55 protein-coding genes (2 of these 55 cut by a window edge) are annotated in these 55,797 nt (G+C 67.9%); 26 read left to right on the forward strand and 29 right to left on the reverse strand.

Features of this window, described 5'->3' with window-relative positions:
- From ACO07Z_RS01250 to ACO07Z_RS01285, 8 genes are all read right to left on the reverse strand, one after another.
- A protein-coding gene (locus ACO07Z_RS01250; protein ID WP_421697039.1) for an NAD-dependent succinate-semialdehyde dehydrogenase crosses the window boundary here: on the reverse strand, positions 1–570 show its 5' portion. 891 nt of this gene lie to the left of the window's left edge; the window shows 570 of its 1,461 coding nt (coding positions 1–570); its start codon is at positions 568–570; the stop codon falls past the left edge of the window.
- 110 nt (positions 571–680) lie between these two features.
- Positions 681–1,856 carry a nucleotidyltransferase family protein gene (locus tag ACO07Z_RS01255; protein ID WP_421697040.1) on the reverse strand — a complete coding sequence of 392 codons (1,176 nt, stop codon included), beginning with the start codon at positions 1,854–1,856 and terminating at the stop codon, positions 681–683.
- A gap of 1 nt (position 1,857) precedes the next feature.
- The gene (locus ACO07Z_RS01260; RefSeq protein ID WP_421697041.1) at positions 1,858–2,616 is read right to left on the reverse strand and encodes a hypothetical protein; all 759 of its coding nucleotides are present in this window, start codon (positions 2,614–2,616) and stop codon (positions 1,858–1,860) included.
- A 9-nt stretch (positions 2,617–2,625) separates the two neighbouring features.
- Complete coding sequence (locus tag ACO07Z_RS01265) at positions 2,626–3,066, reverse strand: HPr-rel-A system PqqD family peptide chaperone (protein WP_421697042.1); 441 nt, start codon at positions 3,064–3,066, stop codon at positions 2,626–2,628.
- A gap of 528 nt (positions 3,067–3,594) precedes the next feature.
- Positions 3,595–3,924 carry an HPr-rel-A system PqqD family peptide chaperone gene (locus ACO07Z_RS01270; RefSeq protein WP_421697043.1) on the reverse strand — a complete coding sequence of 110 codons (330 nt, stop codon included), beginning with the start codon at positions 3,922–3,924 and terminating at the stop codon, positions 3,595–3,597.
- A gap of 46 nt (positions 3,925–3,970) precedes the next feature.
- The gene (locus ACO07Z_RS01275) at positions 3,971–4,777 is read right to left on the reverse strand and encodes an HPr kinase/phosphorylase (RefSeq protein ID WP_421697044.1); all 807 of its coding nucleotides are present in this window, start codon (positions 4,775–4,777) and stop codon (positions 3,971–3,973) included.
- Positions 4,778–4,829: 52 nt separating this feature from the next.
- On the reverse strand, positions 4,830–7,748 hold the full coding sequence (locus ACO07Z_RS01280; RefSeq protein ID WP_421697045.1) for a DNA translocase FtsK: 2,919 nt from the start codon (positions 7,746–7,748) through the stop codon (positions 4,830–4,832).
- A 179-nt stretch (positions 7,749–7,927) separates the two neighbouring features.
- Entirely contained in the window at positions 7,928–8,248 is a 321-nt protein-coding gene (locus tag ACO07Z_RS01285) for a GNAT family N-acetyltransferase (protein ID WP_421697046.1), read from the reverse strand.
- Positions 8,249–8,427: 179 nt separating this feature from the next.
- Here ACO07Z_RS01285 and ACO07Z_RS01290 point away from each other — a divergent pair, with 179 nt between their 5' ends.
- Both ACO07Z_RS01290 and ACO07Z_RS01295 read left to right on the forward strand, forming a co-directional pair.
- Positions 8,428–9,039, forward strand: a complete 612-nt coding sequence (locus tag ACO07Z_RS01290) for a nitroreductase family protein (protein WP_421697047.1) — start codon at positions 8,428–8,430, stop codon at positions 9,037–9,039.
- Between the two features lie 83 nt (positions 9,040–9,122).
- The gene (locus ACO07Z_RS01295) at positions 9,123–9,482 is read left to right on the forward strand and encodes a hypothetical protein (RefSeq protein ID WP_421697048.1); all 360 of its coding nucleotides are present in this window, start codon (positions 9,123–9,125) and stop codon (positions 9,480–9,482) included.
- Between the two features lie 74 nt (positions 9,483–9,556).
- Here ACO07Z_RS01295 and ACO07Z_RS01300 read toward each other — a convergent pair whose 3' ends face one another.
- The 3 genes from ACO07Z_RS01300 to ACO07Z_RS01310 form a co-directional block, all read right to left on the reverse strand.
- Positions 9,557–11,743 (reverse strand): malate synthase G, encoded by a 2,187-nt coding sequence (locus ACO07Z_RS01300; RefSeq protein WP_421697049.1) that lies wholly within the window; start codon positions 11,741–11,743, stop codon positions 9,557–9,559.
- Between the two features lie 394 nt (positions 11,744–12,137).
- Entirely contained in the window at positions 12,138–13,436 is a 1,299-nt protein-coding gene (gene aceA, locus ACO07Z_RS01305) for an isocitrate lyase (protein WP_421697050.1), read from the reverse strand.
- A 179-nt stretch (positions 13,437–13,615) separates the two neighbouring features.
- A complete protein-coding gene (locus ACO07Z_RS01310) occupies positions 13,616–13,867 on the reverse strand; it encodes a hypothetical protein (RefSeq protein WP_244377719.1) in 252 nt (83 codons plus the stop codon).
- 142 nt (positions 13,868–14,009) lie between these two features.
- Here ACO07Z_RS01310 and ACO07Z_RS01315 point away from each other — a divergent pair, with 142 nt between their 5' ends.
- Positions 14,010–15,431 carry a helix-turn-helix domain-containing protein gene (locus ACO07Z_RS01315; RefSeq protein WP_421697051.1) on the forward strand — a complete coding sequence of 474 codons (1,422 nt, stop codon included), beginning with the start codon at positions 14,010–14,012 and terminating at the stop codon, positions 15,429–15,431.
- 3 nt (positions 15,432–15,434) lie between these two features.
- On the opposite strand, the gene ACO07Z_RS01320 is transcribed toward ACO07Z_RS01315, so the two are convergent.
- The gene (locus ACO07Z_RS01320) at positions 15,435–17,198 is read right to left on the reverse strand and encodes a chloride channel protein (protein ID WP_421697052.1); all 1,764 of its coding nucleotides are present in this window, start codon (positions 17,196–17,198) and stop codon (positions 15,435–15,437) included.
- A 193-nt stretch (positions 17,199–17,391) separates the two neighbouring features.
- Between ACO07Z_RS01320 and yghU the strand changes: the two genes are divergently transcribed.
- Positions 17,392–18,264 carry a glutathione-dependent disulfide-bond oxidoreductase gene (gene yghU / locus ACO07Z_RS01325; RefSeq protein ID WP_421697053.1) on the forward strand — a complete coding sequence of 291 codons (873 nt, stop codon included), beginning with the start codon at positions 17,392–17,394 and terminating at the stop codon, positions 18,262–18,264.
- 61 nt (positions 18,265–18,325) lie between these two features.
- On the opposite strand, the gene ACO07Z_RS01330 is transcribed toward yghU, so the two are convergent.
- Positions 18,326–19,753 (reverse strand): MmgE/PrpD family protein, encoded by a 1,428-nt coding sequence (locus ACO07Z_RS01330; protein WP_421697054.1) that lies wholly within the window; start codon positions 19,751–19,753, stop codon positions 18,326–18,328.
- A 26-nt stretch (positions 19,754–19,779) separates the two neighbouring features.
- A complete protein-coding gene (locus ACO07Z_RS01335; protein WP_421697055.1) occupies positions 19,780–20,865 on the reverse strand; it encodes a tartrate dehydrogenase in 1,086 nt (361 codons plus the stop codon).
- A gap of 307 nt (positions 20,866–21,172) precedes the next feature.
- On the opposite strand from ACO07Z_RS01335, the gene ACO07Z_RS01340 reads away from it, so the two are divergent.
- A complete protein-coding gene (locus ACO07Z_RS01340) occupies positions 21,173–21,910 on the forward strand; it encodes an FCD domain-containing protein (RefSeq protein WP_421697056.1) in 738 nt (245 codons plus the stop codon).
- 4 nt (positions 21,911–21,914) lie between these two features.
- Positions 21,915–22,943, forward strand: a complete 1,029-nt coding sequence (locus ACO07Z_RS01345; RefSeq protein ID WP_421697057.1) for a PdxA family dehydrogenase — start codon at positions 21,915–21,917, stop codon at positions 22,941–22,943.
- Positions 22,944–23,099: 156 nt separating this feature from the next.
- Here ACO07Z_RS01345 and ACO07Z_RS01350 read toward each other — a convergent pair whose 3' ends face one another.
- From ACO07Z_RS01350 to ACO07Z_RS01375, 6 genes are read right to left on the reverse strand one after another with little or no spacing between them, the layout of a single operon-like run.
- On the reverse strand, positions 23,100–23,801 hold the full coding sequence (locus tag ACO07Z_RS01350; protein ID WP_244377703.1) for an FCD domain-containing protein: 702 nt from the start codon (positions 23,799–23,801) through the stop codon (positions 23,100–23,102).
- A 42-nt stretch (positions 23,802–23,843) separates the two neighbouring features.
- Positions 23,844–24,950, reverse strand: coding sequence for a tartrate dehydrogenase (locus ACO07Z_RS01355; RefSeq protein WP_421697058.1), 1,107 nt, complete (start codon positions 24,948–24,950; stop codon positions 23,844–23,846).
- A complete protein-coding gene (locus tag ACO07Z_RS01360; protein ID WP_421697059.1) occupies positions 24,937–26,034 on the reverse strand; it encodes an isocitrate/isopropylmalate dehydrogenase family protein in 1,098 nt (365 codons plus the stop codon). The genes ACO07Z_RS01355 and ACO07Z_RS01360 overlap by 14 nt, the downstream gene beginning before the upstream one ends.
- Positions 26,035–26,039: 5 nt before the next feature.
- Positions 26,040–27,407, reverse strand: a complete 1,368-nt coding sequence (locus ACO07Z_RS01365) for an MmgE/PrpD family protein (protein WP_421697060.1) — start codon at positions 27,405–27,407, stop codon at positions 26,040–26,042.
- 11 nt (positions 27,408–27,418) lie between these two features.
- Complete coding sequence (locus tag ACO07Z_RS01370) at positions 27,419–28,213, reverse strand: SDR family oxidoreductase (protein WP_421697061.1); 795 nt, start codon at positions 28,211–28,213, stop codon at positions 27,419–27,421.
- A complete protein-coding gene (locus ACO07Z_RS01375; RefSeq protein WP_421697062.1) occupies positions 28,197–29,381 on the reverse strand; it encodes an AbrB family transcriptional regulator in 1,185 nt (394 codons plus the stop codon). Before ACO07Z_RS01375 ends, ACO07Z_RS01370 begins: the two co-directional genes overlap by 17 nt.
- Positions 29,382–29,778: 397 nt before the next feature.
- Here ACO07Z_RS01375 and ACO07Z_RS01380 point away from each other — a divergent pair, with 397 nt between their 5' ends.
- The 3 genes from ACO07Z_RS01380 to ACO07Z_RS01390 all read left to right on the forward strand — a co-directional run bounded on the left by ACO07Z_RS01380 (position 29,779) and on the right by ACO07Z_RS01390 (position 32,930).
- The gene (locus ACO07Z_RS01380; RefSeq protein WP_421697063.1) at positions 29,779–30,771 is read left to right on the forward strand and encodes a tripartite tricarboxylate transporter substrate binding protein; all 993 of its coding nucleotides are present in this window, start codon (positions 29,779–29,781) and stop codon (positions 30,769–30,771) included.
- 74 nt (positions 30,772–30,845) lie between these two features.
- Complete coding sequence (locus tag ACO07Z_RS01385) at positions 30,846–31,346, forward strand: tripartite tricarboxylate transporter TctB family protein (RefSeq protein ID WP_421697064.1); 501 nt, start codon at positions 30,846–30,848, stop codon at positions 31,344–31,346.
- A gap of 9 nt (positions 31,347–31,355) precedes the next feature.
- Positions 31,356–32,930, forward strand: a complete 1,575-nt coding sequence (locus ACO07Z_RS01390) for a tripartite tricarboxylate transporter permease (protein WP_421697065.1) — start codon at positions 31,356–31,358, stop codon at positions 32,928–32,930.
- A gap of 184 nt (positions 32,931–33,114) precedes the next feature.
- Here the strand turns inward: ACO07Z_RS01390 and ACO07Z_RS01395 are convergent, their stop codons facing one another.
- Positions 33,115–34,704 carry a rhodanese-like domain-containing protein gene (locus ACO07Z_RS01395; protein ID WP_421697066.1) on the reverse strand — a complete coding sequence of 530 codons (1,590 nt, stop codon included), beginning with the start codon at positions 34,702–34,704 and terminating at the stop codon, positions 33,115–33,117.
- A complete protein-coding gene (locus ACO07Z_RS01400) occupies positions 34,701–35,630 on the reverse strand; it encodes an alpha/beta fold hydrolase (RefSeq protein WP_421697067.1) in 930 nt (309 codons plus the stop codon). The genes ACO07Z_RS01395 and ACO07Z_RS01400 overlap by 4 nt, the downstream gene beginning before the upstream one ends.
- 393 nt (positions 35,631–36,023) lie before the next feature.
- Between ACO07Z_RS01400 and ACO07Z_RS01405 the strand changes: the two genes are divergently transcribed.
- The 17 genes from ACO07Z_RS01405 (at position 36,024) to ACO07Z_RS01485 (ending at position 49,108) form a co-directional block, all read left to right on the forward strand.
- Complete coding sequence (locus ACO07Z_RS01405; RefSeq protein WP_421697068.1) at positions 36,024–36,227, forward strand: YgaP family membrane protein; 204 nt, start codon at positions 36,024–36,026, stop codon at positions 36,225–36,227.
- Between the two features lie 35 nt (positions 36,228–36,262).
- Positions 36,263–37,144 carry an MBL fold metallo-hydrolase gene (locus ACO07Z_RS01410; RefSeq protein WP_421697069.1) on the forward strand — a complete coding sequence of 294 codons (882 nt, stop codon included), beginning with the start codon at positions 36,263–36,265 and terminating at the stop codon, positions 37,142–37,144.
- Positions 37,145–37,164: 20 nt separating this feature from the next.
- Positions 37,165–37,515 (forward strand): ArsR/SmtB family transcription factor, encoded by a 351-nt coding sequence (locus ACO07Z_RS01415; RefSeq protein WP_421697070.1) that lies wholly within the window; start codon positions 37,165–37,167, stop codon positions 37,513–37,515.
- Complete coding sequence (locus tag ACO07Z_RS01420; protein ID WP_421697071.1) at positions 37,512–37,940, forward strand: YeeE/YedE family protein; 429 nt, start codon at positions 37,512–37,514, stop codon at positions 37,938–37,940. The genes ACO07Z_RS01415 and ACO07Z_RS01420 overlap by 4 nt, the downstream gene beginning before the upstream one ends.
- 4 nt (positions 37,941–37,944) lie before the next feature.
- Positions 37,945–38,361, forward strand: a complete 417-nt coding sequence (locus tag ACO07Z_RS01425; RefSeq protein WP_421697072.1) for a DUF6691 family protein — start codon at positions 37,945–37,947, stop codon at positions 38,359–38,361.
- A 77-nt stretch (positions 38,362–38,438) separates the two neighbouring features.
- A complete protein-coding gene (locus ACO07Z_RS01430) occupies positions 38,439–39,137 on the forward strand; it encodes an HAD-IA family hydrolase (RefSeq protein WP_421697073.1) in 699 nt (232 codons plus the stop codon).
- On the forward strand, positions 39,134–40,087 hold the full coding sequence (locus ACO07Z_RS01435; protein ID WP_421697074.1) for a sugar-binding transcriptional regulator: 954 nt from the start codon (positions 39,134–39,136) through the stop codon (positions 40,085–40,087). The genes ACO07Z_RS01430 and ACO07Z_RS01435 overlap by 4 nt, the downstream gene beginning before the upstream one ends.
- Before the next feature lie 259 nt (positions 40,088–40,346).
- The gene (locus ACO07Z_RS01440; protein ID WP_421697075.1) at positions 40,347–41,669 is read left to right on the forward strand and encodes an ABC transporter substrate-binding protein; all 1,323 of its coding nucleotides are present in this window, start codon (positions 40,347–40,349) and stop codon (positions 41,667–41,669) included.
- A 259-nt stretch (positions 41,670–41,928) separates the two neighbouring features.
- Entirely contained in the window at positions 41,929–42,801 is an 873-nt protein-coding gene (locus ACO07Z_RS01445; RefSeq protein WP_421697076.1) for a carbohydrate ABC transporter permease, read from the forward strand.
- Between the two features lies 1 nt (position 42,802).
- Positions 42,803–43,633 carry a carbohydrate ABC transporter permease gene (locus tag ACO07Z_RS01450; RefSeq protein ID WP_307020375.1) on the forward strand — a complete coding sequence of 277 codons (831 nt, stop codon included), beginning with the start codon at positions 42,803–42,805 and terminating at the stop codon, positions 43,631–43,633.
- A 10-nt stretch (positions 43,634–43,643) separates the two neighbouring features.
- Positions 43,644–44,651, forward strand: coding sequence for an ABC transporter ATP-binding protein (locus ACO07Z_RS01455; RefSeq protein ID WP_421697077.1), 1,008 nt, complete (start codon positions 43,644–43,646; stop codon positions 44,649–44,651).
- A 95-nt stretch (positions 44,652–44,746) separates the two neighbouring features.
- The gene (locus tag ACO07Z_RS01460; protein WP_421697078.1) at positions 44,747–46,195 is read left to right on the forward strand and encodes a mannitol dehydrogenase family protein; all 1,449 of its coding nucleotides are present in this window, start codon (positions 44,747–44,749) and stop codon (positions 46,193–46,195) included.
- Positions 46,196–46,220: 25 nt separating this feature from the next.
- The gene (locus tag ACO07Z_RS01465; RefSeq protein ID WP_421697079.1) at positions 46,221–47,189 is read left to right on the forward strand and encodes a carbohydrate kinase family protein; all 969 of its coding nucleotides are present in this window, start codon (positions 46,221–46,223) and stop codon (positions 47,187–47,189) included.
- A gap of 72 nt (positions 47,190–47,261) precedes the next feature.
- On the forward strand, positions 47,262–47,711 hold the full coding sequence (locus ACO07Z_RS01470; protein WP_421697080.1) for a hypothetical protein: 450 nt from the start codon (positions 47,262–47,264) through the stop codon (positions 47,709–47,711).
- A gap of 145 nt (positions 47,712–47,856) precedes the next feature.
- Positions 47,857–48,363, forward strand: coding sequence for a ferritin-like domain-containing protein (locus ACO07Z_RS01475; RefSeq protein ID WP_421697081.1), 507 nt, complete (start codon positions 47,857–47,859; stop codon positions 48,361–48,363).
- 47 nt (positions 48,364–48,410) lie between these two features.
- Positions 48,411–48,590 carry a DUF3008 family protein gene (locus tag ACO07Z_RS01480; protein ID WP_244377650.1) on the forward strand — a complete coding sequence of 60 codons (180 nt, stop codon included), beginning with the start codon at positions 48,411–48,413 and terminating at the stop codon, positions 48,588–48,590.
- An 86-nt stretch (positions 48,591–48,676) separates the two neighbouring features.
- Positions 48,677–49,108 (forward strand): low affinity iron permease family protein, encoded by a 432-nt coding sequence (locus ACO07Z_RS01485; protein WP_421697082.1) that lies wholly within the window; start codon positions 48,677–48,679, stop codon positions 49,106–49,108.
- A 12-nt stretch (positions 49,109–49,120) separates the two neighbouring features.
- Here ACO07Z_RS01485 and ACO07Z_RS01490 read toward each other — a convergent pair whose 3' ends face one another.
- From ACO07Z_RS01490 to ACO07Z_RS01520, 7 genes are all read right to left on the reverse strand, one after another.
- Entirely contained in the window at positions 49,121–50,230 is a 1,110-nt protein-coding gene (locus ACO07Z_RS01490; RefSeq protein ID WP_421697083.1) for an ROK family protein, read from the reverse strand.
- 91 nt (positions 50,231–50,321) lie between these two features.
- Positions 50,322–50,699: a DUF2934 domain-containing protein gene (locus ACO07Z_RS01495; RefSeq protein WP_421697084.1), complete on the reverse strand. Its 378-nt coding sequence runs from the start codon at positions 50,697–50,699 to the stop codon at positions 50,322–50,324.
- A gap of 148 nt (positions 50,700–50,847) precedes the next feature.
- The gene (locus tag ACO07Z_RS01500) at positions 50,848–52,452 is read right to left on the reverse strand and encodes an FGGY-family carbohydrate kinase (RefSeq protein WP_421697085.1); all 1,605 of its coding nucleotides are present in this window, start codon (positions 52,450–52,452) and stop codon (positions 50,848–50,850) included.
- 3 nt (positions 52,453–52,455) lie between these two features.
- A complete protein-coding gene (locus ACO07Z_RS01505) occupies positions 52,456–53,184 on the reverse strand; it encodes an SDR family oxidoreductase (RefSeq protein ID WP_421697086.1) in 729 nt (242 codons plus the stop codon).
- Between the two features lie 190 nt (positions 53,185–53,374).
- Positions 53,375–54,412 carry an NAD(P)-dependent alcohol dehydrogenase gene (locus tag ACO07Z_RS01510; protein WP_421697859.1) on the reverse strand — a complete coding sequence of 346 codons (1,038 nt, stop codon included), beginning with the start codon at positions 54,410–54,412 and terminating at the stop codon, positions 53,375–53,377.
- A 41-nt stretch (positions 54,413–54,453) separates the two neighbouring features.
- Positions 54,454–55,536, reverse strand: a complete 1,083-nt coding sequence (locus tag ACO07Z_RS01515) for an ABC transporter ATP-binding protein (protein ID WP_421697087.1) — start codon at positions 55,534–55,536, stop codon at positions 54,454–54,456.
- A 47-nt stretch (positions 55,537–55,583) separates the two neighbouring features.
- Positions 55,584–55,797, reverse strand: the 3' end of a protein-coding gene (locus tag ACO07Z_RS01520; protein ID WP_421697088.1) for a sugar-binding transcriptional regulator. The gene runs 761 nt beyond the window's last position; 214 of the gene's 975 nt are visible here — the last part of the coding sequence; the start codon falls outside the window, past its right edge; its stop codon occupies positions 55,584–55,586.

Consider the following 55,797-nt stretch of genomic DNA (forward strand, 5'->3'; position numbering starts at 1 on the left):
CGCCGGGGTTTCTTCCGGGCCCTTGAGGATGACCGCGCAGCCGGCGGCCAGCGCGGCCGAGACCTTGCGCACCGCCTGGTTGATCGGGAAGTTCCACGGGGTGAAGGCGGCGACCACGCCCACAGGCTCGCGGTGCACCACCTGCTGCACGCCGGCGGCGCGGGCGGGAATGAGCCGCCCATACTGGCGGCGCCCTTCCTCGGCGAACCAGTCGATGATGTCGGCGGCGGCCAGCGTTTCCACCCGTGCCTCAGGCAGGGGCTTGCCCTGCTCCAGCGTCATCAGGGTGGAGATCGCCTCATGGCGCTCGCGCAGGAGTTCCGCCGCCTTGCGCATGATCTTGTAGCGCTCATGCGCCGGCGTGTGGCGCCATACCGCGAAGCCCTTCTCGGCGGCGTCGAGCGCGGCGTCGAGATCGGCGCGGCTGGCATGGGCGAGCGTGCCGAGCACCTCTTCGGTCGCCGGGTTGATGATGTTCTCGCTGGCGGGCGCGCCGCCATGGTCGCTGCCCCCGCGCCACTGGCCGTCAATAAAGAGCTGAACCTCGGGGTAGGACACGGAATGGGGCATGGCCGAACCTTTCGCGACAGGATGCTGGCCGCATACCTAATGCTCGCGACGCCGGACGGGAAGGGGGCGCGAGGTCCTGCCGTGGGGGCATGCGGCCGGGCGAGGGAGGCTCAGCGTAGCCAGGCGCTGAGCCGTGCGGCGCGGCGGGGGCGGGCGAGCGAGGGTGGCGTCGTGAACCGCCGCATCACTCTCAGGCGCAGGAAGCGCCTCAGCACGTCGTGCCACAGCGCCGCATAGGCGATCGGCCCGGCGCGGTCGTCCGCCACCGCCAGGCGCGGGGGAAACAGCTGCCGGCGCAGCACCCGCCAGCGCACACGCCACGGCGTGGAGGCTGAGGTCAGCAGCACCAGATCAGGGCTCGGCTCGTCCGCCGGCGTGGACGGGTGCCGCCCGAGATTGGCGACCACGTCGGGAAGCAGCGCGCTCACTTCCGCCGGCAGCGGTGCCATGGGGGTGGGCAGGGCGAGGCAGGCGGTGGTCAGATGCAGCGCCGCCTGCGCGCCCTTGCGCAGGCCGAAGCGGTCGCACAGGCGTCCGAATTCTGGCGTGCCGATGTTGCCGCCGGCCTGTTCCAGCACCTCGGCGAGGTCCCAGACATGGGTCAGCGGCGTGTCGAAGAGATGCTGTTCGAGGTGGTGGCAGAGATAGAGCGGCAGAAGCCGCCGGCTCGGCACGAGGAAGGGGGCGCCGCCGATCTCGGCCGTCTCCGCCTCCGCCCACAGCGCGTGCAGAAGAGCAGTGCGGTCGGCCTGGCCGACCCTGTCGCCCAGCGCCCAGTGCAACTCCACCGGCAGGCCGGCCGGCAAGGGCGAATGGAAAACGCGATGATAGGTGGTCTGGCGCCGCGTGCTGTCGCTGCGGAAACCCTGCGCGCCCAGCGCCGCCGCCATCGCCGCCACATCCGTCGGACGCACCAGAATGTCCATGTCGCCCATCGGCCGGCTGCCGAAATCGCCATAGATCCGGCCGGCGAGGTCCAGCCCCTTCAGCGCCATGACCGGCACCCCCGCCGCCGCGACCGCCGGCGCGAGCAGCGACAGGCCGGCGAGGGCGCGGATGGCGACATCCAGCTTGAAGCGGTGCAGTTCCTGCGCCACCTCCTCCGGCACGGCGATGTCCGGCGCGCGGGACAGGCGACGGGCAAGCAGGGCCTGCCCGTCGCGGGCGCGTACAAACTTCATGATCTGCGCCCAGCCGGCTGCGTCGAGGCCGCGCAAGGCAAGGTCGCCGGCCGCGTCCCAGCGCAGGCCGGCGTGCAGGAGATCGAGGCCGGGGGCGGGCGTCATGTCAGGCTGCAACGGGCACGCAGCCTCGTGCGAGGGAAAGCAGCGTGGCCCGGTCCATGCCGGTGGCGCGCAGCGAGAGCCAGCGTTCCGCCGGCAGTGGCACGATCAAGGTGAGCGCCGTCGCGCCGTCAGCGGCATTTGCCACGTGCAGAAGGGCGGTGCGCCCCTCGGCGAGCACCACCGCCTCGCCCACTCTCCCCTCGACGGCAGGGGGCGGCGAGGAGCGGTGCACCTGTTCCAGGACCAGCGTTCCCGTGGTGCCGTGGATCCAGTAGCTCGCGGTCTGGAAGGCGCCGTGCAGATTGTACCATTGCAGGATGCGCTCGAAGCCGAGGCCGGGCTGCGCGGCGGGCAGCAGCAGCGGCTCGCCGGCAAAGGCGGCCGCCTCGGCCGGGCTTGCGGGGATATAGGCGCGCATCTGCGCCGTCGGGTTGGCCGCCCAGCCGCCGCGCGCCTTCTCCCGGCGCGCCCGGCGCAGCAGCGCCTGCGCGGCTTTCACCATGCCGGCCGGGCCGAGCAGGCGCGCGACCCGGAACAGCAGGGCGGTGCCGCTGAGCACGCGCTCATTCTCGCCCTCGCCGAGGATCAGATAGGGACGGATCGCCCAGCCCTGCGGAAAATGCCGGCGCAGCAGGATCTGCGCCCTGGGCGAATAGACGCTCACCCGCGCCATATCCGGCGCGCGGGCGCCGATGAACTGCGCCAGGGCCGAGCAGGCGACACACTCATCGTCGAAGATCAGCGTCGTCCGCATGACCATGGGAGCGGGTCAACCCTCGGGTGTTGTGCAATAGCTGACCCAAACGCATTGCGGGAGTGCCATGCACACTGGCTCCGAGAGGCCACTGCACGAATCCCCCGACGCCGCGGCCTGTCGGGTCGGCATCATCACGCTGAGCACGAGGCCGGCGGCGAGGCTCTTGGCGGCGGTGGCGCCCAGGGCACGGCGGTCGAGCGAGGCGGCCGCCTGCAGCAGTTCCAGCTCGGTGAAGCGGTCGAGCGCGGCATCGACGAGATCTCCGGCCTCGCCTGCCGTCAGCCCGCCTTCCGCCGCCAGCGCCCGCACCATGGTGTCGCGGTCGTGGCGGCCGTCGCACAGGTTCCACACCTTCAGCGCCTGCGGGTTGAGGCAATGGGTCTGGCGGCTGGCGGAATCATAAATCACTGCCTGCCCGTCCACGAGGGTCGAGAACAGGCCGGTCTTACGCATCGCTGGGGGCACGACGGTCACTCACACGTCTGACAATGAACGAGAATTTTCCGGGCCGCTGCGTCAGCCTCGCCCCGCTCTCCGTGCACGCACCATGCCGGGAGAACGGCGGCGGCGCAAGACGGGAGTACCGTTCCCGGCTGATGTCTCCGATTCATCGCACCCGCGCTGAGGGACCTCAGGTCGAGCGGCGGAGCCCCGTCGCGATAGGCGGGCGATCGCACCGCGCCGACCAGGGCCGTGACCGCGTGCAGAACAGCGCTTTCGCTGGCACCGGGCCGAGCGCCCTTTTCCAGCATGCCGGCGCAGCAGGATCTACGCCTTGGGCGAATAGACGCTCACCCGCGCCATGTCAGGCGCGCGGGCGCCGATGAGCTGCGCCAGCGCCGATCAGGAGACGCCTTCATCGTCCAAGATCAGCGACGCCCGCATAACCATAGGCGAGAGTTAGATAGGGGTTGCAACGCATAGGCCGATCCACGTGCAGCCCGAGGTTGCACGGCAGTTATCTTCATCGAGGGCTTCGCACTAATCCCCCGAGGCAGCCGCCTGCCGGGTCGGCATCATCACGCTGAGCACGAGGCCGGCGGCGAGGCTCTTGGCGGCGGTGGCGCCCAGGGCACGGCGGTCGAGCGAGGCGGCCGCCTGCAGCAGCTCCAGCTCGGCGAAACGGTCGAGCGCGGCATCGACGAGCTCGCCGGCTTCGCCTGTCGGCAGCCCGCCCTCCGCTGCCAGCGCCCGCACCATGGCGTCGCGGTCGTGGCGGCCGTCGCACAGGTTCCACACTTTCAGCGCCTGCGGGTTGAGGCAATGGGTCTGCCGGCTGGTGGAATCATAAATCACCGCCTGGCCGTCCACGAGGGTCGGAACAGGCCGGTCTTACGCATCGCTGGCGGCACGACGGTCACTCACACTTCTGACAATGAACGAGAATCTGCCGCGCCGCTGCGTCGGCCTCGCCCCGCTCTCCTTGCGCGCACCATGCCGGGAGAACGGCGGCGCCGCAAGATGCGAGTACCACCTCGGGCTGATGTCTTCCGTTCATCGCATGGGCGACGAGCCGCAGCACCGCCTCGCCGGCGCTGAGCGGCCTCAGGTCGACCGGCGTTGCGCCGTCGCGATAGGCGAGTGCCAGCACCGCGCCGAGCGGGACGGTGCCCGCGCGAAGAAGGGCGGCGTCGGTAGTGCCCGGCAGGGCATCCGCTCCCGCCATGTCGGCGCGCAGAGTGAGGGGGCGCGTGAGCAGGCGCGCCCGCCCCTCCCGATCCAGCACCGCCACATCGTCCGAGACATAGGTGGCGCCGGCGCGCACCAGCGCTGCGGTGAGCGTGCTCTTGCCGGCCCGGCTGGGGCCAGGCAGCAGGATCGCGTGGCCTTGATAGAGCACGACACCGGCGTGGATGAAGGCGCAGTCGCGGGCGAAGGCACCGAGCTGGTAGTCCATCCGCTGGGCGAGCAGCGCGGCGAGCTGTGCCGTCGTGACGCCGTCGCCAAGCCGCGTGCCGTCCTCGACGAGGAGGAAACGGGGCGCGCTGTCCTGTGTGGGGTCCGATACGGTGAGGGTGAAACGCACATCCGGAGCGACGCCGTCAGCGGGTTGCCAATAGGCCGGCAGCGCGTTCAGGCAGGCGAGGCGCGCGGTGGGGTCGGCGCAGTCGATTTCCATGACGGCGCCGAAGGCCGACAGGCGCAGGACAGGGGAAGCCGGCATGCGCCTGTTCCGTCGGTGGGCGCCCGGCCAATGCGCGGCCGGGCGAGGGAACTCAGCGGGCGTCGCGCAGGATGTCGCGCTTGCCGGCGTGGTTGGCCGGGCCGACGATGCCTTCGTTCTCCATACGCTCCATTAGCGAGGCGGCGCGGTTATAGCCGATCTGCAGCCGGCGCTGGATGTAGGAGGTTGACGCCTTCTTGTCGCGCAGCACGGTGGCGACCGCCTGGTCGTAGAGATCGCCGGTGTCCTCAGCGCCCATGGCCGACTTGTCGAACACGGCGGTGTCCTCGACCACCGGCTCCTCGTCCTCGTCGGCAGTGACCTCTTCCAGATATTCCGGCCGCGCCTGGCTCTTGAGGTGCTCGACGACGCGCTCCACCTCCTGGTCGGAGACGAAGGGGCCGTGGACGCGGGAAATGCGCCCGCCGCCGGCCATGTAGAGCATGTCGCCCTGGCCGAGCAGCTGTTCGGCGCCCATTTCGCCGAGAATGGTGCGTGAGTCGATTTTGCTGGTCACCTGGAAGGAAATACGGGTCGGGAAATTGGCCTTGATGGTGCCGGTGATCACGTCGACGCTCGGGCGCTGCGTCGCCATGATGAGGTGGATGCCGGCGGCGCGGGCCATCTGGGCGAGGCGCTGGATGGCGCCTTCGATCTCCTTGCCCGCCACCATCATCAGGTCGGCCATTTCGTCGACCACGATAACGATGAAGGGCAGGGGAGCGAGATCCATGATCTCCTCTTCCTCGATCAGCTCGCCGGTTTCCTTGTCGAACCCCTTCTGCACCGTGCGGGTGATGATCTCACCCTTGGCGTTCGCCTCCGCAACGCGGGCGTTGAAGCCGTCAATGTTGCGCACGCCGAGGCGGCTCATCTTCTTGTAGCGGTCTTCCATCTCCCGCACCGCCCATTTCAGGGCGACGATGGCCTTCTTCGGGTCGGTCACGACCGGGGTCAGCAGATGCGGGATGCCCTCATAGACCGAGAGTTCCAGCATCTTCGGGTCGATCATGATCAGCCGGCACTGGTCCGGGCGGTGCCGGTAGAGCAGCGAGAGGATCATGGTGTTGATGGCGACCGACTTGCCGGAGCCGGTGGTGCCGGCAACCAGCAGATGCGGCATGCGGGCGAGATCGACGATGACCGGCTCGCCGCCAATGGTCTTGCCGAGGCCAATGCCGAGCTTGGCGCGGGCGGCCTCGAATTCATGGCTGGCCAGCATCTCGCGCAGCCACACGGTCTCGCGGCGCTGGTTGGGCAGCTCGATGCCGATGACGTTGCGCCCTTCCACCACGGCGACGCGGGCGGAAATCGCGCTCATCGAACGGGCGATGTCGGCGGACAGGCCGATGACGCGGCTGGACTTGATGCCGGGCGCGGGCTCCAGCTCATAGAGTGTGACCACCGGGCCGGGATTGGCGTCGATGATCTCGCCGCGCACGCCGAAATCATGCAGCACCTGCTGCAGCTTCACCGAATTGCGGTCGAGGAATTCTTCCGACAGCTCATAGTCCGGCTCGCTGTGCGGCGGCTCGGTGAGCAGTTCCAGCGGCGGCAGTTCGTAGCCGTCGCTTGCCTCGGTCTCCGGGCGGGGGGCGGGACGGGCCGCGCGCGGCGCCGGCGCCACGGGGGCGGCCACCGGAGCGGCAGCGGGAGGCGTCGCGACGGGTGCGGGCGGGGTGACAGGCGCGGGCGCTGCGGAGGCTTGCGCCTGCGGGGCGGTGGAGACCGCCACCATGCCGAACATCGGCCAGGAGAAGGAGAGATCGGCCGGCGTGGCGCTGTAGCCGGAGAAACCGCCGAGGATAGCGGCCGGCGCGGCGGGCTCCTCGCTCACGGCCTCGTCCGCGTGGCTGGCGTCGGCGAGCAGGTCTTCGGCAGCTGCGGAGGCCGCGACGTGCGCGTCGTCCTCAGCCGCTTCGTCCTCGAACACGTCTTCGTGGGCGGTATCGTCCTCGGCATCGTCGGAGAGGTCCTCGTCCGTCTCCTCGGCGAAGTCCTCGTCCTCGAAGCCGTCATCCTCGGACGCAAACTCGTCCGCCTCGTCCTCCGCGACGAAAGCCGGTGCGGCGAAGACGGGGGCGTCTTCCGCGAGGGTGTCCTCAACCGCCGGGGCTTCAGACGGGAGCGGCGTATTCTCGGCCGTGGGCGCGGCGGGAGCCCGCACGGCGCCATAGCGCGCGGCGAGCAGGCGCTCCTCCTCGGGGAATTCGTCCTCATAGGCGCCGTCTTCCAGCGGGACGAGGTCGTAGACATCCGCGACATCATTGGCGGCGGTGAACGGCGCTTCCGGCACCCAGGCGGCGGCGGGCGTGACCGCGGCCGGGATCACCGGCGGGGTGTCGTAGCCGAACTGGATCATGGAGGCGACCGGCGTCGCCACAGGCTTCGCCGCCGGCGCGACAGGCGGCGGGGCCACGCTCTTGGTCCCGGTCTGCGCGCCGATCTTCGCGGCCGGCCCTGCCGACGGCGCGGCGGGCATCGGCTTCGTGACAGGCGCGGCCGGCACCACCTCGGGCTGGGCCGAGAGTGCGCGGCGGGCATGGGCGACGATGAGCGGCTTCGGCGCGGCGCCAAGCGGCGGCTTGCGCGGCGGCACGCGCAGCACCGGCGTCTGCGAGGGGCGCGGCGGGGCGACGATGGCGGTCGCGGTCGCCGGCGCTTCCGGCTGCGGCGCCGCCACCGGCTGGCGCATCAGATAATCCGGCGTGCGGGTGAAGCGCGTATTGGGCGGCATGGTGAAGGGCTGCAGCCAGCTCGGCACCATTTCGTGTTGCGGCGCGACGATGGGCGCCTTGGCCACGGGGGGCGCCTTCGCCACGGGGGAGGCCGACGGCTTCGGCGCCTTGGGCGGCGGCGGGGCGTAGGTCACCTGCGGATTGGCGCGGGAGAACACATGAGTCTGGGCGCTCGCCTTCGACTCGGAAGCCTTGTCCGCATTCGGATCGGAGGGACGCGCCGGATTACGCATGGGACGCTGAAACCTTTGCCACTACTGCCGTTGAGCCTGCCCCGCCCGGCGCGCGAGGCGCCGTCGAGGCCGTGCCATATGGTTAGGCGAACAGCGTTAACGAACGGTATGAGGCGGCAGATTTCCCGGCGGTAAAGTGGCGGCTCCCCCGGCGCTGTGGCTACCGGGGGAGCGGGGCGTCAGGCCGGCAGGCCGAGCGTGGCGCGGATTTCCGCCGGCATCAGGTCATGCGTCTCGGGGTGCTTCATCATGTAGCGTCCGAACACCGAGCAGCGCGGCACCACGGCGAGGCCACGCTGGCGGGCGCTGGCAAGCCCGGCTTCGACCAGCTTGGTGGCGAGCCCGCGCCCGCCGAGTTCCGGCGGCACTTCGGTGTGGGTGAAGATGATGTGGTCATGCGCGAGAATATACTGCGCAATGGCGAGCTGGCCGTCCTGCTCGATTTCGAACCGGTCGGCGGCGCGGTTGTCCCGCACCGGGATTTCGCCGTTGATGCTCATGCTGGTCTCCTTGGGGGCGCCCGGTTCGGGTTCGTGAGCGTATGCCGTGATTGGGTGGGCGCCGGTGGGATATTGTCGACCAAAACGGACGCAGCGTCGCCCCCCGTTTCGGCCTGCGGGGTGAAATTATCGGCTGGCTCCGATATAGCGCAGGCTCCTTCGCAGGGAAGAGAGTGCCCATGATCGCGCCAAGCCGCCGCCCGCCGTCACCGGAAACGCTCGCGCTGCTGGAGACCCGCCGCTCGGTTGCCGCCGCCGCGCTGCAGGCGCCGGGGCCGAATGCGGACCAGACGCAGCTTCTGCTGACCATCGCCGCCCGTGTGCCCGATCACGCCATGCTGGTACCGTGGCGCTTCATCCTCATCGAAGGCGCGGCGCGCGCCGAGATCGGTTCGCGACTGGCGCAGGCCTATCGCGACAACAACCCGCATATGCCGGAGGAGAAGCGGGAAAAGTTCGCCGCCATCATGGGCCGGCTGTTCCCCGCCCCGCTGGCGGTGGTGGTGGTGAGCCGCCCGGTGGCGGGCAGCGCCATTCCCGCCTTCGAGCAGGAGCTTTCCGCGGGCGCCGTGTGCATGAACCTGCTCACCGGCGCGGCGGCGATGGGGTTCGACGGCATCTGGGTCACGGGCTGGGCGGCGACGCATCAGGCGGCGCTCACGATCCTCGGCGTGGGCGATGGCGAGCGGGTGGCCGGCATCCTTCACATCGGCACCGCTGCGGAACCCCCTGCCGAGCGGCCGCGCCCGGATGCGGCGGCGCTCACCACGCGCTGGTCGCCGCCGGGGTAAGCGCGCATAGTCCGCCTACATGAGCAGCCTCACTTGGCCACCTTATTGGCCGGACTGATCGCGCGAATAGAGGTGGGGAGCCGATGGCGGAGTGGACCTGTGTGCCATGGGACGATGTTATCTCTCGCCTTGATTGGATCGTCGCGCAGGCACCAGAGCCGTTTGACCAGGACACCATCGATAACGGCCGCGAGCTGATCCACTATCTCCGCGAGCACTTCGCCCCGCCGGATGCATTTGACAAAGGCTGCTGGAGTACCTTCAGCCTGGTCTGGGACAATTTCGAGATCGAAGTGTTCGGCGAGAGGTTTGAAATCTATCGATTTTTCGAGGGTGCGACGGACATTCTGCATTTCTCACATCGGCCGGGCGAGACCTTCACTCCTGAATTCCTCGCCCAGCTTCGAATGCCGCCCCTTCGGGATTCGCCGCCCGCGCCATGAAAAAGGCCGCCCCGGCGCACCGGGACGGCCTCTTCTTCGGCGCTTGGCGTTTTGGCGCTTCCTCGAACGGTGGATCAGGCGGCGGCCTGGGCCTGGGCCTGCGCGCGCTTGGCCTCGCGGCGGCGGCGGGTGAGCACGAATTCGGTGTAGCCGTTGGGCTGGGCGCGGCCTTCGAAGACGAGATCGCGGGCGGCGCGGAAGGCGAAGCCGTCATAAGACGGGGCCATCGGCACATAGGCGGGGTCGCCCGCGTTCTGGCCGTCGACCACCTTGGCCATGCGGCGCAGCGTCTCCTCGACCTGCTCGGCGGTCACCACGCCATGCATCAGCCAGTTGGCGACGTGCTGGGAGGAGATGCGCAACGTGGCGCGGTCTTCCATCAGCCCGACATCGTGAATGTCCGGCACCTTGGAACAGCCGACGCCCTGGTCGACCCAGCGCACGACATAGCCGAGAATGCCCTGGATGTTGTTGTCCAGTTCCTCCTGCACCGCCGCCGGCTCCCAATTGCCGCGGTCGACCACGGGGATGGTGAGCAGGTCGCGACGCGAGGCGCGCTTGCGGTGGCGCAGTTCCGCCTGCCGCTGGAACACGTCCACCTTGTGGTAGTGCAGCGCATGCAGCGTGGCGGCGGTGGGCGAGGGCACCCAGGCGGTGTTGGCGCCGGCGAGCGGATGGGCGACCTTCTGCGCGATCATGTCGGCCATGCGGTCGGGCATCGCCCACATGCCCTTGCCGATCTGGCCGTGGCCGTCGAGATGAGCCTCCAGGCCGGCATCGACATTGTTGTCCTCATAGGCCTTGATCCAGGCCTGCGCCTTCATCTCGTTCTTGCGCACCATCGGGCCCGCTTCCATCGAGGTGTGGATCTCGTCGCCGGTGCGGTCGAGGAAGCCGGTGTTGATGAACACCACGCGCTCGCGGGCGGCGCGGATGGAGGCGGAGAGGTTGGCGCTGGTGCGGCGCTCCTCATCCATGATGCCGATCTTCAGCGTGTTGAGGTCGAGCCCCAGCGCCTGCTCGACACGGGCGAACAGATCCACCGCGAAGGCGACCTCCTCCGGGCCGTGCATCTTCGGCTTGACGATGTAGACCGAGCCGGCGCGGCTGTTGCGCAGCTCGCCTTCGCCCTTGAGGTCATGCAGCGCGATCAGCGAGGTAACGGCGGCATCGAGAATGGCCTCGGGAATCTCCCGGCCCTGCGCGTCCAGCACCGCGTCCGTCATCATGTGCTGGCCGACATTGCGCACCAGCATCAGGCTGCGCCCGTGCAGGGTGAGTTCCTCGCCGGTGGGCGCGGTGTAGCGGCGATCGGCGGCGAGGCTGCGCTCCACCGTCTCGCGGCCCTTGGCGAAGCTGGCGCTGAGCGTGCCCTTCATCAGGCCGAGCCAGTTGCGATAAACCAGCACCTTGTCCTGCGCATCGACCGCCGCGACGCTGTCCTCACAATCGACGATGGTAGTCACCGCCGCCTCGATGACGATGTCGGCGATGCCGGCGGCGTCGGTGGCGCCGATGGGGTGGGTGCGGTCGATGACGATGTCGATGTGCAGGCCGTGATTGACCAGCAGCACGGAAGACGGCGCCTCGGCCGCGCCATCGAAGCCGGCGAATTGCGCGGGGTCCTTCAGTGCGGTGCGGGTGCCGGAGGCGAGTTCGACCTCCAGCGCGCCCTCGGTGACGCGGTAAGCCACGACATCGGCATGGCTGCCGGCGACCAGCGGCACGCTCTCGTCGAGGAAGGCGCGGGCGCTCTCGATCACCCGCCGGGCGCGGACCGCGTTGAAGCCGTTGGAGCGGGTGGCGCCGCCGTCCTCGGGGAGCGCGTCAGTGCCGTAGAGCGCGTCATAGAGGCTACCCCAGCGGGCATTCGCGGCATTCAGCGCGTAGCGGGCATTGGTGACGGGGACCACCAGCTGCGGCCCGGGAATGCGCGCGAGTTCCTCATCCACCTTGTCGGTGACGACCTCGAAGGCGTCCGGCTCCGGCAGCAGATAGCCGATCTCCGCCAGGAACACCTCATAGGCGACGGGGTCGATCGGCTTGTTGCGGTGGGCGCGATGCCAGGCGTCGATCTGCGCCTGCAATTCGTCGCGGCGGGCGAGCAGTTCGGCGTTGCGCGGGGCGAAGTCGCGCACAATGCCGGCGAAGCTTTCCCAGAAGGCGGCCTTGTCCACCCCGGTGCCGGGAATGGCTTCATTATTGATGAAATCGACAAGGGAGGAATCGACCTTCAGGCCGGCGACGTCGGTATGAGTCATAACGGGTCCCTTCACGCGAGCGGATGGCCGGTTGCCGCGAGCCGCCGGCACAGCTGTCCATTCACATAAACAAAAGTGCGGGTGCGGCGCAACATCGCAGATAGTCGGATGCGGCCGCGATTCACGGGGCAATCCTTGCCGGATAACGCCTCTCGCTGCGTTTGCGTTGCAGCGAAGGGTGAAACTCACCCTGGGTTGACCAAACGTCATTTGGCGCGAGGAGGCCCGGAACAACGAAAACGTCACCCCGGGGAATGACGAAAGCGTCACCCTAGGGGATGACAAAGATGTCACCCCGAGGATGTCCGGCTCGCGCCGGACCCGGTGGCGGTTTTCCCCGAACCGCCACCGGGCGCGCGGCATGCGCCGCCCCGGGGTGACAAGGTGGTGCGCCTCAGAACTGGGCGGTCTCGGTCGAGTCCTGCATCGCCGTGGTGGCGCTCAGGCCTTCGCTCAGCACGGTGGCGATGGCGTCGAAATAGCTGGTGCCCACTTCGCGCTGGTGGCGCGTGGCGGTGAAGCCCTGCGCCTCGGCAGCGAACTCGCGCTGCTGCAGCTCGGAATAGGCGGCCATGCCGTCTTCCCGGTAGCGCCGCGCCAGCTCGAAGGTGGTGAAGCACTGGTTGTGGAAGCCGGCCAGCGTGATGAACTGGTACTTGTAGCCCATGGCCCCCAGTTCGGCCTGGAAGGTCTTCATCTGCGCCTTGTCCATGTGCTTGGCCCAGTTGAAGGACGGCGAGCAGTTATAGGCGAGCATCTTGCCCGGATGCACACGGTGCACGCCTTCGGCGAAGCGGCGGGCGTCGTCGAGGCTCGGGGTCGAGGTTTCGCACCACAGAAGATCAGCATAGGGCGCATAGGCGATGGCGCGGGCGATGCCGGCCTCGAAGCCGCCATTGTAGCGGTAGAAGCCCTCCTGGGTGCGCTCGCCGGTGATGAAGGGCCGGTCCAGCTCATCCACGTCCGAGGTGATGAGCCGGGCCGATTCCGCATCGGTGCGCGCCATGATGACGGTCGGCACGCCGAGCACATCGGCCGCGAGGCGGGCGGCGTTCAGCGTGCGGACGAATTGGCGGGTGGGCACCAGCACCTTGCCGCCGAGATGGCCGCACTTCTTCTCCGAGGCCAGCTGGTCCTCGAAATGCACCGCCGCTGCGCCGGCCTCGATCAGAGCCTTGGTCAGTTCATAGGCGTTGAGCTGGCCCCCGAAGCCGGCTTCGGCATCGGCGATGATCGGCACGAAGAAGTCGTGCTGCGGGCCCTTGGTGCCGTCCGCGCGCTCCATGGTCTGGATCTGGTCGGCGCGCATCAGCGCCTTGTTGATGCGCCGGACCACCGCGGGAACGCTGTCGACGGGATAGAGGCTCTGGTCGGGGTACATGTCGCCGGCGGAATTGCCGTCCGCCGCCACCTGCCAGCCGGAGAGATAGATCGCCTCCAGCCCGGCCTTCACCTGCTGCATCGCCTGGATGCCGGTATAGGTGCCCATGGTCGGCACGAAGGCCTGGGTCTGCAGCAGGTCCCAGAGACGGCGGGCGCCATTGGCGGCGAGCGTGTGCTCGATGCGCAGCGAGCCGGCGAGACGGGCGACGTCAGCGGGAGTGTAGCTGCGATGAATGCCGCGCCAGCGGTCGGGCGCCCAGCTCGGGGCGGGGAAGCTGTCGGGCGAGTGGGGGCGAGTCTGGTCCAGCATGGTCGTTTCCTGAAGCAAGATCGGAAGAAGAGAGAGACGCGGGGGCCGAGGAGGGGGCGGCTCCCGCGCCGGCCACGCCGCGTCGCGCGTCCTCGACGCGGGCGGGCCTGAAGTCGCGCGGCGCGAGGTCGAGCGGGGCGAAGCGGGGCGGGCGAAAGCGGGGGCGGGCGGCCATTCGCCTAGCGCGCGCGGCGGGTGTAGGTCGCCGCCACCAGACGGCCGCCGAGCAGGGCGCCGACAAGGGCGTTCATGTCGTCCTGGCCGGGGGCCATGGCGATGCGGTGCCGGCCGATGCGGTGGACGATGGTGAAGTCCTTCGCCGCCAGCCCCTGGTCGCGGAAGACCTGGCCGATCTCCTCGGCGTCGCCGCCGATGATGGTGATGAATTCCTCTTCACCCATATTGGTGCGGGTGTCGGTGCTCGCGCTCATGTCAATTCCTCCCTGCGGGTGTGATGTAAAGATTTAACACTCGACTTCGAAAGGCAAGAAAGATAATGATTTGAGCGTGTTAAGCTGATAAGACTTGTAAAGTTTACAGGTCGATTTTGTAAAGCCAGCAAAGGGCCGGGCCATGCTCGCCACCACTGAACCGCGTATCGGCAGCCGGGTGCAGAGGCTGCGCCGCGCCAAGCGCATCTCGCAGGCGGACCTTGCCGGCGCGCTCGGCATTTCCGCGAGCTATCTCAACCTCATCGAGCATAATCGCCGCCGCATCACCGTGCCCCTCTTGATGAAGCTGGCGGGCTATTTCGGCATCGAGCCGGGCGAGCTGGTGGAGAATGACGAGACCCGCCTCGTCGGCGATCTGATGGAGCTGTTCAGCGACGAATTGTTCGCCGAGAACGCGCTGACCAATCAGGACATACGCGACCTCGCTTCCTCAAATCCCGCCATCGGTCGGGCCGTGGTGCGGCTCTATGACCAGTTCAAAACGCTGCGCGAGGCACACCGCACCGGCGCCACAGGGGCGATCGAGGGGGAGGGCGGCTATCACTCCTCCACCGATGCCGTCTCCGATTTCATCCAGGAGAACGCCAACTACTTCCCGACGCTGGAAGCGGAGGCGGAGCGTATCCGCCACGATATCGACTTCGCCTCGGATTCCTTCGAGCACGGGCTGAAGACCTACCTCGCCAATGTCTTCGGCCTCAACTGGCGCTCCGCCTCGCTGCCGGCCGGCATTGCCCGGCGCTATGACGCCGGGGCGCATGAACTCATCACCGCCGAGGTTCTGCCGCCGGAGTCGGCGCTGTTTGTCGTCGCCCACCAACTCGGCCTGCTCGCGGCGTCGCGGCAGATCGACGAGCTGATCGCCGCCGCCAACCTGCCGGACGACGCGCCCATCGTCACCCGCAACGCGCTGGCGAGCTATTTCGCCTCGGCGCTGGTCATGCCTTATGAGCCATTCCTCGCCGCCTGCCAGGAGACACGCTACGACATTGAGCGCATCCAGCGCCGTTTCCGCACCAGTTTCGAGCAGGTGTGCCACCGCATGACCACGCTGCAGCGGCCGGGGCGCAGCGGCATCCCGCTGCATCTCGTGCGCACCGACATTGCCGGCAACATCTCCAAGCGCTTCTCGCTGTCGGGCATCCATATTTCCCGCCATTCCGGCGCCTGCCCCCGCTGGAATGTCTATGCCGCCTTCTTCCACCCGGAGCGGATCAATGTTCAGCTGAGCCAGATGCCGGAGGGCCAGCGCTATTTCTGCATCGCCAAGTCGATCACGAAGGGCGGCCACCGGCACAACGCGCCGCGCCGGCACCTCTCCATCGGGCTGGGCTGCCATATCAGCCATGCGCACCAGATGGTCTATTCCGACGGCATGAACCTTTCCGACCCCTCGCAGACCGTGCCGATTGGGGTCGGTTGCCGGATCTGCCCGCGGCTCGACTGCGAGCAGCGCGCCCAGCCGCCGACCGACCACCGCTTCACGCTGAACGAGATCGACATGTCCGAGAGCTTCTATGCTCCGGCGCGGCGGGGACTGTGACGCTCACCCGATCTTCTCGCCCGTGACCTCGCTGAGCCGCCGGCGCATCTCGTCGCTATAGCGCTTCACCGCCTGTGCCTCGCTGAGCACGCCGGCCACCGTGCCGTCGGGCAGGGTGACGGCGAGCGCGTCGGCCTCGCTGCGCTCGAACAGGTCCAGCGCCTCGCGCAAAGTGGCGGTCGGGCGCAGCGCGGTGTCGGTATGGCGCAGCAGCGGGCGCAGGCCGGCGGGCGCGTCGCCCTCCACCGGCTCGAACAGCGCGGCGGGCGCGATCATGCCGGCATAGCGGCCGTTCTCGGTGGCGACGAGAGCGGCGGTGGCGCCGGGCGGGTAGCGCCGACGGGCCTCCATCAGCGGGGTGTCGACCTCGATGAGCGGCACCTCCCGGCGCATCAGCGTGGCGACAGTGAGTTCGCGCAGCCAGCCGACATCATGCGCGCCGCGAATATTCTCGCCGCGCAGATGGAAGCGCCAGGTAGCGAAGGAGAAGCCGAACAATAGCCGCGTCGCCAGCGAGGCGGTGCCGGCCGCCGCCAGCACCGACAGGGTCAATTGCAGATTGTCGGTCATTTCCAGCGCCAGCAGCGTCATGGTCATCGGCCCGCCGACCACGGCGACGGCGAGCGCGCTCATGCCGATCAGCGCGTAGAAGGCGTGGGCGGTGACAAGATCGGGCAGGATCAGGCTCATGCCCCCGGCGAAGACACGTCCCGCCATCACCCCCATCAGCAGCGAGGCGAAGAACAGGCCGCCGCGAAAGCCGGCACCGATGGAGACGGACGAGGCTGTGACCTTCGCCACCAGCAAAAGGGCGGCGAGCATGAGACCGGTATCGGCGGCGAGGAAATGATAGACCGCGCCATGCCCGGCCGAGAGCACCGCCGGGTTCCATAAAGCAAGTGCGCCGACGAGGAGACCGCCCGCAGCCGGGCGCAGCCAGGCGGGCAGGGAGGAGCGGCGAAAGCCCGCTTCCACGAGCGTCGCCCCGCGCATCACCGCGATGCCGACCAGCGCGCAGAACAAGCCGAGCAGCAGCACCGAGGGCAGATCGGACAATTGCGGGGCATGCAGCGCCGGCAGCGGCGTGTGGTGCGGCGGCGCCAGCAGCTGCTGGGTAAGGGAGGCGGCGAAGGTCGCGGTCATCATCGGCACGAAGGCGGGGATGGCATAGGTGCCGAGCACCAGCTCGAAGCCATAGAACGCGCCCATCAGCGGCGCGTCGAACGCCGCGCCGATGGCCGCGCCGGCGCCGCAGCCGACCAGCAGGCGCAAATCCCCGCGCCGGACATGAAACACCCGGCCGAACCAGGAGGCGAGGCCGGCCGCCGCCTGCGTATAGCCGGCCTCCAGCCCCACGGAAGCGCCGACCCCGCTGGAGAACAGCGTCTGCAGCGCGACAATGAGGCTGTCGCCCGGCGACATGCGCCCGCCATGCAGCGCATTGGCTTCGATGGGGTCGACCGGCGGGCTGGCCCGCGTGCGCAGAAAGGCCCGCACGCTCAGGCCGAAGGCGAGGCCGCCAAGCGTGGGAACCAGCAGAAGCATCACCGGCGCTATCCCGGCCGTGGTCGACAGATGCGCGGCGGTGGGAATGCGGAACAGCAGTTCGTGCAGGCCCTGCAGCGCCATGTTCATGGCGATGACGACCAGCCCGGCGGCCACGCCGACCAGCGCGGCGAGGGCGACGACGCCGAGTTCGCTCGCCCGCACCAGCCGGCGCAGGCCCCGGGGCATTCCGTCCTCGCCGCTGGTGCTATCGGAGGTCACGTCCCGCTCGCCCAAATCCCTTATGCCTGACTAGGCAAGGACGCGGCCGGGCGCAACGCCTGACCTTGGGTCGCGTCGCCGCGATGTGATGGGCGTGGGGATGACCGCGCCGCCGGGCCGGCTAAAGTCACGCCCGACGTCCCACGGATTCGGCGCCGCCTGCGGGCCGGCCGCCGCGCATGGAGAACCCCTTATGTCCGATACCTACACCCCGCCCAAGGTCTGGGTCTGGAACCAGGCCAATGGCGGCGCCTTCGCCAATATCAACCGCCCGACCGCCGGGGCGACGCATGAAAAGGCGCTGCCGGTCGGCAAGCACCCGTTCCAGCTCTATTCGCTCGCGACGCCGAACGGGCAGAAGGTGACCATCCTGTTCGAGGAGTTGCTCGCCGCCGGCCACACCGGGGCGGAATACGACGCCTGGCTGATCAAGATCGGCGAGGGCGAGCAGTTCGGCTCCGGCTTTGTCGAGGTCAACCCGAACTCGAAAATCCCGGCGCTGATGGACCGCTCCGGCGACACGCCGATCCGGGTGTTCGAATCCGGCGCCATCCTGCTGCATCTCGCCGAGAAGTTCGGTGCCTTCCTGCCGACCGAGCCGGCCAAGCGCGCCGAGTGCCTGTCCTGGCTGTTCTGGCAGATGGGCAGCGCGCCCTTCCTGGGCGGCGGCTTCGGCCATTTCTACGCTTATGCGCCTGTTAAGATCGAATACGCCATCGACCGCTACGCCATGGAGGCCAAGCGCCAGCTCGACGTGCTGGACCGGCGGCTTGCCGAGACCCGCTATCTCGCCGGCGAGGACTACACCATCGCCGATATGGCGGTGCTGCCCTGGTATGGCGCGCTGGTGAAGGGCTGGGCTTATGGCGATGCCGGCACCTTCCTCTCCGGGCACGAATACACCAATGTCGTGCGCTGGGCGGATGAGCTGTTCGCCCGGCCGGCGGTGAAGCGCGGGCGCATGGTCAACCGCATGACCGGCGAACCGCACGAACAGCTGCGCGAGCGCCACGACGCCGGCGATTTCGATACGCGGACGCAGGACAAGCTGGAAGCCGCAGGCTAACGCCACGCATGAAAAAGGGCGCCCCGGGGCAGGGGGCGCCCTTCCTCGCGACGGGGCGGCGTCAGGCGCAGAGGCGCGTGAGCTCGCGGATATCGCGCAGCTGTTCCAGCCGGCGCACCGTCTCGACGATGGATTCGGTCTTGGCCTTGTCCCATTTGGCGAATTCGGCGCAGCCACGGAACTTGTCGGCGGCCTCGTCATACGTCATCGGGTTGGCCGGGCTGCCCTTGCCGAAGTCGGAGCGGCCGGAAATAGTGCGGCCGTCCTTCATGTGGATGTCGATGATGGTGGTCATCTTGTCGTAGCCGGCGGCTTCCGCCTCCGGGTGGACATGGAAATTCACCCGCTCGATCATCGCCTTCACATCGTCCCGCTCCACCGTCTCGTCGGTGAATTCCGGCAGGCTGCCGCGCCCGTCGAGCAGCAGGATGGCCATGCAGAATTCCATCGAGAACTTGGCCTGAAGCTCGTTCTTCGGGCGGTGATGGATCAGCGCGTTCGGCATGTTCTGGTTGGTGCCGACATCGACCCGCTCGACATCCTCGGCCTTGATGGAATGGGTGCGGATCAGTTCCAGCATCTTGGTCATGCCGGGATGGGTGAGCGAGCCCGACGGATGCGGCTTGATGGAGACGCCCGGCGAGGCGAAGGTCCAGGGCTGGCCTAGCTTGCCGACGATGGCGGTCGGATCGAAGCCGCCGCCCGCCGCCTGGAAGAAGCCGCGCGGCGCTTCCAGAATCTTGTCGGTGGTGGTCCAGCCCAGCGCGGCGAAATCGGCCGCCACCACGCCGCTCTCCGAGGAGCGGCCGGCGTGGAACGGCTTCATCATGGTGCCGAAATTCTCGCGCAGTCCGGCCGACTGGCTGCCGGCGCAGCCGAAGGCACGCACCATCTGCTCGACATTCAGCCCCTTGAGCTTGCCGGCGGCGGCGGCGGCGGCATAGGTGCCGCAGGTCGCGGTGGCATGGAAGCCGTGCTGATAGTGGCGCGGGTTGATGGCCTCGGCGATCTTGCACTCCACCTCGACGCCGAGATGATAGGCCAGCATCATCTCCGTGCCGGAGGTGCCGGCGGCTTCCGCCACGGCGAGCGCGGCCGGCAGGGCCGGCGCAGTCGGGTGGGTCAGCAGGCCATAGACGCGGTCCTTGGCGACCGCGAGCTGGGTGTCGTCATAATCATCGGCATGGATGCCGACGCCATTGGCGAAGGCGGCGAAGCGCGGCGGCACCTTCAGCGACGTGCCGATGACGGTGGCCGGCCCTTCCTGGATGCCGAGGCTCCTGAGATAGGCCTGAATGTGCTCGCCGCTTTTCGCCACCGAGCCGGAGAGCGCGAGGCCGATGCCATCAAGGATCGACTTCTTGCCGAGTTCGACCACGTCGGCCGGCAGGTCGGCATAGGAGGTGCCGACGACGAATTCGGCCACGTCCTGGGTCAGTCCCTCGACGATGGGCTGGGCCTGGGCGGGATTGGTCTGGTGCAGCGTCATGGGGCGTTTCCTTTTTATGTCGGGCGTCAGGCGGCTGGGGCGCGGGCGGCGACGGAAGGCAGGGCGCCGATGATGGCGTCGGTGAGTTCGCGCGTGCCGGCGGTGCCGCCGAGATCGCGGGTGAGGCTGTCGCGGCGGGCGAGCACGTCCTCGATCGCCTTTTCGATGGCGCTGGCGGTCGCTTCCTCGCCGAGATGGCGCAGCATCATTGCCCCGGACCAGATCTGACCGATGGGATTGGCGATGCCCTTGCCGGCGATATCCGGCGCCGAACCGTGCACCGGCTCGAACATGGAGGGGTAGTCCTTCTCCGGATTGATGTTGCCGCCGGGCGCGATGCCGATGGAACCGACCACCGCCGGGCCGAGATCGGACAGGATGTCGCCGAACAGGTTGGAGGCGACCACCACGTCGAACCAGTCCGGGTTGCGGACGAAATGCGCGGTGAGAATGTCGATGTGGAACTGGTCGGTGGTGAAGCCGGGATATTCCTTCGAGATCGCGGCGAAGCGCTCGTCCCAATACGGCATGGTGTGGCTGATGCCGTTCGACTTGGTGGCCGAGGTGACGTGCTGCTTGCGGCCCTTGGCCAGCTCGAAGGCGTAGCGCATCACCCGGTCGCAGCCGCGGCGGGTGAAGATGGACTGCTGCATCACCAGCTCGTCCTCCAACCCCTCATAGAGCCGGCCGCCAATGGAGGAATACTCGCCCTCATTGTTCTCGCGCACGACATAGAAGTCGATCGAGCCGGCCTCGCGGCCCTTCAGCGGGCTTTCGACGCCGGCGAGCAGCTTCACCGGGCGCAGATTCACATATTGGTGGAAGCTGCGGCGGATCGGGATCAGCAGGCCCCAGAGCGAGACATGGTCCGGCACGCCGGGAAAGCCGACGGCGCCGAGGAAGATCGCGTCCTTGCGGCGGATCTGCTGCAAGCCATCGGCGGGCATCATCGCCCCGGTCTTGGCAAAGCGCTCGCAGCTCCAATCGTAATGGGTCCAGTCGAAGGAGAAGCCGCCAATGCGGCTCGCCGCCTCTAGAACGCGCTGCGCCTCCGGCACCACCTCATTGCCGATCCCGTCGCCGGGAATGACCGCTATGGAATAGGTCGTCATGGGAACTCCTTGGAGATCAGGCGGGATTTCGGCGGCGGCACCGCGACATGTGCGGCAGGACAGTGTTCAAGGTCTCGCCAACTGTCAACAATTTTTCAATGAGTGGTGGCAGGTCCCGGGCGGGAGGCCGCTGCGGAGACAGCGGCTGTTTGTGTAGAAAAGCGCGATTTTTCAACGCTTCACCTGCGGTGCCGCAAGAGGGTGCGGGCTTTCCTAGCGGCAGCGCGGCACTCCCGCCTGCGCCGTCATTCAGCGTATTTTGGCTATCATTGTTGACAATTGGCGATTCTGGCGGCGAAATGGCGCCATGCTACGCCCCGTCGCTCCTCCCCCGCGCACGCCCCGCACCGCCTCCTTCGTGCCGCTGATCCAGCGCGAGATCGAGCGGATGATCGGCACCGGCGAGCTCACCGGCGGCACGCGCATCAATGAAAGCACGCTGGCGCTGCGGCTCGGCATCAGCCGGGGCCCGGTGCGCGAGGCGTGCCGGGCGCTGGAGCAGATTGGCCTGCTGCGCAGCGAGCTCAATCGCGGCTTCTTCGTGCGCGAGGTCTCCACCAAGGAAGCGCTCGACCTCTACGACATCCGTGCCGGCCTGTTCGGCACCGCCGGGCGATTGGCGGCCGCCATCATCACCACGGTGCAACTGCGTGAGATGGCGGAACTGATCGCGCAGATGGACGCGGCGATCGACGCGCCCGACATCGCCACCTTCTACACGCTGAACAACGAGTTCCACCGCCAGGTCGTGCTCGCCTCCGACAATGACAAGCTGATCGAGCTCTACCCGTTGCTGGAAGCGGAGCTGCATTTGTTCCGCCGGCGCGGGCTGGTGCTGCCCGGCTCGATGCGCACCTCCAATGACGAGCACAAGGCCATTTTCGAGGCCCTGCGCCAGAGCGACGGCACCGGCGCCGCCCGGCTGCTGGAGCGGCACATCCTCGCCGGCAAGGCCCGCTTCCTGCGCACGTTGGAAGACGACAGCGCCACCGAGGCGCGGCCCGGCCCGCTCGACCCCCGACAGTCACGCCCCAAGGACAGGTAGTTTCATGACCGCGCACCCGCTCCCCATTCTCGCCCTCACCCCCGGCGATTGCACAGGCATCGGCCCGGAACAGACCGCGCGCCTGCTGAGCGAGGGCGGCTTCGACGGTGAGGCGCGGATCGTCGTGGTGGGCGACGCGCGGGTGATGGAGATGGGCGCGCGCCATGCCGGGGTGAGCCTGAACCTTGTGCGCTACGCCTCGCCCGGCGCGGTGGACTGGAACGCGCCCGGCATTCCCCTGGTCGATCTGGGCAATACCGACCCCGACCTGTTCCCGCTCGGCGTCGCCAATCCCGAGTCCGGCCGGCTGACCGGCGACACGCTGGCCCGCGCCATCGACTTCGCCAAGGCCGGCGAGGTGGACGGCGTGTGCTTCGCCCCGCTTAACAAGCAGGCCATGTTCAAAGGCGGCTGGCGCTTCCCGGACGAGCACAAGATGTTCGCGCATCTGCTCGACCATAAGGGCCCGTTCAGCGAGATGAACGTGCTGGAAGGCCAGTGGATGACGCGCGTCACCTCGCATGTTTCGCTGCGCACGGCGCTGGACCAGGTGACCTATGACAGCATCTGCGGCGCGCTGCGGCTGGCGGATGAGACGATGCGCAAGGCCGGCATCGCCCGCCCGCGCATCGCGGTGGCCGCGCTCAACCCGCATGGCGGCGAGGGTGGTTTGTTCGGCACCGAGGAGATCGACTTCATCCGGCCAGCGGTGGAGGCGATGGCAAAGGAGGGCATCGCCTGCGAGGGGCCGTTCCCGTCCGACACCGTGTATCTCAAGGCCTTTGCTGGCGCCTATGACAGCGTGCTGGCGATGTATCACGACCAGGGCCAGATCGCGACCAAGCTCAAGGGCTTCAACAAGGGCGTGACCATCACCGCTGGGTTGGAGGTGGTGTTCACTACCCCGGCGCATGGCACGGCGTTCGACATTGTCGGCAAGGGCGTCGCGGATATCGGCGCGTTCCAGTCCGCCGTCCGCCTCGCCGCCCGCGTCGCCGCGCGCAAGATCGAGGCCCGCGCCGCCGCGGCGTGAAGTGCCTTTTACCACTTCCCTCTCCCCATTGGGGAGAGGTGGCCCGCGTAGCGGGTCGGTGAGGGGACGTAACGCGGGAAGGTCGGCGAGACCCCTCACCCCACCCTCTCCCCGACGGGGAGAGGGTGCGCGTCTGTCGGGGGGAGGTCAGCGTCGTCAGTCGTGCCGCGCCGGGCCGTCGACGGCAGCGATGAGCCGGCGCTTGGCCAGCGCCACATGTCGCCAATGCGTCATCTGCGCCCGGTCGCCATCGCCGGAGGCGAGCGCTTCCAGCATCGCCCGGTGCTCGCGATTGGAAACGGCGAGGCCGCCGCCCTGCACCAGCGCGCGGGCGCGGAACAGGTGCAGCTTGTTGACGAAGCGGTGATACTCCGCCTGCAGCGTGCGGTTGCCGCAGGAGCCGACGATGAGATTGTGGAAGCCGAGATTGAGCGGGTAATAGTCGTCAAAGCTGCCGCGCTCGGCGACCGCGTCCATCTCGTCCACCATGCGGGTCAGCTCGGCGAGCAGGCCGTCGGTCATCCGCTCGGCCAAAAGCCGCCCGGCCTGGCCGAACAGCGCAGCCCGCACATCGTAGATTTCCACCGCGTCCTCGACGGAGAGGCGCCGGACGAAGACGCCGCGATTGCGGACGACTTCGACCAGCCCCTTGGCCTCCAGGCTGCGGGTGGCCTCGCGGATCGGGCCGCGGCTGGTGCCGAAACGGTTCGAGAGGTGGATCTCGTTGATCCGCACCCCCGGCTCCAGCTCGCCCGTCAGAATGAGGCGCTCGAGTTCCTTCTCGAGCGCGCTCGTGAGCGAGACGCTCTTCACAACTGACAGATCGCTGAGGGGCGCGGAATCGCTGATAATGCTCATCGGTCAATTGTAAACAATTCGGCGGTGGAACGCTTCCAGATTTTACGCCACGCTCCGGGTTGTATCGGCTTCTGCGACACTTTGACGTTGAAGGGTCGCGATCACCGCCGCCGTCACCTCGGCCGTGCCCGCCGTTCCGCCGAGATCGGGCGTGAGCGTGGTGCCTTCCGCCGTGACCTGTTCGATGGCCGCCATCAGCCGCGCGGCAGCGGCAGTCTCGCCGAGATGTTCCAGCATCATCACCGCGCTCCAGAAGGAGCCGATCGGGTTGGCGATGCCCTTGCCGATCAGGTCGAAGCCGGAGCCGTGGATCGGCTCGAACATGGAGGGGGTGGAACGGTCCGGCGCCAGATTGGCGGTGGCGCCGATGCCGAGGCTGCCGCTCAGCGCCGAGGCGAGGTCGGAGAGCACATCGGCATGCAGATTGGTGGCGAGCACCGTGTCCACCGTGCCCGGCCGCAGCACGAGGCGCATGGTCATGGCGTCGACCAGCATCCAGTCGACATCGAGTTCGGGAAAGTCCTTGATGACGCCTTTGCACACCTCGTCCCACAGCACCATGCCGTGGCGCTGGGCATTGGACTTGGTGACGATGGTGAGCTTCTTGCGCGGGCGCGACATGGCGAGTTCGCAGGCGAAGCGGCAGACGCGCTCGATGCCGGTGCGGGTGAACACGGACACATCGATCCCGACCTCGATCGGCAGGCCGCGATGCGCCCGCCCGCCGGCGCCGGCATATTCGCCCTCGCTGTTCTCGCGCACGATGACCCAGTCGATATCCTTGCCGAGTTCCGGCCGCAGCGGGCCGGTGATGTTCGGCAGAAGGCGCGAGGGGCGGACATTGGCGTACTGGTCGAGCCCCTGGCAGATGGCGAGGCGTAGTTCCCACAAGGTGATGTGGTCCGGAATCTTCGGGTCGCCGACGGCGCCGAAATAGATGGCGTCGAAGCCGCGCAGCGTGTCGACGCCATCGTCCGGCATCATCTTGCCGGTGCGGCGGTAGCGGTCCGAGCCCCAGTCGAAGCTTTCGAAATCGAGGCCGAAGCCGCCATCGCTGGCGGCGAGGGCGTCCAGCACCTCGCGACCGGCATTGATGACGTCGGAGCCGATGCCGTCTCCGGGAATGAGCGCGATTTTATGCCGGCGCATGGGTGTGGGTCTCCAGATGGGAAAGAATGGCGCGGGTCATGTCGGCCTGGGTGCCGGTGCCGCGAATGTCGGGGGTGCGGGTGGCGGGATCGGCGAGCGCGGCCTCAATGCCGGCCTTCATCAGTTCCGATGCGCGCGCGGCGGCGGGGATGCCCCGGCGGCGGCCGAGCCATTCGATGAGCATCCGGGTGGATTCGATCATCGCATAGGGGTTGGCGAGCCCCTTGCCGGCGATATCGGGCGCCGAGCCGTGGGTGGCCTGCGCCATGGCGATCTCGCCGCGCCCGATGCACAGGCCTGGCGCCATGCCGAGCCCGCCGACGAGGCCGGCCGCTTCGTCGGTGAGGATGTCGCCGAACATGTTGGTGGTGACGACGACATCGAAGCGCTGCGGCTCGCGCACCAGCTTCATGGCGAAGGTGTCGACGATGACTTCCTCGATGGCGACATCGGGGAATTCCTTGCCGGCCTCGTAGCACTCTTCCACGAACATGCCGCAGCCGAGTTTGAACACCGTGTTCTTGTGCACGACGGTGAGCCGCTTCTTGCGGGCGCGGGCGATCTCGAAGGCGGCGCGGGCGACCTTGCGGCTGCCCTCGCGGGTGATGACGCGCACCGAGATGGTGGTGTCGTGCGTCGGGCGGAACTCGCCGGAGCCGGCGACCACGTTGCGGTCCGGCTGGAAGCCCTCATTGTTCTCGCGCACGATGACGAGGTCGATGTCGTCATAGAGGCAGCCGAGCCCGGGGTAGGAGCGGGTGGGCCGCACATTGGCGAACAGGTCGAAGCTCTTGCGCAGGATCGGGTGCGGGTTGATCGCCTCTGGAACCTTCGGATAGGCCTGATGGCCGATGGGCCCGAGGATGAACCCGTCGAGCGTGCCGAGGGTCTCCAGCGTGCCCGGCGGCATGGTGTGGCCCAGCTCGTCCAGCGCCTTGCGGCCGAGCGGCATGGGGCGCCAGTCGATGGCGAGGCCGCTCGCCCGCGCCGCCGCATCGGCGATGGCATGGGCGGCGGGGACGATCTCATGGCCGATATCGTCGCCATTGAGAACGCCGATGCGCAGAGGTGCGTGCGTGGTCACGGCGCTCACTCCGCCGCGTCGCGCAGGCTGGCCGGCACCGAGGCGCGGGCGATCTCGCCGGCGTCGGTCAGTTCCGGCAGGCGCCAGCACAGCGCCATCAGCCGCTCGGTCACCTCGTCGCCGACCACAAGGGCCGACTGGTGGGCGAATTTGCGCGCGAGATGCTCGTTGCTCAGCGGCTTGTCATGGCTGCCAATGGCGCGGTCGATGGTCTTCTCGATCGTGCGGCCGTCATTGAACTCCACCTCGATCACCACCGAGGCTTCGTGGATGGAGGTGTCGGACGTGGCGTCGACCTTGTCGCGCAGGGCGATGATCTCGGGCGCGTTGGCGGCCTCGTCGGTGAAGGCGGTGGGCGAACCGTCGCCGCGCAGCAGGGCGCAGGCGGCGGCGTGGAAGACGCTGAACTTGGTCTCCAGCCCGGTCTTCGGCGTGCGCTTGCCGGTGAGTTCCAGCACCAGCGGATGGGTGCGCAGGCGCACGGCGGCGATGTTGTTCACCGCATCGCCCAGCTCCTCGCGCAGCTGCTGGCAGCCGTCGATGGTGGGGTGGATGACGATGCCGCAGGCGAACGGCTTGTAGGAGTTGAGCCCGGCTTCCCAAGTCTCGCCCAGCCCGCCGAGGATCTCATTATAATCCTGCTTGGTGGAGAGCACATTGGCGAAGCCGCGCGGCGCCTCGATCGCCTGCAGCGAGCTGTCGAAGCCGGCCTTGGCGAGGAAGGCGGCGAGCGCGCCGTTGCGGGCGGCCGCGCCGGGATGAAGGCTCTTGCACATGGTGCCGAACATTTCGCGCAGGCCCGAGGCCTGCGTTGCGGCGATGCCGAGCGCCCAGGTCATCTGGGTGGCGTCGAGCTTCAGCATGTGGCCGACGGCGGCGGCAGCGCCGAACACGCCTGTGGTGCCGGTGATGTGCCAGCCGCGATCATAATGGGCGGGATAGACGCTGTTGCCGATGCGGCATTCCACTTCCACGCCGACAATCAGCGCATTGAGGAAGTCGGCGCCGCTCATCGGATGATATTCCGCCGCCGCCAGCAGGGCGGAGGCGACCGGGCCGGCGGGGTGGATGATGGTCTTCAGATGGGTGTCGTCATAGTCCAGCACGTGCGAGGAAATGCCGTTGATCAGCGCCGCGTTCGGCACATCCAGCCGCTCGCCGCGCCCGATGACGGTCGCCTGCGGCTTGCCGGCGAAGGGCGAGATACCGGCGAGAGCGCGGTCCACCGTCTCGTGGCGGGCGCCGCCGACGGCGCAGCCCATCCAGTTGAAGAAGGTGCGCACGCCCTCGGACTGAACCGAGGCGGGAATGTCAGCAAGTTTGCAGCCGACGATCCAGGCGGCGAGCTGGCGGGTGACGTCTTTGTGGGACATTCTGTTCTCCTTTAAACGAGGCCGCGCGCGATGCCGCCGTCGACATTGATGGATTGGCCGGTGATGTAGCTGGCGAGCGGGCTGGCGAGCCACGCGACCATGACCGCGATCTCTTCCGGCTCAGCGAAGCGTTTCAGCGGGATTTCGTGCGAGAATTCCGCGTAGATCTCGTCCACCGGCACGCCGCGCTCGGCGGCCATTTTGGTGGCGCGGTTGATCCACAATGCGGTCTTGGTGCGGCCGGGGCCGACCGCGTTGATGCGGATGCCCTTCTCGCCGAGTTCGAGCGCCAGCGTCTTGACGAGGCCGAGCAGCCCGGCCTTGTGGACATTGGTCATGATCTGGTGGGCATAGGGCATCTTCGCCGCCGCCGCGCCGAGCGTGACCACGGCCGGGGCGTCGCCCGCCGCCAGCAGGGGCAATGCGGCGCGCACGGAGCGCACGGTAGAAAGCACGTTGAATTCGTAGCTCGCCAGCCAGTCTTCATCGCTCAGCGTGTCGAAATCCGCCCGCACGCTGCCACCCACCGCGCCGATGAGGATGTCGAGCGCCCCCCAGCGGCGGCGGGCCTCGCCCATCAACGTCTCGGCGGCGGCACCGTCCTTCACAACGTCGGCGACGCACACGTCCGGCGCGCGGCCGGTGGCGGTCTCCAACCGGGCGCGGGCGGCGTCGAGATTTTCGCGGCTGCGCGAGGCGATCAGCACCTGCGCGCCCTCGCGCAGCAGGATGGCGGCGGTGGCCTCGCCAATGCCGTAGCTGCCGCCGACGATGACGGCGCGGCGGCCGTCAAACCCCAGATTCATAATGGCTCCTCAGCACGAAGCGGTAGACGCGGAACACGATCAGGATGGTCGACGAGATCACCGCGATGCGGACGATGTGGAAGGCCGTCACCAGTTCGGCATCGGCGTGCATGGCCTTGGCGGTGAGGACCATTTCGGTGATCGCCGCCGGGGCGAGGGCGAGGAAGCTGGTGGTGAGCGGCAGGCCGGTTGCGAGCGAGAGCGCCTCCGCCCCGACGGCAGCGGCGAGGATGAGCAGCACGCCGATCAGCAGGCCGGAAGCGGCGACGCGCGGCAGGCGCACGAACAGGTCGCGCCGGAACCGCATGCTCAGCCACACCCCGATCATGATCTGCGCGGCGATGATGAGGATGCCGGGTACCGCGACATTCATGAGCCCCGACGCGCCCAGCGCCGCGCTCGGCAGCAGCGACCCGAGCAGCCAGGGATTGGGGATCACTGTCGGGCGCAGCGCCTGCGCGCCGAGATAGGCGATGATGAGGCCGAGCCCGAGCAGCAGCAGGTCCTGCGAGGCGGTGGGATCGACGGTAGTGACGTTGCCGGCCTCGCCGAAGGCGAACACCATGAACGGCACGATGCTGACCACCGTCGTCACCCGCAGCGCGTGGACGATGGAGACGGCATTGGTGTCGCCCCCCCGCGCCGCCGCCACTACCGCCATGTCGGCCATGCCCCCGGCAGCGGTGGCGAAGAAGGCGGTGGTGGCGTCAATGCGCGCCAGTGGGCGCATGATGAGCGCGCCGATGAAGGTGGCGAGGATGATGTAGAGCGTCGCCACCAGCATCGCCGGCAGCAGCTCCAGCGACACCAGCAGCAAATGCGGGGTGAAGCGCATGCCGATGGCGAGGCCGACAATGACCTGCCCGATCTCGCGCAGATGCCAGCCGGCCTGCAAAGGCACGCCGGAGACGTTCAGCAGGCCGCAGACGAAGAGCGGGCCGAGCATCCAGGGCAGGGGGATGTGGATGAGCGAGGCGGCATAGCCCGCCGCGGCGGCGACGGCATAGGTGCCGATCAGCCGCAGCCAGGCGACGTGCCACGGGGTGCGCGGGCTCGGCGCAGGTGCTTTGCAATCGGCCGCCATCAGCTGCGCCCGGCGGGCCGCGCGCAGCTGGTCGGCATGATTCGGGCAAGGTGGGAGACCGGATTCCGGCTCGGGCGCGGGCATTCGGACATGGCGGCCTCCCAGTTTGGCGCGGCGGTTATTGACGCCTGTCTCGCAGCGGCGGGTGCCGTCGGCAGGGCATGGGGCGATAGAGACACCGAGAATGAAAACTGTCAACAGATGCCGGCCGTGCTCTCCCGTCGCGTGCGGGCGCCGATTGCAGCGCTTGCGCTGCGTTCCCTAGGGTTTTCAACGGTGCAGGGGCGTCATGCTACCGGGCGACACTGGGGCGTGCCGCCATGCCTCGTCCCTTGCGTCCCGACGGGGGAGGGAAAGTTCGCCGCAAATCTGTTGACAGTTGACGGGAGGCGGGACAGTCTTTCCCCGCCTAATCCACACGGGTCGGCCCGCTCATGGCTCGCCGGCCGAACGCATCCAGATGGAACGGCGGGAGGAAAACATGACCCATTTCACACGCAGAGACCTGTTTAAGATTTCGGCCGGCGGCGTCGCCGTCGCCTCCGGCATGGTCGCCATGCCGTCCATCCTGCGCGCCGCGGCCTATCCCAGCCGTCCGATCAACGTGATCGTGCCCTTCGCCACCGGCGGCTATAATGACCGCCTGTCCCGTGCCTTCATGCCCTATCTGGAGCAGGAGCTCGGCCAGCCGCTCGTCATCGTCAACAAGCCCGGCGCCGGCACCCAGCTTGGCAATTCCTATGCGCTGAACCAGCCCGCCGACGGCTATTCGATCCTGTGCACCTCGGCCGCGCCCTATATTCCGCTGACCGTGCTGCTGCAGAACGCGCCGTACAAGGTGGAAGACTTCACCATGATCAACCTGCCGTCGCGTGACTACACGCTGGCGGCGACCTCTTCCGGCGGGCCGGTGAAGACTTTCGCCGAGGTGATCGAGAAGCTGAAGAAGGACCCGTCCAGCCTCAGCATCGGCGTTCAGCCGGCCTCGGCGGACTATGCCAACATGGTGCTGGCCTTCCAGGCGGCGGGTATCGACCCCTCCAAGCTGCGCATCGTCACCTATGATGGCGGCGGCCCCGCCCGCAACGCCACCGCCGGCGCGCAGGTCGATGTCGGCTTCGTCGGCGGCGAGGGCTTCCTGCCGCTGAAGTCGAAGATCCGTCCGCTCGCCATCTTCGCCGCCGAGAAGGTGGAGTGGTTCCCCGACGCGCCGCTGATCGGTGCGACGCTCAAGACCGACTTTGTCGAAGGCTCGCAGCGCGGCTGGGCGGTCTCGACCAAGCTGACGAAGGAGCAGCCGGAGATCTTCAAGATCCTCGTCGCGGCAACGGAGAAGGCGAGCAAGAACCCGAAGGCGATCGAGACGCTGAAGCTGCAGGAGCTGGCCACCACGTGGTACGGGCCGGAAGCCTCCAACAAGGCCTATCTCGACAACGCCGCCAAGATGGCGAAATACGTCGACCTGCTGAAGTAGGCCGCCGCACCGCATGGGGCGGGCCGCTCCGGCGCCCGCCTCTTCTCTCCTTCCTCTGACGTCTGGAGATGAAGATGCGCATCGGTCGGCACAGCTATGCCATCGACTATGGCCATCTCGCGCTCATCACGTTCATCGCGGCCGTGGTCTTCTGGTATCTTCTGGATGCCCGCAGCGTTTCGCTGAGCATTAACAACCTTCTGCTGGTGCAGCCTGTCGCGCTCTTCGCCCTGGCAATGTACCTGTTCATCCTGCCGCAGTGCTTCCGCAAGCTCGATGCGTCCGAGGCTGCCACCCCCGATTCCGACAAGGATTTCCTCGACGAGAGCCTTCCCATGGAGCGCTCGGATGTGCTCCGCATCGCAGCGCTCAGCGTCTCGCTTGGCCTGATGGTCTTCCTGCTGGAGCCACTCGGCTTCGATCTCGCCATGTTCCTCTTCGCCGTCGCGGCGATGGTAATCTGCGGCGAGCGGCGACCGGTGAGGGTTGTGCTCTATTCGGCCGCCGTGACGCTGGTGGCGATCTACGGCTTCCGGGCCATGATCCCCTATCCCATGCCCACCCTGCTTCTGTGAGGCGCGACGATGATTGACATTTCCGCCTTTCAGGAGGCGCTGGGCATCATGTTTTCGTCGGTTGGGTCGTGGGGGTGGATCGTCCCCGGCCTGATCATCGGTCTGGTCTTCGCGGCCATTCCCGGCATCTCGATCACCATGGCGATGGCGATCGTGCTGCCCATGTCGCTCTACATGGATTTCTTCTCGGCGATCGTCTTCCTCACCTCCGTCTATACAGGCGCGGGGTTCGGCGGTTCGGTGCCGGCGATCCTGATGAACATACCGGGCACGCCATCCTCCTTCGCGACGACCTTCGACGGCTATGCCATGTCGCAGAAGGGCGAGCACAACGAGGCACTCGGTTACGCCCTGTTCGCTTCCACGCTGTGCGGCATCTTCGGCTATGTGCTGCTGCTGCTGGTGCTGGAACCGCTCGCGGACATCGTGCTGCGCATCGGCCCGCTGGAGATGTTCGCGGTGGCGATCTGGGGCATGCTGCTGCTGGGTTCGCTGGGGTCCACCTATATCAGCCGGGGCCTGCTCGCCGCCGCGCTCGGCATCCTGCTCGGCACGGTGGGCATGAACACCGCCGGCTTCACCCGGGGCACGCTGGGCATACCCCAACTGCTGGACGGCATCGCGCCGATCCCGGCGATGATCGGCCTGCTCGCGGCGAGCCAACTGCTCGGGCTCGCCGGGCGCGACTACATCATCGAGGCCGACGGCGCGCGCGATGTCAGCCTGCGCAAGATCCTCAAGGGCTGCTGGGGCACGCTGAAATATCCCGGCGTGCTGTTTCGAGGCTCGGTCATCGGCATCGTCATCGGTGCCGTGCCCGGCGTCGGCTCGTCCATCGGCAATCTGATCTCCTACGCCGAGACCAAGCGCACCGCCAAGGACAGCGCGACGTTCGGCAAGGGCAACCCCAAGGGTGTCATCGCAGCGGAATCGGCGGTGGCGAGCGGCGAGGGTGGCTCCATGGCCACCATGCTGGCGCTCGGCATTCCCGGTGGCGGCGCGACCGCGATCCTGATCGCGGCGTTCATGATGCACAATATCGTGCCTGGGCCGAGCTTCATCGAGACGCAGAAGCCGATGGCCTACGCCATCATTCTGAACAACATGGTTCAGGCCGTGGTGCTGCTTGTGGTCGGTATCGGCTTCATCTACGCCGCCACCAACGTCATGAAGGTGCGCACCCGCTATGTGCTGCCGGCGATCCTCGTCATCGCCACGCTCGGCACCTATGCGGTGACGGGCGAGGTGTCGGGGCCGATCACACTGTTCGTCTTCGCGATGCTCGGCTTCGCTCTCAACCGCTACCAGTACCCGGTGCCGGCCGTGGTGGTCGGCATCCTGCTGGGACGGATGCTGGAGACGGAGTTCCTGCGCTCCTACCAGCTCTCGGCCGGCCACCCGCTCTATATTCTCGAGCGGCCCGGCGCGATGGCGATCTTCGGCATCATGCTCGTCTCGCTCGCCATGACCGCTTGGGGCAAGCGCAAGCAGAACCGGGCGGAATTAGCGGAGGCTCTGGCCATGGAAAAGCTGCGCGACGAAGCGGCCGCGAACGGAGCCCACACGACGCCGAGCAAGGGCTAGGGGTTTCCACTCTTCCACGACGGCCGAAAGGGCGGGTGCGAACCCGCCCTTTCTCGTTGCGCCCGGCAGGCAGGGCTTTCCGACGTTGCGTGCCATCCGGGCCGCCATGGAAAAGCCCCACCATCGAGGATGGCGGGGCTGGGAAGACCGGGCGAACGGCGGCGAAGGTACTGGCCGCGAAGGCTCAGGGCGCGGCGCCGATGGGCACCCAGCCGAAGGCGGCGCGCTCGGCCTCGTCGAGTTGGTTCACGAGGCCCATCTCCCAGGCGAGATATTGCCGGGACGCTTCCCGATTGCCGTCATGGCGGTCATGCACGAACCAGACACGATCGCGGGCCTCTTCCCGGCCCATGCGCCGGCGCGCGCGGTCCACCGGCCAGCCCGCCTGCGCGCAGGCTTCCGCATCGGCCGGCAGCCAGGCGGCGGCGATGCCCGCCTCGCGCAGATCGACGGCCGCTGCCGCGACGGCGGCCGCATCGCCGAGCAGGATCGCCCGTCGCACGCCCTTGGGGAGGGCGCCGGGAATGTCGCCGCGTAGCAGCCAGCGCGCCGCGTCGAGCCGCCACGTCTCCCATTCGGTGGAGGCACGCAGATCGAGCACCGGAACGCCGCTCTGGGCGAGGTTCCATGCCGCGCGTGCCTCGACCACCGGCGGCGGCGCGGGAGGCGTCAGCGCCGGGGCCGGAAGACGGGGAGCGGACGCGTCCGGCGCCTCGTCGAGCGCCAGCACCAGCACCTCGAAGCCCAGGGCGCGCAGGAAGAGCCCGGCGAGCGCGGCGCGCAGCCCGGTATCGTCCATCAGGATGAGCCGCGCATGGCGCACGCCGATATACTGGTCGGTGGCCTGAATGAGCTGGCCGGCAAGCACCGGCACCGCCCCGGGCGCCGGCCGCGCGTCCCGCTCCTCGGCGCTGCGCAGGTCGAACAGGAAGGGTGTGCGCCCGGGCTCGGCCAGAAGCCGTTCCGCCTCCGCCACGGTGATGCGCGGAAGCTGCGCGGCGCGGGCGAGGTGGCGGGCGCGGTCACGGCTCGCCTGCGCCTGCGCTTCGTCAAGCGCCGGGAGCGGGTCGGCGCGCGCGCCCCGGTCGAGCGGCAGGCCGGCGAGTGCCCAGCCCTGCGTGCCGTTCTCCAGCGCGTAAACCGGATTGGAAACGCCGATGGCGCGCAGCGTCAGCGCCCCGACAATGCCGCGCGTGCGGCCGGCGCAGGTGATGACGATCGGCGTTGCCGCGTCCGCCACCGCCGCACCGAGGCGGTGGGCGAGCTCGCCATTCGGCAGGCAGCGCGCGCCCTCGATCCGCATCTTGGCGTATTCCGCCGGCGGGCGGGCGTCGAAAAAGGCGTGCGGGCGCCCCTCGCCGCGCCAGCCGGCGAGCGTGGCGGCATCGATCATCGCCGGGCGGTGGTCGTGCTCCAGCAATTCGCCCAGCGTCTTGCTCGGCACATTGACACCGGCAAAGACGCCGAACCCCGCCGCCGCCCAGGCGGGCAGCCCGCCCGCGACATAGGAGAGGTCGGTATAGCCGCAGGCGGTGAGCCGCCGCGCGGCTGTCTCGGCGGTGCCGTCGCCATCGTCGACCAGCAGGATCGGACAGTCGGCGCGCGGCACCAGCGCCACCGCCGCCGCTTCCAGCCGGCTGAACGGGCAGGGCACGGCGAAGAGCGGATGCCCTTCGCCGAACGCCGCGGCCTCTCGAATATCGAGAAAGGCGATTTCCCCGCCTTCATGCAGGCGCGCTTTTGCCGCCGCCGGCGTCACGGGGGCGCCGCTCATGTCACGGGCTCACCGCGGAAGAAGCGGTAGAAGGCGGCATAGATGAGGTCCGGCCGATGTTCGGCGGGGTAGTGGCCGGTGGGAACGGGAAGACCGACGAGATCGTCCGCCCATTCCGACCACGCCTCCACTGGCTTGAAGTGCCGGCCGCAATGGCTGTTGGTGCCCCAGATGACCATTGTCGGGCAGGCGATCTTGCGCTTGCCGTAGTCCGCCGTGTCCATGTCGAGATCGACGGTGATGGTGGCGCGGTAATCCTCGCACACCGCGTGGATCTGCTCTTTGGTGGCGCAGCGTATATATTCCGCCATCGCCTCGGGAGTGAAGATTTCCAGCCCCACGCCCTTCTTGTTGAGCTTGTAGCGCATGTAATAGTCGAGATCGGCGCCGAGCAAATTCTCCGGGAAGGGCGCCTTCTGCGCCATGAAGAACCAGTGATAGCTCTCGCGCGCCCAGCCGAGCGTGATGTTGTTCAGCACATGGTGGGTCGGCACGATGTCGAGCGCGGCATAGCGGGTGATGCGCTCCGGCCGGTCGAGGGCCATACGGAAGCCGACACGGGCGCCGCGATCGTGGCCGGCGACGGCGAAGCGCTCATGGCCGAGCGCGTCCATCACCTCGAACGCGTCCTCGCCGATGGCGCGGAAGGAATAGCCGGAATGGTCTTCGCCGCCATCGGGCTTGGAACTGTCACCATAGCCACGCATGTCGATAGCGACGACGGTGAAATCGCGCGCCAGCGACGGCGCCACCTTGTGCCAGCTGACCAAGGTGAGCGGGTTGCCATGGATGAGCAGCAGCGGCGGCCCCTCGCCGGCGGTGGCGACATTGATCTCGGCGCCGCGCGTCTTGATGCGCTGGAAGGTGAACCCCTCCATCAGCCGCGTGGTGGAAACGAGTTCGGGAACGGCTTCGGCAACATCCATTGGGGCACTTCCTCGCAGCGATCGGACTTCACTGTCCGCATTGTGCCAACTGTCAACAATTTGGCGTGCAAAGGCAAGGGTGTCGCGTCGGTTTCCCTGCATTCTCTCCGAACTGCAGGCAAATCTGGGATTGTCGACCACGCGCTCGGCTGACCTGCGCCCTTGGGCACGCCAGAGGCGGCGAGGGAGCAGCCCCATCAACCGCCCTCGTCGCCTTGCTGAAGACGCTGACCAGCGAGCGGCTGGAGCCTCTGTCGCCCCGCTGGAGGGGCGCGGAAGCGACAGGTGGGAAGCTTACGTATTTTTACTTGCGATATAACGATTGCAATGTAATGCAATCGTTATAGATAGGGAGTGGCAGGAACGGACCTGCCCGCTCTCCGGAAACCCGCCATGACCCGCAACATCGGACCCATCGACAAGGCTGTTCGCATCGTGCTCGGCCTCGTCCTGCTTTCGTTGATTTTTGTGCTGCAGGGCGAACTGCGCTGGGTCGGCCTCATCGGCGTCGTGCCGCTGCTGACCGCGCTGGTGGGCAACTGCCCGCTCTATTCCGTGCTCGGCCTTTCCACCTGCTCGCGTGCCGGGCGCACGTAAGGTCGGCTGGCGCCGCCGACGCGAAAGATCCTGCCATGAATCAAAAACCTGAAGTCACCGGCTTTTTCGATCCGCGCACCTGGTCGATCCAGTATGTCGTCGCCGATCCGGCGACGAAGGCATGCGCCATTATCGACCCCGTGCACGATTTCGATGAGAAGTCCGGCCAGACCGCCACCTTCAACGCCGACCGCCTGCTCGCCTTCATTTACGCGCGCGGCTACGCGGTGGAGTGGATTCTCGACACGCATCCGCATGCCGACCATTTCTCCGCCGCGCGTTATCTCAAGGGGAAGACCGGCGCGCCGACGGCGATCGGCGAACGGGTGAAGGAGGTCCAGACACTCTGGAAGGGCTTCTACAACTGGCCGGACTTCCCCGCCGACGGCTCGCAATGGGATCGGCTGTTCGCGGAGGGCGACACGTTCAAGGTCGGCGACATCGGCGCCCGGGTGATGTTTTCACCCGGCCATACGCTGGCCTCCATCACCTATGTCATCGGCGATGCCGCCTTCGTCCACGACACGCTGTTCATGCCCGATAGCGGCACGGCGCGGGCGGATTTTCCCGGCGGCAGCGCGAGGGTGCTGTGGAACTCCATCCAGGCCCTTCTGGCGCTGCCGGACGAGACCCGCCTGTTCACCGGGCATGACTACCAGCCGGGCGGACGGCCACCGATGTGGGAATCGACCGTCGCCGAGCAGAAGGCGGGCAACATCCACGTGTCCGATGGCACCACGAAGGACGCCTTTGTCGCCCGGCGCGAGGCGAGGGACCGAACGCTGGCCATGCCGAAGCTGATCCTGCCCTCCTTGCAGATCAACACCAATGGGGGCCAACTGCCGCTGCCGGAATCGAACGGGGTGCGCTATCTCAAGATTCCGCTCGATGTGCTTACGGGCGCGGTGTGGGACTGACGCCCTGCGGGAACGACACGATGCTCGACATGCCGTCCACCGAGATCACGGACATGAAGGCCCGGGTGGGGGAGGCTTCGGCCTTTCTGAAAACCCTGTCCAACCCTGACCGGCTGATGGTCGCCTGCGCGCTGGTACAGGGCGAGCGCTCGGTGCGCGAATTGGAGGATCTGCTCGGCATCCGCCAGCCCGGCCTGTCGCAGCAGATCGCCGGGTTACGGGAAGCGGGGCTGATCGTCGGCCGCAAGGAGGGCAAGCAGGTATTCTATCGCCTCGCTGACCCGCGGGTGGAGACCTTCATCGCCACCATGCATGCCCTGTTCTGCGCCGCTCCCGCAACGCCCTCGCCCCAACCCGCGAGCGCGCCATGACCGCGTTCACGCCTTTTGCCTCCTTCATCGGCGGCACCCTCATCGGCCTCAGCGCCGTGCTGTTGCTGCTGGCGGAAGGCCGGATAGCCGGCATCAGCGGCATCGCCAGCCGGCTGTTTCCGCCCTATGGCGACGGGCTGGTCGCCGGGCGCCTCGCCTTCATCGCCGGCCTCGTCGCCGCGCCCTTGCTCTATGCCGCCGTGACCGGCGAAGGCGTGGTGCAGTCCGTGTCGTCCAATCTGGTGCTGATGGCGGTGGCCGGCCTGCTGGTTGGCTTCGGCTCGGTGTGGGGTTCGGGCTGCACCTCCGGCCATGGCGTGTGCGGGTTGGCGCGGCTGTCGCGGCGCTCCCTCATGGCCACCGGCGTGTTCATGGCGGCGGGCGTCGCCACCGTCTTTGTCACGCGCCACGTCATCGGAGGCTGAGGCGATGTCGATCCTCGTCAATCTCGCCCTCGGCCTGCTGTTCGGCGTCGGGCTCATCGTGTCCGGCATGAGCAACCCCGCCAAGGTGCTGAACTTCCTCGACCTCGCCGGCACGTTCGATCCCTCGCTCGCCTTCGTCATGGGCGGGGCGGTGCTGGTCGCCTTTGTCGGTTTCCGGCTGGTGCTCGTGCGCGAGAGGCCGTTGCTGGCGCCGCGCTTCCAACTCCCCACCCGCACCGATATCGACGCAAGGCTGATCGTCGGCCCGGCGCTGTTCGGCATCGGCTGGGGGCTGGGCGGTTTCTGCCCGGGCCCAGCCTTCACCGCGCTCGGCCTCGCAGCACCGGGAACTTTGGCCTTCGTGCCCGCGATGCTGGCCGGCATGTGGGCGGCGCGTCTTCTTGCCGAGCGCTGGGCCTGAGGGCTCACGCATGCTTAGGGGGCCGTCGGCCCGTGCCGCCGCTGGACGGCGGACGGGCGGAAGGCTAGACCGCTCGCATGCGGCCCGCGCTCCTCATCTTCGATTGCGACGGCGTGCTGATCGACAGCGAGGTGCTCGCTGCCCGCGCGCTGATCGACGCGCTTGCCTGTCACGGCATCGCCGTCGACTTGGGCTTCGTCGCGCGTCATTTCATCGGCCGTGCCCACACTGTCATTCGCGCCGAGGTGAAGACGCGCTTCGGCATGGAACTCGCCGCCTCCTTCGAGGATGACTACCGCCAGCGCCTGCTGGCCTCCTTCGACGCCGGGCTGGTGCCGATGCCGGGCGCAATCGAGACGCTGGCGGCGCTCGACGTGCCGTTCTGCCTCGCCACCTCGTCAAGCCCGCCGCGCCTTGCCGCCTCGCTGCGGCTCGTCGGCCTCGACGGCGTGTTCGCCGGCCGAGCCTTCACCGCCTCCGAGGTCGCGCGCGGCAAGCCGGCGCCGGACCTTTTCCTGCACGCCGCCGCGCGCATGGGAACCGACCCCGCCGCCTGCGTGGTGGTGGAGGACAGCGCGGCCGGTGTGGCCGCCGGGCTTGCGGCCGGCATGGAGGTTTGGCATTTCGTCGGCGGCGGGCATTTCGCTGTGATGGACATGCCGCTGCCCGACGGGGTAACTCCGCACCGACGTTTCGACAGCTTCGCGTCCCTCCGGGTGGCGAGGGCCGACCTTTTCCATGCGCCGGCCGGCGCGGCAGACGCGAACCGAGCATGACGAGCGACCTCGATGCCCCGATCGACGACCAGGCCGCCCGCGCCGCCTGGCTGTATTATGTCGGCGGCCTGACCCAGGACCAGATCGCGGCCGAGATGGGGCTGTCGCGCCAGCGCGCGCAACGCCTTGTCAGCCGGGCGGTCGCGGCGGGCCTGATCCATGTTCGGCTCAACCATCATCTTGCCCGCTGCGTGCAGCTGGAAGCGGCGCTGCGCGAACGTTTCGGCCTCGTGCGCTGCCGGGTGATGCCCGGGCTTGGCCCATCGCGCGATCCTGTCCGCTCGATCGCCCCGGCGGCGGCGGAGGAGATGGAGCGCGTGCTGGCGGAAGCGGGGTCGCGCGTCATCGCTTTGGGCACGGGCAGGGCGCTGCGCGGCATGGTGGACGCGCTGAGCCCGGTAGCGGCGCCGCAGCACCGGCTCGTCTCGCTGCTCGGCAATATCGCGCTGGACGGCTCGGCCTCCTATTTCGAGGTCATCATGCGGCTCGCCGAGAAGGTGCGGGCGCCGCACTACCCGATGCCGGTGCCGGTGCTGGTCGACACGGTGGAGGAAAACCGCACGCTGCAGGCGCTCGGCGCGGTGCGCAAGGTGCGGGAACTGGCGCAGGCGGCGGACGTGACCTTTGTCGGCGTCGGCCAGATGAGCGAGGACGCGCCGCTGATGACCGACGGCTTCCTCACCGCCGACGAACTGCACGAGATCCAGAACGCCGGTGCCGCCGGCGAGGTCGCCGGGTGGATCTATGATCGCCAGGGGCGCTATCTCGACCTCGCGCTCAATGCCCGTCTCACCGGCGTGCGGGTGGAGATCGCGACGCCGTCGCGGCCGGTGATCGGCATCGCCGCCGGCGCCGCCAAGACCGTCGCCCTGCGGGCGGCGCTGACCTCCGGCATCATCAACGGCCTCGTGACCGACGAGCCGACCGCCGCCGGGATTCTCGCCGGCTGAGCCCCGCCGCCGCGCCCTCCCTCTCACCTACGCATACGATCCAGTTGACGCATCGGCAGTGTGCCGAAGCGGCGGCGGTGTGCGCGCTAAGTAGCGTAAATAGCTGATATAATACCAGAATTTTCCACGCCTTCGACCGAAGGAGGGCCGGATGTTCGCGGTTGCAGCATCGAAATCGCTTGACGCTCGCCGGGACGCGCGTGAGTATTTGCCCATACGGCGATTATTTGCTCATAGAACGCCGAACGGGAGGACAGCCATGACCGTGATATTCCGCCCCCTCGCGGGCGCCTCGCTTTTGCTGGCCCTGATGGGTTCAGCCTCGGCGCAGACCACCATCACCGTCGCCACCGTGAACAATGGCGACATGATCCGCATGCAGCGCCTCACCCCCGAATTCAACGCGCTTCACCCGGACATCAAGGTCAATTGGGTGACGCTGGAAGAGAACGTGCTGCGCCAGCGCGTGACCACCGACATCGCCTCCAAGGGCGGCCAGTACGACGTGCTGACCATCGGCAATTACGAAGTGCCGATCTGGGCCAAGCAGGGCTGGCTGATGCCGCTGGAGAACCTTGGCGCCGATTACGACCAGGCCGACCTGCTGCCTCCGGTGGCGCAGGGCCTCACGGTCGACGGCAAGCTGCATGCCGTGCCGTTCTACGCCGAAAGCTCCATGCTGATGTACCGCACCGACCTTCTGGCGAAGGCGGGGCTGAAAATGCCGGAGAATCCCGACTGGGATTTCATTGCCGAGGCGGCCCAGAAGATGACCGACAAGGGTGCCGGCATCTATGGCATCTGCCTGCGCGGCAAGGCCGGCTGGGGCGAGAACATGGCGTTCCTCACCTCGATGAACAATTCCATGGGCGGCGCCTGGTTCGACATGGAGTGGAAGCCGCAGTTCAACGGCCCCGAGTGGAAGAAGACGCTCGACACCTATCTCAGCCTGATGAAGCAGTACGGCCCTCCCGGCGCCTCGTCCAACGGCTTCAACGAGAACCTCGCCCTGTTCCAGACCGGCAAGTGCGGCATGTGGATCGACGCCACGGTCGCGGCCTCCTTCATCTCCGACCCGAAGGAATCGCAGGTCGCCGACAAGGTGGGCTTCGCGCCCTCGCCGGTGCGCAAGGGCGGCTCCAACCACGGCAACTGGCTGTGGTCGTGGAACCTCGCCATTCCGGCGACCTCCGCCAAGGCCGAGGCCGCCAAGACCTTCGTCGCCTGGGCGACCTCGCCGGCCTATATGAAGCTGGTGGCGGAGAAGGACGGTATCGCCAATGTGCCGCCGGGCACGCGCACCTCGCTCTACAAGAACCCGGAATACCTCAAGGTCGCGCCCTTCGCGCAGATGACGCTGACCGCCATCGAGGCCGCCAACACCCAGAAGCCGTCCGACAAGCCGGTGCCCTATACGGGCGGTCAGTTCGTGGCCATTCCGGAGTTCCAGGCGATCGGCACGGCGGTGGGGCAGCAATTCTCGGCCGCGCTCGCTGGCACCGCCACCGCCGATCAGGCGCTCGCCGCCGCGCAGGCGCTCACCGCCCGTGAGATGACCCGCGCCGGCTATCCCAAGAAGTAGCCGCTTCCCGGGAGGCCGAGCTGCCGGCTTCCCTCCAGGCCCGCCCGGCGCCCGCCCGCGCCGGGCTGTTTCCCGGCACGGCGCGGGTGTCTCCCGCTCCGGCGCCGTGCCGGGACCTCCCCCCGCCAGGGAGTTTTGCCCGGGCGCAAGCCTGAAGGGCACGGTATCGGCGCGGCAGGCGCCGCCCCTCATCATTCGTTCCGCTTTCGAGCCCCCGGCGCGCGGCGCCGATGGCCGGCTCCGTCAAGGGAGGCCCCAGATGGCGACGCAAGCCTCGCGCATGGCCGGCCGGCTGATGCTCACCCCGGCGGTGCTGCTGCTGTTCCTGTGGATGATCGTGCCGCTGGGCATGACCATCTATTTCTCCTTCCTGCGCTTCAACCTCTTGATGCCGGGGACGGAAGAGTTCACCGGCTTCGAGAACTACCATTACTTCTTCACCGACCCGGCCTTCTGGCCGGCGCTGGTGAACACGCTCACCCTCGTCCTCGGCGTGCTGGTCATCACCGTGGTCGGCGGCATCGCGCTGGCGGTGCTGCTCGACCAGCCCATGTGGGGGCAGGGGATCGTGCGCATCCTCGTCATCGCCCCGTTCTTCGTCATGCCGAGCGTCTCCGCGCTGGTATGGAAGAACATGCTGATGAACCCGGTGAACGGGCTGTTCGCCGCGCTGGCGCGCGCGCTCGGCCTCCAGCCCATCGACTTCTTCGCCACCGCCCCGCTCGCCTCCATCACAGCCATCGTCGCCTGGCAATGGCTGCCCTTCGCGACGCTGATCCTGTTCACCGCGCTGCAGAGCCTCGACCGCGAGCAGATGGAAGCGGCCGAGATGGACGGCGCCGGTCCGGTCTGGCGCTTCGTGCACCTGACCCTGCCGCATCTGATGCGGGCGATGACGGTGGTGGTGCTGATCCAGACCATCTTCCTCCTGTCGGTGTTCGCCGAAATCCTCGTCACCACCAATGGTGGGCCGGGCACGGCGTCCACGACGCTGACTTTCCTCGTCTACATGCAGTCCATGCTGCAATTCGATGTCGGCCTCGGCTCGGCCGGCGGCATCGTCGCGGTTCTTCTCGCCAACATCGTCGCGATCTTCCTGATGCGGATGATCGGCAAGAATCTGGAGGCGTGAGATGGCACGCGAGGTCTCGAAAGGCCGCAAGGCCGCCGTCACACTCCTCGCCTGGGGCGTGGCGCTGCTGATCTTCTTCCCGATCCTGTGGACCTTCCTCACTTCGTTCAAGACCGAGGGCGAGGCGATCAATTCGCACCCGTCCTTCCTGTTCTTCGACTGGACGCTGGAGAACTACGAGACGGTGAACCAGCGCTCGGATTACCTCGCGCATTTCTGGAACTCGGTGGTGATCTCGCTCGGCTCGACCGTGCTCGGCCTCATCATCGCGGTGCCGGCGGCGTGGTCGATGGCCTTCGTGCCGGGCAAGCGCACCAAGGACCTCTTGATGTGGATGCTGTCCACCAAGATGCTGCCGGCGGTGGGTGTGCTGGTGCCGCTTTATCTGCTCGCCCGTGACACCGGGCTGCTGGACACCAAGACCGGCCTCGTCATCGTGCTCACCCTGGTGAATCTGCCGATCATCGTCTGGATGCTCTACACCTATTTCAAGGAAATCCCCGGCGAGATCCTCGAAGCGGCGCGGATGGACGGGGCCACCCTGTCCTCGGAAATCCTCTATGTGCTGACGCCCATGGCGGTGCCGGGCATCGCCTCGACGCTGCTGCTCAACGTCATTCTCGCCTGGAACGAGAGCTTCTGGACGCTGAACCTGACGGCGGCCAATGCCGCGCCGCTCACCGCCTTCATCGCCAGCTATTCGAGCCCCGAGGGGCTGTTCTACGCCAAGCTGTCCGCGGCCAGCACCATGGCCATCGCGCCCATCATGATCCTGGGCTGGTTCAGCCAGAAGCAGCTCGTGCGCGGGCTGACCTTCGGCGCCGTGAAATAGGGAGAGACTTATGGGCGAGATCGTTCTTTCCGAGGTCCGCAAGTCCTTTGGCGGCGTCTCCATCATCCAGGGCATCGACCTTGTCATCCCCAATGGCGAGTTCGTGGTGTTTGTCGGCCCCTCCGGCTGCGGCAAGTCCACTTTGCTGCGCCTGATCGCCGGGCTGGAGGACACCACCTCCGGCACCATTTCCATCGATGGCAAGGACGCGACCAAGCTGCCGCCGGCGCGGCGCGGCCTCGCCATGGTGTTCCAGAGCTACGCGCTCTACCCGCATATGAGCGTGCGCAAGAACATCGCCTTCCCGCTGCGCATGGCCGGGGTTTCCGCCGAGGAGCAGGAACGCAAGGTGCAGGCGGCGGCGAAGGTGCTGAACCTCACCCCCTATCTCGACCGCAAGCCGAGCCAGCTTTCCGGCGGCCAGCGCCAGCGTGTCGCCATCGGCCGCGCCATCGTGCGCGAGCCGGCGGCGTTCCTGTTCGACGAGCCATTGTCCAATCTCGACGCGGCGCTGCGCGTCTCCATGCGGCAGGAAATCTCCGAGCTGCACCACACACTCAAGACTACGATGATCTACGTCACCCACGACCAGGTGGAGGCCATGACCATGGCCGACCGCATCGTGGTGCTGAATGCCGGCCGCATCGAACAGGTCGGCAGCCCGCTGGAGCTTTACCGATCCCCCGCCAACCTGTTCGTCGCCGGCTTCATCGGCAGCCCGAAGATGAACCTGATCGAGGGAACTGAGGCGCAGAAGCATGGCGCCCACACGCTCGGCATCCGCCCCGAGCATATCGACCTCGCCGAAGACGGGCCGTGGAAGGGCACGGTGGGGCTGTGCGAGCATCTCGGCTCCGACACCTTCCTCAAAGTCGAGGTTGAGGGCGTCGGCCAGATCAATGTCCGCGTCGGCGGCGACGTGCCGCTGCGCCACGGCGCGCGGGTGAGCCTCGCCCCGCAGGCGGACAAGCTCCACCGCTTCGACACGGCGGGCAAGGCGCTCGTCCCCGCGCTCTGAGCCCCTGCCGCCTTCGTCCCGAGATCACGGCCGTTCGCCGGCCGCGCCTTCAACGTCGCCTGCTTCAGCGGTGCGACAACCGGAAGACCTGAGAGATGACGACCCCCGCCCATCCGTCCGCCCTCACGCTCCCCGCCTATGACCGCACCCGCCTGACGCCGGGAATCGTTCATATCGGACTCGGCAATTTTCACCGCGCCCATCAGGCGGTCTATCTCGACGATCTGTTCGCCCTCGGCGAGGGGCATGACTGGGCGATCATCGGCGCCGGCGTGCGCCCGGCCGATGCGGCGATGCGCGAGGCGCTGAAGGCGCAGGACTGCCTGTCCACTGTGATCGAACTCGATCCCACCGGCCGCCGGGCCCGGCGCATTGGCGCGATGATCGATTTTCTGCCCGTCGAGCGCGGCAATGGTGCGCTCATCGCCGCCATGGCGAAGCCGGAAATCCGCATTGTCAGCCTCACCGTGACCGAGGGCGGCTATTTCATGGATTCGGCCGGCCGGCTCGACACCGGCGCGCCGGATATTCAGGCGGACGCCGCCAGCCCCGACGCGCCGGAGACCGCCTTCGGCGCCATCCTCGCTGCCTTGAAGCGGCGCCGCGCCGCCGGCGTGCCGCCCTTCACCGTGATGTCCTGCGACAACCTTCCCGGCAATGGCCAGGTGACGCGGCAGGTGGTGGTGGGGCTGGCGCGCCTGTCCGACCCGGACTTCGCCGATTGGGTGGAGGCGCATGTCGCCTTCCCCAATGGCATGGTCGACCGCATCACGCCCGCCACCGGAGCGCGCGAGCGTGCCATGGCGGCGGCCTTCGGGCTCGACGATCCTGTGCCTGTCACCTGCGAGCCGTTCCGGCAATGGGTGCTTGAGGATCATTTCCCCGCTGGCCGTCCGGCGCTGGAGGAGGTGGGCGTGGTTTTCACCGAGCATGTCCACGCCTATGAAGCGATGAAGATTCGTATCCTCAATGGCGGCCACGCCATCATCGCCTATCCCGGCGGGCTGATGGATGTCGATCTCGTGCATGAGGCGATGGAGCAGCCGCTCATTTCCGCCTTCCTCGACAAGGTGGAACGCGAGGAGATCATCCCCATCGTTCCCCCGGTGCCGGACACCGATCTCCACGACTATTACGCCGTCATCCGCGAGCGCTTCGCCAACCCGGAAGTGGCGGACACGGTGCGCCGGCTCTGCCTCGACGGCTCCAACCGCCAGCCGAAATTCATCGTCCCCTCGATTCGCGACAACCGCGCCGCCGGGCGGCTGCCGCTGGGACTGATCCTCGAATCCGCCCTGTGGTGCCGCTACTGCGCCGGGACGAGCGACAGCGGCACGGTAATCGCGCCGAACGATCCCAACTGGGCGGAACTCTCGGCCCGCGCGCAACTGGCCAAGGACGACCCGGCCGTCTGGCTCGCCATGAGCGAGGTCTATGGCGACCTCGGCAGCGATCCGGAGGTCGTCGTGGCTTTCGCACAGGCGCTGCGCGCGCTATGGGCGAAGGGCGCCCGCGCGGTCCTCACCGACTATCTCGCGGGCTAAGGTCAAACGTTCCCAGAGGTTGCCCATGTCCGCGCCCATTCCGCCCGCCGCGCCGGTTCTTCTCTGCGCCGGCGAGGCGCTGATCGACATGGTGCCGCGCCAGACGCCGGAAGGGCAGGCCTTCCTGCCGCTGCCAGGCGGGGCGGTGTTCAACACCGCCATCGCGGCCGCCCGGCTCGGTGTGAAGACGCAGTTCTGGTACGGCCTGTCGAGCGACATGTTCGGGCAGCAGTTGCGCGCCGCGCTCGATGCCGCCGGTGCCGATGCCAGCCTCTGCCCGCCGATCGACCGGCCCTCGACGCTTGCCTTCGTGACGCTGGTGGAAGGGCAGGCGCGTTATCTCTTTCTCGATGAGAACACCGCCGGGCGCCTGCTCACCCCGGCCGACCTTCCCGATCTGCCGGACGAGGTCGGCCTGCTGTTCTTTGGCGGCATCAGCCTGGTCAATGAGCCCGTCGGCTCCGCCATGGAGGCGCTGGCGGCGCGCACGGCGGGCGACGGGAGGCGGCGGCTGATCATGCTCGACCCCAATATCCGCCCCGGCTTCATCCGCGACGAGGTGGCCTATCGCGCCCGCCTGTTCCGGCTGATCGCCCTCAGCCATGTGGTGAAACTTTCCGACGAAGACCTGTTCTGGCTCACTGGACCCGGCGACATCGCCACCCAGGCTGAGCGCATCCGCGCCATGGGACCGCGCCTCGTGCTCATCACGCTGGGGGCGAAAGGCGCGCGCGGCTTTGCCGAGGGGATCGATATCGCGGTGCCGGGGAAAGCGGTGACGGTGGCCGACACGGTGGGGGCCGGCGACACCTTCAACGCCGCCTTCCTCTGCGCGCTCGTCGAACGCGGGCGGGCGGCGCCGCAGGCGCTGGCTAACCTCTCCACCGAGGTGCTGGAGGAGGCGCTGGGCTTTGCGGTGAAGGCGGCCGCGCTTTCGGTGACGCGCGTCGGCGCCAACCCGCCCTGGCGCCACGAGGTGGCCGGGGAGCGCTGAGCGGACGGAACTCTCCGGAACCCCCAGCCGCGGGCCGCGTTGGCCCGGACAGGCAAATGGGAGGAGAGTTGCATGACCCTCAGCCAGACCCCTATCGGGCAAGCGCATTTCGCCGTCATCGACCCTGCCACGCCCGGCACGCCGGGTGTTCCGCCGATGCCGGATGTCCAGCCGGTTCCGGACGTGAACCCGACCCCCGATCCGGCGCCGATCCACGATCCCGTGCAGCCGCCGGTGCACGACCCCGACGTGCCGGGAATCCGTGATCCCATTCCCCCCGATGTGAGCGACCCGTGGCCGGCGCCGCCCCCGCCTCGTCGGGCGGGCGCTTCCGGCATCGTCATCGCCGTGGCACCGCCGCGCGAGCCGCCGTCGGATCGGCCCGAACCAGGCATTGATGAGCCGACGCTGCCGCCCGACCAGGATCCCGACATCACACCGGCGGTGGAGGAGCCGCTCGACGAGCCCAGTGCACCGCCGATGGACCTGCCGCCACGCGACCCGGTGCCGGCGCCGATGTGACGCCGACAGCCGCGCTCGAATCCAAACGTGGAACGTGGCTTCATCTCGCGTGTTCATTCAGTAGAGCGCGGCGATAGCGCGCCACGCGGGGGTTCCGGCTACCAGGGCCCGACCCTTTTTACCTTTCCGCAAGGAGGAAATGACCATGGGCTTGTTTTCCAAGGACATCAAGACGATGGACGATCTCTTCGTCCACACTCTGCGCGATATCTATTATGCGGAGAAGAAGATCGCTTCGTCTCTGCCCAACATGATCGAGAAGGCGACGGATCCGCAGCTCAAGGCCGGCTTCCAGCAGCATCTGTTGGAAACCGAGGGGCACATTCTTCGCGTCGAGGAAGTGTTCAAGATGCACGGCGTCGAAGCCAAGGCCGTCACCTGCCCGGCGATCGACGGCATCATCGATGAGGCGGAGGAAGTCTCGGGCGAAGTCGCGGACAAGCAGGTTCTGGACGCCGCGCTGATCGCGGCGGCGCAGGCGGTGGAGCACTATGAGATGACGCGCTACGGCACGCTCATCGCCTGGGCCAAGCTGCTGGGCCGGCCGGACTGCGCCAGCGTGCTCGCCAAGACGCTCGACGAGGAAAAAAGCACCGACGCCAAGCTGACCAAGTTGGCCGAGGCCCGCGTCAATCTTCACGCCGCCGAATAGCCGGCGCTCCCGCCTGGCTGGCGGGGACGGTCCGGAGGAGGTTTGCCATGCCCGCCAAATCCAAAGCGCAGCAGAAGGCCGCCGGCGCGGCGCTCTCCGCCAAACGCGGCGAGACCAAGAAGAGCGACCTCAAGGGCGCTTCCAAGTCGATGGAGAAATCCATGACCGAGAAGCAATTGGACGAACTCGCCAGCACCAAGCGAAAGGGCAAGCCCGAACACGCTTGAAGCCGAAGCGAGACGACCGATGGCGGCGGGGGAACCTCGCCGCCATCGGCGCGTTTCACCGCCGCTTGAAGCGAAAGGTGGGGCATATGCGTTCGACGGACGGGAAACCGAAACGTTCGTTTTTCACCCGCTTCTCGCAATGGGTCGCGGCCCAGGCCGGAAAACCGGCGGTGTTCGCGGCTGCGGCGGGGCTGATCGTGTTATGGGGGCTTACGGGCCCCCTTGTCGGCTTCGGCGACACCTGGCAGCTGATCATCAACACATCGACCACCATCATCACCTTCCTGATGGTGTTCGTGATCCAAAACAGCCAGAACCGCGACACGGCGGCGCTGCATATCAAGATCGATGAGTTGATCGCCCGCACCAAGGGCACGCGGCACGTGCTTCTCGACCTTGAGGAGCTGGACGACACGACCTTGGAAAAAATCCGCGCCGATTACGAGGAGCTGGCCCGTCGCGCCCGCGAGGATGGGGAAAGCGAGCGCGGGGGCGCTTCCGTGCCCCCGGCTGCGTAGCGGGCGCGGACCTCAGTCCTTGCTCTCTTTCTTGGCCGCACGCGGGCGGTTGGTGAAGCGCGCATTGCCGAGGCCGGTGCCGATGGTCAGCACGCCCCAATGCGTCACGTCCTGCATGAACGGCACTTCGCTCAATCCCTGCACCACGGCGTCATTATGCATCACCACGGTGGTCTCGTTGCCGCCGATGGCGGGGATCGCCTCCCACAGCGCCGCCGGCAGGTGAAAGCGCGAACTCTGCCAATTGCCGGGCAGGTTCTGCGCGCCGTTCTCGATCGACCCGTCGCCGGCGATGGAACCGGGACAGCCGACGCCGATGAAGGGGGCGAGCTTCAGCTCGTGCTTCTCCGCATCAGCGATGAGCGTCTCCAGCATGGAGACCAGCTTGCCGACGGCTTCCTCGCGCCCGGGGTCTTCATCGCCATGGCGCCAAAGCTCGAAGCCCCGCACCCGCGCCTTCGACAAATCGTCTTCCTTGTCGAGGTTCAGCTTGACGATGCCGCAGCGTATATTGGTACCGCCAATATCGACCGCCAGGATGTGATCGAAGCTGGCGAACATCCAGCTCGGCGCGAGATGGGCTGCTCCGAGGAGCCCCGCCTCGTCGGGATCGTTGCGAATCGGGCGCATCTCGATTGTCAGGCCGGCTTCCCGCGCCAACAATTCGGTGCGCGCCACCGCGATTTCGGCGAAGCGCCCCGCCTTCAGGCCGCCGCCAATGACGATACGCTCCGTGTCGCGCCACTCCTTGGTGCGCATGAAGCGGCGCACCACGGCGAAAAGCTGCTGGGCATATTCCTCGATGGCGCTGTGAATGATCGCCTGCTCGTGCGGCTTTCCCTCGCGCAGCGCCTCGTCGATCGCCGATTTCGACAGCTCGGCCGTCGGCGTTTCGCCGAGCACCGACAGTTTCCTGTCACCGAGGTCGCGCCAGCGGTCGAAAATCTCGAAGAAGGCGGCCCGCCGCGCGCGGTCGCCGACGAAGCCGCTGTCGTCGCGCAGCTGGGCGTTGAAGGCGTCGACAGTGACGCCGGTGAGCGTCGCGGCGCCATGCACCGCGACATTGGGCGGAACCTGCGGCGCGGTCTCCGCCGTCGCCTTGCGTGCTGCCGATTTGGCCATGGATATCGCTCCCCATCTGTCCCGTCTTGTTCGGACGAGAACGGCGGACGGGCAGGGGACGTTCCATCGCGACGCGCGGAAAGCGGGCCGCTCAGCTCCGCTTGCGGCGGCCGGCGGGCACAGGGGCGACCGGGGCCGGCTCCGGAGCGACCACTACGGGCGATTCGGCCGGCTTGGCCTTGGAGGCCTTGGCGCGGATCGGCTTCGGCGCGGCGGTCACGGGTTCTGCCGCCGGGGCGCTCGCCTTGGCCTTGGCGCGGCTTGGCTTCGGCGCCGCTTCGAGATCGGCCGCAGCGGCCTCCACTTCCGGCTCCGGCCGGGTCTCGATGCCGGCCTCTGGGGCGGCATCCTCCTGAAGGACGATTTCAACCGCCCGGTACCAGTGTTCGCTGTCGCGCCCGTGGGCATAGCCGTCCTGTTCCCACAGCCGGTAGGCCCATTCACGGATACGCTGTTCTCGATCGTTCATGTCGTCTCCCGCGTCAGACTGGTGTCAGCGTGAACCCTCAGCGCCTGCTTCGCTATCGCAAAGGTGTCGCAGGGGTGTGAAAAGCGGAAGACGGAAGATGACGTAGGCGCTTCACGTTGCAGCGACGCGGCAGCCGCGTCGCTTGCCGTCAGTCGCGCAGGCTGCGATAGGCGCCCTGCAGCCTTTCAAAAGCATGGAAGCGGCGTTCATGCCAGTGGCGCGTGGACGTGCTCGGCGAATAGACCACCTCGATCTCGGACATGGCCGACATCGCCCCGGCGAAGCTGTCATAGCGGCCGGCAGCAACCGCGCCGAGAATCGCCGAGCCGAGCAGCACCGGCTCCGGCGCTACCGTGGCGGCGATGTCCACCTGCGCCGCATCCGCCAGCACCTGACGCACCAGCGCGCTTTGGCCGGCCCCGCCGGAGATGACGACCATCTGCGTGCGCGCGCCCTTGGCGGCCTGTGCGTCGAGAATCTGCCGCAGCCCGTAACCGATGCCAGCGAGGCCCGCCATATAGAGGCCGACGAGGCTGTCCAGCCCCTCATCCATGCCGAGCCCGGCGACGATCCCGCGCGCCAGATGGTCGGCGAAGGGGGCACGGTTGCCGAGAAATTCCGGCACCACATGCAGGGTGCCGACCAGCGCGGCGATGGCGCCGGCCCCGCCGGCCGCCTCGGCGCGACGCGCGAGCCAGACATTGAGGCTCTGCCCCGCTGCCCGCGCCAGCTCGGCGGCCTGCGGCGCGGCCGGGTGCAGCCGCACCAGCCGGTCGATGGCGGCGCCGGCGGCGGACTGGCCGCCCTCATTGAGCCAGAAATCCGGCACCATGGCGGAGTAATAGGGGCCCCACACACCCGGCACGAAGGCCGGTTCGGGTGTTGTCAGCAGGGTGCAGGCGGAGGTGCCGAAGACATAGGCCATGCGGCTGAGCACATCGCCGCTGCCGCCGCGCGCGCCCACCGTGCCGATGCCGCCGGCATGGGCGTCGATCAGCCCGGCCGCCACGGCGGTGCCCGGCGCGAGGCCGAGTTCATCCGCCGCCTCGACCGTCAACCCGGCGCCGAGCGGCGTGCCCGCGGCGACGATCTCGGTCCCGATACGGGCAAATCCCTCATCCGCCAGCGCGCCAAGGCCGATCTTGCGAAAATAGCTCTCATCCCAGCGCTGTTCGTGGGCGAGATAGGTCCATTTGCAGGTGACGGTGCAGACGGAGCGGGCAAGGCTGCCGGTGGCCTTCCAGGTGAGGAAGTCGGCGAGGTCGAGAAACTGCCAGGCACCGGCGAAGGTGGCGGGGAGTTCCTCGCTCAGCCACAGCAGCTTTGGCGTCTCCATTTCCGGCGAAATGGTGCCGCCGACATAGTCCAGCACCGGGCTGCCGAGCGCGTTGATGCGGTCGGCCTGGCCGGTGGCGCGGTGGTCCATCCACACGATGATGTTGCGGGCGGGATCGCTGTGCTTGCCGACGGGGAGGGGGCGCCCCTCCGGCCCCAGCACCACCAGCGAACAGGTGGCGTCAAAGCCGATGCCGGCAATGTCTTCCGGCGCCAGCCCGGCAGCTTCGCGCGCTTCCCGGACGCAGGCGCAGACGCAGGCCCAGATATCATCGCTCGACTGCTCGACGATATCTCCCGCTTCCTTCCACATGCGGATGTCGCGCTTGGCGACGGCGAGCTGCCGCCCGTCCGCATCGAAAATGCCGGCGCGCACGCTGCCCGTGCCGACATCGATTCCCGCGAAGCATCCGCCCATGGCCTAGAGGTCCGTTCCGTTCGGCACGATCACCAGATCGCGTATGGTCACGTTACGCGGGCGTGTCAGCATGAAGATGACGCAGTCCGCCACTTCCTTTGCTTCCATCAGGGCCCCGGAGGCAAGAGCCTCGTCGAGCTTGGCCTGCGGCCAGTCCTTGATGAGGGCGGTCACGACCGGCCCGGGCAGAACCGCGCCGACGCGGATTCCGTGCTTGGCCACCTGCCGGCGCGTGGTGTGGACGAAGGCCTGCACGGCGAATTTCGACGCGGTGTAGATCGGCTCCCACACCACGGGCACCACGCCAGCAATGGAGGAAGTGAACAGCACATCGCCGGTTTTTCGTTCGACCATATGAGGCAGCACGGCCTGCACGGTGCGAAAGGCGGCGTTGATGTTGAGGTTCAGCACCCGGTCCCACACGTCGGGGTCGCCTTCCACCACGTCGCCACCGATATAGGCGCCGGCATTGGCGTGGAAAATGTCGAGCTGGCCGCATTTTTCCAGGATCTGCGGCAGCATGGTGGCGACGCTCGCGGGGTCGAGCAGGTCGACCACGACCGGCACCGCCTTCGGGCCGAGCTCAGCGCAGAGCGCGGTGAGGTTGTCGGCGGCGCGGTCGACCAGGGCCACGGTGGCGCCCTCAGCGAGCATGGCACGGGCGCATTCGAGCCCGATGCCCGACGCCGCGCCTGTTATGGCGGCCACCTTGCCTTCAAGCCGGTTTGCCATAGGGAAACTCCGATGGGGTTGGCAGGCGCCCGGTCGAGCGGGCGGAAGAAGCTTGTCACTTTCCTCTCCCCGTCGGGGAAAGGTGGCCCGCGAAGCGGGTCGATGAGGGGGCGTTGCCTGCGAATCCGTCCGCGAACGGGCCCCTCACCCGAACCCTCTCCCCGGCGGGGAGAGGGAGGCGGTCGACGCTTTAGCCTGGCATCACGATCTGCAGCTTCACGTCGGTCGGCAAGCCCTTGGCGGCCCGGTCGAACGCCTCGATGCTGCGGGCGAAGTCGAAGGTCTCGGAGATCAGCGGCTTGAGGTCGACCTTGCCGGAGGCGATGAGGTTGACCGCGCGGTCGAAATTATTGGCGTAGCGGAACACGGTCTCGATCCGCGCTTCCTTAATGATCGCCGCCGCCACATCGAATTTCGTCGTCTCCACCGGCATGCCAATCAGCACCAGCGTGCCGCCGGGGCGGACGATATCGAAGATGCCCTCATAGGCGCGCGGCGAGCCGCTGGCCTCGAACACCACATCGGCGCCCCAGCCCTCGGTTTCCTCCGCGACGACCTCGGCCAGCGGGCGCTCGGTGATGTTGACGGGGTGGACGCCCGGATACTGGCCGGCAATGGCGAGCTTTGGCGCGGAGAGGTCGGAGATGTAGACGCGCGAGCAGCCGCCGGCGAGCGCGGCGAGCGCGGTCATGATGCCGATCGGGCCGCAGCCGATCACGACAGCCACGTCGCCGGGGGTGATGCGGGCGCGGGTTGCCGCCTGCAATCCAACGGCGAAGGGTTCCACCATGGCTCCCTCGGCGAAGGAGACATTCGCCGGCAGCTTGTAGGTGAAGGCGGCGGGGTGGACGACCTCGGGGGTGAGCACGCCATGGATCGGCGGCGTCGCCCAGAAGCGCACATCGGGATCGACATTGTAGATGCCGAGCTTGGTGGCGCGCGAATTCATGTTCGGCACGCCCGGCTCCATGCAGACCCGGTCGCCGACCTTGAGGTTCTTCACATTGGCGCCGACCGCCGTGACCGTGCCGGCGGCCTCATGGCCGAGCACCATAGGTTCGCGCACCACGAAGGAGCCGATGGCGCCATGTGTGTAGTAATGCACGTCGCTGCCGCAGACGCCGACCGTGTGGATGGAAATCTTCACGTCGTCCGGGCCGACCTCAAGCGGGAGGTCGATGTCGCGAAGGGAAAGCTCGCCCTTCTTTTCGAGAACCAGTGCCTGCACCATGGGGCGTGTCCTGCTGGAGTGTGCCGTCGCCGGGGCGCTCAGAGAGCGAGGCCGGCGGCGTCGAAGAGATAGATGTGGGAGGGGTCGATGCCGAGGGTGAGCGCATCGCCCGGCTTGAGGTTCGGCCGGCCGGCGGTGAGCGCGATGATCGGCTCGCCCTCCGAGCGGGCATAGAGCTGGGTCGAGCCGCCGAGGCTCTCGGCGAAATCGAGGGTGAGCGCCAGCACCGGGTTGGCGGCCCCGACCGTGAGATGTTCCGGCCGCAGCCCCACCGTCACCGCCGCCCCGACCTTGGTGCGCGCGGCGGCCGGCGTGTCGAGCGTCAGCGTGCCGCCGGCGAAGGTCGGGTGCGCCAAAGTGAGCGTGTTGCCCGCGATCGACGCCACCTTGGCATTGATGAAGTTCATCTTCGGCGAGCCGATGAAGCCGGCGACGAAGGTGTTGGCGGGGGTGTCGTAGAGCTCGGTTGGCGAGCCGATCTGCTCGACGAGGCCGGCGCGCAGCACGACGATACGGTCGGCCAGCGTCATCGCCTCCACCTGGTCATGCGTCACATAGACCATGGTAGCGCCGAGCGAACGGTGCAGCTTGGCGATTTCCACCCGCATCTGCGAGCGCAGTTCCGCGTCGAGATTCGACAGCGGCTCGTCGAACAGGAACAGCTTGGGATGGCGGACGATGGAGCGGCCGATGGCGACACGCTGGCGCTGGCCGCCGGAGAGCGCGCGCGGCTTGCGCTCCAGCAGCGCTTCCAGCTGCAGGATGCGGGCGGCCTCCAGCACCTGAGCCTTGATCTCGGCCTCCGGCTTCTTCGCCATGCGCAGGCCGAAGGCCATGTTCTCGAACACGCTCATATGCGGGTAGAGCGCATAGGACTGGAACACCATGGACACCTCGCGCTTGGCGGGCTCCTCATAGGTGACCTCGCGGCCGTCGATATAGAGTTCGCCCGAGCTGACATCCTCCAGCCCCGCGATCATGCGCAGCAGCGTGGACTTGCCGCAGCCCGAAGGACCGACGAAAACCACGAACTCGCCCTTCTCGGCCGCGAAGCTGACGCCCTTGATGACGGCGGCATCGCCGTAATTCTTCTTGATGTTGTCCAGTCGCAGGAAGGTCATCGTGCAGTCTCCAGAGTGGCCGGCCGCAAGGGTCCGGCGGCCGTCCATCAGTTCGTGAGCAGCGCCGCGGCGCAGCTTTCGTCCGTCACCAGTCGTTTCACATAGCCCGCGCGCAGGATCGCCCGCACGATCGGCACCTTGTAGAGCCCGCCGGAGGCCAGGATCGAGTGGCGCACCGGCTTTACCTCATGCGGGGCCAGCGACAGCACGCGCTCGTTCAGAGGGTGGTCCACCGGTCGCCCGTCGGCGTCGAGAAACATG

Source organism: Ancylobacter sp. (assembly GCF_965229075.1).
GTDB lineage: Bacteria > Pseudomonadota > Alphaproteobacteria > Rhizobiales > Xanthobacteraceae > Ancylobacter.

Coding starts and splice junctions, on each gene's coding strand:
- ACO07Z_RS01255 (WP_421697040.1), bottom strand. CDS start 1,856: ATGACGCCCGCCCCCGGCCTCGATCTCCTGCACGCCGGCCTGCGCTGG.
- ACO07Z_RS01260 (WP_421697041.1), bottom strand. CDS start 2,616: ATGGTCATGCGGACGACGCTGATCTTCGACGATGAGTGTGTCGCCTGC.
- ACO07Z_RS01265 (WP_421697042.1), bottom strand. CDS start 3,066: ATGCGTAAGACCGGCCTGTTCTCGACCCTCGTGGACGGGCAGGCAGTG.
- ACO07Z_RS01275 (WP_421697044.1), bottom strand. CDS start 4,777: ATGCCGGCTTCCCCTGTCCTGCGCCTGTCGGCCTTCGGCGCCGTCATG.
- ACO07Z_RS01280 (WP_421697045.1), bottom strand. CDS start 7,748: ATGCGTAATCCGGCGCGTCCCTCCGATCCGAATGCGGACAAGGCTTCC.
- ACO07Z_RS01285 (WP_421697046.1), bottom strand. CDS start 8,248: ATGAGCATCAACGGCGAAATCCCGGTGCGGGACAACCGCGCCGCCGAC.
- ACO07Z_RS01290 (WP_421697047.1), top strand. CDS start 8,428: ATGATCGCGCCAAGCCGCCGCCCGCCGTCACCGGAAACGCTCGCGCTG.
- ACO07Z_RS01295 (WP_421697048.1), top strand. CDS start 9,123: ATGGCGGAGTGGACCTGTGTGCCATGGGACGATGTTATCTCTCGCCTT.
- ACO07Z_RS01300 (WP_421697049.1), bottom strand. CDS start 11,743: ATGACTCATACCGACGTCGCCGGCCTGAAGGTCGATTCCTCCCTTGTC.
- aceA (WP_421697050.1), bottom strand. CDS start 13,436: ATGCTGGACCAGACTCGCCCCCACTCGCCCGACAGCTTCCCCGCCCCG.
- ACO07Z_RS01310 (WP_244377719.1), bottom strand. CDS start 13,867: ATGAGCGCGAGCACCGACACCCGCACCAATATGGGTGAAGAGGAATTC.
- ACO07Z_RS01315 (WP_421697051.1), top strand. CDS start 14,010: ATGCTCGCCACCACTGAACCGCGTATCGGCAGCCGGGTGCAGAGGCTG.
- yghU (WP_421697053.1), top strand. CDS start 17,392: ATGTCCGATACCTACACCCCGCCCAAGGTCTGGGTCTGGAACCAGGCC.
- ACO07Z_RS01330 (WP_421697054.1), bottom strand. CDS start 19,753: ATGACGCTGCACCAGACCAATCCCGCCCAGGCCCAGCCCATCGTCGAG.
- ACO07Z_RS01335 (WP_421697055.1), bottom strand. CDS start 20,865: ATGACGACCTATTCCATAGCGGTCATTCCCGGCGACGGGATCGGCAAT.
- ACO07Z_RS01340 (WP_421697056.1), top strand. CDS start 21,173: ATGCTACGCCCCGTCGCTCCTCCCCCGCGCACGCCCCGCACCGCCTCC.
- ACO07Z_RS01345 (WP_421697057.1), top strand. CDS start 21,915: ATGACCGCGCACCCGCTCCCCATTCTCGCCCTCACCCCCGGCGATTGC.
- ACO07Z_RS01350 (WP_244377703.1), bottom strand. CDS start 23,801: ATGAGCATTATCAGCGATTCCGCGCCCCTCAGCGATCTGTCAGTTGTG.
- ACO07Z_RS01355 (WP_421697058.1), bottom strand. CDS start 24,950: ATGCGCCGGCATAAAATCGCGCTCATTCCCGGAGACGGCATCGGCTCC.
- ACO07Z_RS01365 (WP_421697060.1), bottom strand. CDS start 27,407: ATGTCCCACAAAGACGTCACCCGCCAGCTCGCCGCCTGGATCGTCGGC.
- ACO07Z_RS01370 (WP_421697061.1), bottom strand. CDS start 28,213: ATGAATCTGGGGTTTGACGGCCGCCGCGCCGTCATCGTCGGCGGCAGC.
- ACO07Z_RS01375 (WP_421697062.1), bottom strand. CDS start 29,381: ATGCCCGCGCCCGAGCCGGAATCCGGTCTCCCACCTTGCCCGAATCAT.
- ACO07Z_RS01380 (WP_421697063.1), top strand. CDS start 29,779: ATGACCCATTTCACACGCAGAGACCTGTTTAAGATTTCGGCCGGCGGC.
- ACO07Z_RS01385 (WP_421697064.1), top strand. CDS start 30,846: ATGCGCATCGGTCGGCACAGCTATGCCATCGACTATGGCCATCTCGCG.
- ACO07Z_RS01390 (WP_421697065.1), top strand. CDS start 31,356: ATGATTGACATTTCCGCCTTTCAGGAGGCGCTGGGCATCATGTTTTCG.
- ACO07Z_RS01395 (WP_421697066.1), bottom strand. CDS start 34,704: ATGAGCGGCGCCCCCGTGACGCCGGCGGCGGCAAAAGCGCGCCTGCAT.
- ACO07Z_RS01400 (WP_421697067.1), bottom strand. CDS start 35,630: ATGGATGTTGCCGAAGCCGTTCCCGAACTCGTTTCCACCACGCGGCTG.
- ACO07Z_RS01405 (WP_421697068.1), top strand. CDS start 36,024: ATGACCCGCAACATCGGACCCATCGACAAGGCTGTTCGCATCGTGCTC.
- ACO07Z_RS01410 (WP_421697069.1), top strand. CDS start 36,263: ATGAATCAAAAACCTGAAGTCACCGGCTTTTTCGATCCGCGCACCTGG.
- ACO07Z_RS01415 (WP_421697070.1), top strand. CDS start 37,165: ATGCTCGACATGCCGTCCACCGAGATCACGGACATGAAGGCCCGGGTG.
- ACO07Z_RS01420 (WP_421697071.1), top strand. CDS start 37,512: ATGACCGCGTTCACGCCTTTTGCCTCCTTCATCGGCGGCACCCTCATC.
- ACO07Z_RS01425 (WP_421697072.1), top strand. CDS start 37,945: ATGTCGATCCTCGTCAATCTCGCCCTCGGCCTGCTGTTCGGCGTCGGG.
- ACO07Z_RS01430 (WP_421697073.1), top strand. CDS start 38,439: ATGCGGCCCGCGCTCCTCATCTTCGATTGCGACGGCGTGCTGATCGAC.
- ACO07Z_RS01435 (WP_421697074.1), top strand. CDS start 39,134: ATGACGAGCGACCTCGATGCCCCGATCGACGACCAGGCCGCCCGCGCC.
- ACO07Z_RS01440 (WP_421697075.1), top strand. CDS start 40,347: ATGACCGTGATATTCCGCCCCCTCGCGGGCGCCTCGCTTTTGCTGGCC.
- ACO07Z_RS01445 (WP_421697076.1), top strand. CDS start 41,929: ATGGCGACGCAAGCCTCGCGCATGGCCGGCCGGCTGATGCTCACCCCG.
- ACO07Z_RS01450 (WP_307020375.1), top strand. CDS start 42,803: ATGGCACGCGAGGTCTCGAAAGGCCGCAAGGCCGCCGTCACACTCCTC.
- ACO07Z_RS01455 (WP_421697077.1), top strand. CDS start 43,644: ATGGGCGAGATCGTTCTTTCCGAGGTCCGCAAGTCCTTTGGCGGCGTC.
- ACO07Z_RS01460 (WP_421697078.1), top strand. CDS start 44,747: ATGACGACCCCCGCCCATCCGTCCGCCCTCACGCTCCCCGCCTATGAC.
- ACO07Z_RS01465 (WP_421697079.1), top strand. CDS start 46,221: ATGTCCGCGCCCATTCCGCCCGCCGCGCCGGTTCTTCTCTGCGCCGGC.
- ACO07Z_RS01470 (WP_421697080.1), top strand. CDS start 47,262: ATGACCCTCAGCCAGACCCCTATCGGGCAAGCGCATTTCGCCGTCATC.
- ACO07Z_RS01475 (WP_421697081.1), top strand. CDS start 47,857: ATGGGCTTGTTTTCCAAGGACATCAAGACGATGGACGATCTCTTCGTC.
- ACO07Z_RS01480 (WP_244377650.1), top strand. CDS start 48,411: ATGCCCGCCAAATCCAAAGCGCAGCAGAAGGCCGCCGGCGCGGCGCTC.
- ACO07Z_RS01485 (WP_421697082.1), top strand. CDS start 48,677: ATGCGTTCGACGGACGGGAAACCGAAACGTTCGTTTTTCACCCGCTTC.
- ACO07Z_RS01490 (WP_421697083.1), bottom strand. CDS start 50,230: ATGGCCAAATCGGCAGCACGCAAGGCGACGGCGGAGACCGCGCCGCAG.
- ACO07Z_RS01495 (WP_421697084.1), bottom strand. CDS start 50,699: ATGAACGATCGAGAACAGCGTATCCGTGAATGGGCCTACCGGCTGTGG.
- ACO07Z_RS01500 (WP_421697085.1), bottom strand. CDS start 52,452: ATGGGCGGATGCTTCGCGGGAATCGATGTCGGCACGGGCAGCGTGCGC.
- ACO07Z_RS01505 (WP_421697086.1), bottom strand. CDS start 53,184: ATGGCAAACCGGCTTGAAGGCAAGGTGGCCGCCATAACAGGCGCGGCG.
- ACO07Z_RS01515 (WP_421697087.1), bottom strand. CDS start 55,536: ATGACCTTCCTGCGACTGGACAACATCAAGAAGAATTACGGCGATGCC.